The organism is Maritalea mobilis (assembly GCF_004363175.1).
Classification (GTDB): Bacteria; Pseudomonadota; Alphaproteobacteria; order Rhizobiales; family Devosiaceae; genus Maritalea; species Maritalea mobilis.
Map to the genome: position 1 here is coordinate 1,268,775 of NZ_SNYR01000001.1, position 57,671 is coordinate 1,326,445.

The 57,671-nt window shown below is 50.6% G+C and carries 46 protein-coding genes and 1 tRNA gene (1 of these 47 only partly in view); 19 read left to right on the forward strand and 28 right to left on the reverse strand.

Annotation, left to right across the window (positions count from 1 at the left end; genetic code table 11):
* The 3 genes from ATL17_RS06090 to ATL17_RS06100 form a co-directional block, all read left to right on the forward strand.
* Nucleotides 1-1,089: the 3' portion of an extracellular solute-binding protein gene (locus ATL17_RS06090; protein ID WP_208111126.1), read on the forward strand. It extends 39 nt beyond the left edge of the window; only the last 1,089 of its 1,128 coding nucleotides appear in the window; its start codon lies off the left edge, out of view; it ends in the stop codon at nt 1,087-1,089.
* 98 nt (nt 1,090-1,187) lie between these two features.
* On the forward strand, nt 1,188-2,852 hold the full coding sequence (locus tag ATL17_RS06095; protein ID WP_133571858.1) for an ABC transporter permease: 1,665 nt from the start codon (nt 1,188-1,190) through the stop codon (nt 2,850-2,852).
* Between the two features lie 298 nt (nt 2,853-3,150).
* Nucleotides 3,151-4,077, forward strand: a complete 927-nt coding sequence (locus ATL17_RS06100; RefSeq protein ID WP_246028658.1) for an ABC transporter permease — start codon at nt 3,151-3,153, stop codon at nt 4,075-4,077.
* A 74-nt stretch (nt 4,078-4,151) separates the two neighbouring features.
* Here the strand turns inward: ATL17_RS06100 and ATL17_RS06105 are convergent, their stop codons facing one another.
* Both ATL17_RS06105 and aptA read right to left on the reverse strand, forming a co-directional pair.
* Nucleotides 4,152-5,117 (reverse strand): DMT family transporter, encoded by a 966-nt coding sequence (locus ATL17_RS06105; protein WP_208111127.1) that lies wholly within the window; start codon nt 5,115-5,117, stop codon nt 4,152-4,154.
* Between the two features lie 170 nt (nt 5,118-5,287).
* Complete coding sequence (gene aptA, locus ATL17_RS06110) at nt 5,288-6,616, reverse strand: omega-aminotransferase AptA (RefSeq protein ID WP_133571860.1); 1,329 nt, start codon at nt 6,614-6,616, stop codon at nt 5,288-5,290.
* 144 nt (nt 6,617-6,760) lie between these two features.
* Between aptA and ATL17_RS06115 the strand changes: the two genes are divergently transcribed.
* A complete protein-coding gene (locus ATL17_RS06115; RefSeq protein WP_133572214.1) occupies nt 6,761-7,309 on the forward strand; it encodes a cupin domain-containing protein in 549 nt (182 codons plus the stop codon).
* Between the two features lie 2 nt (nt 7,310-7,311).
* On the opposite strand, the gene ATL17_RS06120 is transcribed toward ATL17_RS06115, so the two are convergent.
* Both ATL17_RS06120 and ATL17_RS06125 read right to left on the reverse strand, forming a co-directional pair.
* Nucleotides 7,312-8,169 carry a MurR/RpiR family transcriptional regulator gene (locus ATL17_RS06120; protein WP_133571861.1) on the reverse strand — a complete coding sequence of 286 codons (858 nt, stop codon included), beginning with the start codon at nt 8,167-8,169 and terminating at the stop codon, nt 7,312-7,314.
* A 60-nt stretch (nt 8,170-8,229) separates the two neighbouring features.
* Complete coding sequence (locus ATL17_RS06125) at nt 8,230-9,309, reverse strand: polyamine ABC transporter substrate-binding protein (RefSeq protein ID WP_166638909.1); 1,080 nt, start codon at nt 9,307-9,309, stop codon at nt 8,230-8,232.
* A 183-nt stretch (nt 9,310-9,492) separates the two neighbouring features.
* Here ATL17_RS06125 and ATL17_RS06130 point away from each other — a divergent pair, with 183 nt between their 5' ends.
* Genes ATL17_RS06130 through ATL17_RS06145 form a run of 4 tightly spaced genes read left to right on the forward strand, consistent with a single transcriptional unit; the run spans nt 9,493 to nt 13,496 of the window.
* Nucleotides 9,493-10,605 carry an ABC transporter ATP-binding protein gene (locus ATL17_RS06130; protein ID WP_133571862.1) on the forward strand — a complete coding sequence of 371 codons (1,113 nt, stop codon included), beginning with the start codon at nt 9,493-9,495 and terminating at the stop codon, nt 10,603-10,605.
* Nucleotides 10,602-11,510 (forward strand): ABC transporter permease, encoded by a 909-nt coding sequence (locus ATL17_RS06135; RefSeq protein WP_133571863.1) that lies wholly within the window; start codon nt 10,602-10,604, stop codon nt 11,508-11,510. Before ATL17_RS06130 ends, ATL17_RS06135 begins: the two co-directional genes overlap by 4 nt.
* Nucleotides 11,511-11,520: 10 nt before the next feature.
* A complete protein-coding gene (locus tag ATL17_RS06140; protein ID WP_133571864.1) occupies nt 11,521-12,351 on the forward strand; it encodes an ABC transporter permease in 831 nt (276 codons plus the stop codon).
* A gap of 2 nt (nt 12,352-12,353) precedes the next feature.
* Nucleotides 12,354-13,496: a DmpA family aminopeptidase gene (locus ATL17_RS06145; protein ID WP_166638910.1), complete on the forward strand. Its 1,143-nt coding sequence runs from the start codon at nt 12,354-12,356 to the stop codon at nt 13,494-13,496.
* A 93-nt stretch (nt 13,497-13,589) separates the two neighbouring features.
* Here ATL17_RS06145 and ATL17_RS06150 read toward each other — a convergent pair whose 3' ends face one another.
* The 13 genes from ATL17_RS06150 to ATL17_RS06210 all read right to left on the reverse strand — a co-directional run bounded on the left by ATL17_RS06150 (nt 13,590) and on the right by ATL17_RS06210 (nt 32,849).
* Complete coding sequence (locus ATL17_RS06150) at nt 13,590-18,827, reverse strand: calcium-binding protein (protein WP_166638911.1); 5,238 nt, start codon at nt 18,825-18,827, stop codon at nt 13,590-13,592.
* Between the two features lie 141 nt (nt 18,828-18,968).
* Nucleotides 18,969-20,255, reverse strand: a complete 1,287-nt coding sequence (locus tag ATL17_RS06155) for an HlyD family type I secretion periplasmic adaptor subunit (RefSeq protein ID WP_166638912.1) — start codon at nt 20,253-20,255, stop codon at nt 18,969-18,971.
* 2 nt (nt 20,256-20,257) lie between these two features.
* Complete coding sequence (locus tag ATL17_RS06160) at nt 20,258-21,973, reverse strand: type I secretion system permease/ATPase (RefSeq protein ID WP_133571867.1); 1,716 nt, start codon at nt 21,971-21,973, stop codon at nt 20,258-20,260.
* Between the two features lie 241 nt (nt 21,974-22,214).
* On the reverse strand, nt 22,215-23,141 hold the full coding sequence (locus ATL17_RS06165) for a dihydrodipicolinate synthase family protein (RefSeq protein WP_133571868.1): 927 nt from the start codon (nt 23,139-23,141) through the stop codon (nt 22,215-22,217).
* Between the two features lie 42 nt (nt 23,142-23,183).
* On the reverse strand, nt 23,184-24,620 hold the full coding sequence (locus tag ATL17_RS06170; RefSeq protein WP_133571869.1) for an amidohydrolase family protein: 1,437 nt from the start codon (nt 24,618-24,620) through the stop codon (nt 23,184-23,186).
* Between the two features lie 4 nt (nt 24,621-24,624).
* The gene (locus tag ATL17_RS06175) at nt 24,625-26,052 is read right to left on the reverse strand and encodes an ABC transporter substrate-binding protein (RefSeq protein ID WP_133571870.1); all 1,428 of its coding nucleotides are present in this window, start codon (nt 26,050-26,052) and stop codon (nt 24,625-24,627) included.
* Nucleotides 26,049-27,077: an ABC transporter ATP-binding protein gene (locus tag ATL17_RS06180; protein WP_133571871.1), complete on the reverse strand. Its 1,029-nt coding sequence runs from the start codon at nt 27,075-27,077 to the stop codon at nt 26,049-26,051. The genes ATL17_RS06175 and ATL17_RS06180 overlap by 4 nt, the downstream gene beginning before the upstream one ends.
* Entirely contained in the window at nt 27,078-28,082 is a 1,005-nt protein-coding gene (locus ATL17_RS06185) for an ABC transporter ATP-binding protein (protein WP_133571872.1), read from the reverse strand.
* The gene (locus tag ATL17_RS06190; RefSeq protein ID WP_133571873.1) at nt 28,082-28,954 is read right to left on the reverse strand and encodes an ABC transporter permease; all 873 of its coding nucleotides are present in this window, start codon (nt 28,952-28,954) and stop codon (nt 28,082-28,084) included. The genes ATL17_RS06185 and ATL17_RS06190 overlap by 1 nt, the downstream gene beginning before the upstream one ends.
* 7 nt (nt 28,955-28,961) lie before the next feature.
* Entirely contained in the window at nt 28,962-29,927 is a 966-nt protein-coding gene (locus tag ATL17_RS06195) for an ABC transporter permease (protein ID WP_133571874.1), read from the reverse strand.
* Between the two features lie 89 nt (nt 29,928-30,016).
* Nucleotides 30,017-31,576, reverse strand: a complete 1,560-nt coding sequence (locus ATL17_RS06200; RefSeq protein WP_133571875.1) for an ABC transporter substrate-binding protein — start codon at nt 31,574-31,576, stop codon at nt 30,017-30,019.
* A 78-nt stretch (nt 31,577-31,654) separates the two neighbouring features.
* Nucleotides 31,655-32,056, reverse strand: a complete 402-nt coding sequence (locus tag ATL17_RS06205; protein ID WP_133571876.1) for a VOC family protein — start codon at nt 32,054-32,056, stop codon at nt 31,655-31,657.
* Between the two features lie 130 nt (nt 32,057-32,186).
* The gene (locus ATL17_RS06210) at nt 32,187-32,849 is read right to left on the reverse strand and encodes a GntR family transcriptional regulator (RefSeq protein ID WP_133571877.1); all 663 of its coding nucleotides are present in this window, start codon (nt 32,847-32,849) and stop codon (nt 32,187-32,189) included.
* Nucleotides 32,850-33,143: 294 nt separating this feature from the next.
* Between ATL17_RS06210 and ATL17_RS06215 the strand changes: the two genes are divergently transcribed.
* The 5 genes from ATL17_RS06215 to ATL17_RS06235 all read left to right on the forward strand — a co-directional run bounded on the left by ATL17_RS06215 (nt 33,144) and on the right by ATL17_RS06235 (nt 36,333).
* Entirely contained in the window at nt 33,144-33,293 is a 150-nt protein-coding gene (locus ATL17_RS06215) for a hypothetical protein (RefSeq protein ID WP_208111128.1), read from the forward strand.
* Nucleotides 33,294-33,409: 116 nt separating this feature from the next.
* On the forward strand, nt 33,410-34,012 hold the full coding sequence (locus tag ATL17_RS06220) for a hypothetical protein (RefSeq protein ID WP_133571878.1): 603 nt from the start codon (nt 33,410-33,412) through the stop codon (nt 34,010-34,012).
* A gap of 134 nt (nt 34,013-34,146) precedes the next feature.
* A complete protein-coding gene (locus ATL17_RS06225; protein ID WP_133571879.1) occupies nt 34,147-34,641 on the forward strand; it encodes a hypothetical protein in 495 nt (164 codons plus the stop codon).
* A gap of 53 nt (nt 34,642-34,694) precedes the next feature.
* Nucleotides 34,695-34,786 (forward strand) — tRNA-OTHER (locus ATL17_RS06230).
* 317 nt (nt 34,787-35,103) lie between these two features.
* A complete protein-coding gene (locus tag ATL17_RS06235; protein ID WP_133571880.1) occupies nt 35,104-36,333 on the forward strand; it encodes a site-specific integrase in 1,230 nt (409 codons plus the stop codon).
* Nucleotides 36,334-36,385: 52 nt separating this feature from the next.
* Here the strand turns inward: ATL17_RS06235 and ATL17_RS06240 are convergent, their stop codons facing one another.
* Together ATL17_RS06240 and ATL17_RS17205 are read right to left on the reverse strand one after the other, a co-directional pair.
* The gene (locus ATL17_RS06240) at nt 36,386-36,640 is read right to left on the reverse strand and encodes a hypothetical protein (protein WP_133571881.1); all 255 of its coding nucleotides are present in this window, start codon (nt 36,638-36,640) and stop codon (nt 36,386-36,388) included.
* A 24-nt stretch (nt 36,641-36,664) separates the two neighbouring features.
* A complete protein-coding gene (locus ATL17_RS17205) occupies nt 36,665-37,024 on the reverse strand; it encodes an excalibur calcium-binding domain-containing protein (protein ID WP_133571882.1) in 360 nt (119 codons plus the stop codon).
* 180 nt (nt 37,025-37,204) lie between these two features.
* Here ATL17_RS17205 and ATL17_RS06250 point away from each other — a divergent pair, with 180 nt between their 5' ends.
* Complete coding sequence (locus ATL17_RS06250) at nt 37,205-37,561, forward strand: hypothetical protein (protein ID WP_133571883.1); 357 nt, start codon at nt 37,205-37,207, stop codon at nt 37,559-37,561.
* A 572-nt stretch (nt 37,562-38,133) separates the two neighbouring features.
* Entirely contained in the window at nt 38,134-40,191 is a 2,058-nt protein-coding gene (locus ATL17_RS06255) for a DUF262 domain-containing protein (protein ID WP_133571884.1), read from the forward strand.
* A gap of 389 nt (nt 40,192-40,580) precedes the next feature.
* Here the strand turns inward: ATL17_RS06255 and ATL17_RS06260 are convergent, their stop codons facing one another.
* From ATL17_RS06260 to ATL17_RS06270, 3 genes are all read right to left on the reverse strand, one after another.
* The gene (locus ATL17_RS06260; RefSeq protein WP_133571885.1) at nt 40,581-41,603 is read right to left on the reverse strand and encodes a hypothetical protein; all 1,023 of its coding nucleotides are present in this window, start codon (nt 41,601-41,603) and stop codon (nt 40,581-40,583) included.
* A gap of 350 nt (nt 41,604-41,953) precedes the next feature.
* On the reverse strand, nt 41,954-42,460 hold the full coding sequence (locus ATL17_RS06265; RefSeq protein WP_133571886.1) for a hypothetical protein: 507 nt from the start codon (nt 42,458-42,460) through the stop codon (nt 41,954-41,956).
* Between the two features lie 277 nt (nt 42,461-42,737).
* Complete coding sequence (locus ATL17_RS06270) at nt 42,738-43,304, reverse strand: recombinase family protein (RefSeq protein ID WP_133571887.1); 567 nt, start codon at nt 43,302-43,304, stop codon at nt 42,738-42,740.
* 367 nt (nt 43,305-43,671) lie between these two features.
* Here ATL17_RS06270 and ATL17_RS06275 point away from each other — a divergent pair, with 367 nt between their 5' ends.
* From ATL17_RS06275 to ATL17_RS06290, 4 genes are read left to right on the forward strand one after another with little or no spacing between them, the layout of a single operon-like run.
* Nucleotides 43,672-46,137 carry a type I restriction-modification system subunit M gene (locus tag ATL17_RS06275; protein ID WP_133571888.1) on the forward strand — a complete coding sequence of 822 codons (2,466 nt, stop codon included), beginning with the start codon at nt 43,672-43,674 and terminating at the stop codon, nt 46,135-46,137.
* Entirely contained in the window at nt 46,130-47,476 is a 1,347-nt protein-coding gene (locus tag ATL17_RS06280) for a restriction endonuclease subunit S (protein WP_133571889.1), read from the forward strand. Before ATL17_RS06275 ends, ATL17_RS06280 begins: the two co-directional genes overlap by 8 nt.
* On the forward strand, nt 47,466-50,732 hold the full coding sequence (locus ATL17_RS06285) for a type I restriction endonuclease subunit R (RefSeq protein ID WP_133571890.1): 3,267 nt from the start codon (nt 47,466-47,468) through the stop codon (nt 50,730-50,732). Before ATL17_RS06280 ends, ATL17_RS06285 begins: the two co-directional genes overlap by 11 nt.
* Nucleotides 50,732-51,484 carry a M48 family metallopeptidase gene (locus ATL17_RS06290; protein WP_133571891.1) on the forward strand — a complete coding sequence of 251 codons (753 nt, stop codon included), beginning with the start codon at nt 50,732-50,734 and terminating at the stop codon, nt 51,482-51,484. Before ATL17_RS06285 ends, ATL17_RS06290 begins: the two co-directional genes overlap by 1 nt.
* Before the next feature lie 552 nt (nt 51,485-52,036).
* Here ATL17_RS06290 and ATL17_RS06295 read toward each other — a convergent pair.
* From ATL17_RS06295 to ATL17_RS06320, 6 genes are all read right to left on the reverse strand, one after another.
* Nucleotides 52,037-52,624, reverse strand: a complete 588-nt coding sequence (locus tag ATL17_RS06295) for a hypothetical protein (protein ID WP_133571892.1) — start codon at nt 52,622-52,624, stop codon at nt 52,037-52,039.
* 100 nt (nt 52,625-52,724) lie between these two features.
* Entirely contained in the window at nt 52,725-53,054 is a 330-nt protein-coding gene (locus ATL17_RS06300) for a DUF3768 domain-containing protein (RefSeq protein WP_133571893.1), read from the reverse strand.
* On the reverse strand, nt 53,054-53,707 hold the full coding sequence (locus ATL17_RS06305) for a hypothetical protein (protein ID WP_133571894.1): 654 nt from the start codon (nt 53,705-53,707) through the stop codon (nt 53,054-53,056). The genes ATL17_RS06300 and ATL17_RS06305 overlap by 1 nt, the downstream gene beginning before the upstream one ends.
* Before the next feature lie 232 nt (nt 53,708-53,939).
* On the reverse strand, nt 53,940-55,697 hold the full coding sequence (locus tag ATL17_RS06310) for a DUF927 domain-containing protein (protein WP_133571895.1): 1,758 nt from the start codon (nt 55,695-55,697) through the stop codon (nt 53,940-53,942).
* A 159-nt stretch (nt 55,698-55,856) separates the two neighbouring features.
* Nucleotides 55,857-56,714: a hypothetical protein gene (locus ATL17_RS06315; RefSeq protein ID WP_133571896.1), complete on the reverse strand. Its 858-nt coding sequence runs from the start codon at nt 56,712-56,714 to the stop codon at nt 55,857-55,859.
* 10 nt (nt 56,715-56,724) lie between these two features.
* A complete protein-coding gene (locus tag ATL17_RS06320; RefSeq protein ID WP_133571897.1) occupies nt 56,725-57,129 on the reverse strand; it encodes a helix-turn-helix domain-containing protein in 405 nt (134 codons plus the stop codon).
* Nucleotides 57,130-57,671 lie beyond the last annotated feature (542 nt).

A 57,671-nucleotide genomic window follows, 5' to 3' on the forward strand; every position in this document is an offset into this window, starting at 1 on the left:
GCAACGGCGATTGCGGCGTTGAGCGGTGCAGCTGTGGCGGATGATCATATGAGTTCAGATATGACAATCGTAAGCTGGGGTGGCGCATATCAGGACAGCCAAATCAAAGCTTATGCTGACCCATATTTGGAAATGAATGATGGCGTATCCATCACTTGGGACGAAAGCTCTGCCGAGGCTGTTGCGAAAATGCGCGCCATGAATGAAGCAGGCAACGTGACCTGGGACTTGGTGGACGTTACTGCTGCCAGCGCTATGCGCCTTTGTGATGAAGGCTTGGCCATGGAAGTTGACCATGACGAGATTCTCGCTGCTGCGCCTGATGGCACATCTGCAAGCGACGACTTTGGCGACCTGATTGTAAGCGACTGCTTTATCCCGCAAATTGTTTATTCAACAACAGTGGGCTACCGCACTGACCTTGTGCCTGAAGGCACACCAGAGCCAAGCAACATTTGTGACCTGTTTGACCTGGCAACATACCCAGGTAAGCGCTCACTTGAGAAACGCCCAATCAACACAATGGAATGGGCTTTGCTTTGTGACGGCGTTGCAAAAGAAGACGTTTATGACGTTTTGGCCACTGAAGAAGGCCAAGAGCAAGCATTGGCGAAACTCGACACCATTCGCGATGAAGTGATCTGGTGGTCAGCTGGCGCCGACACACCACAGCTTTTGGCTGACGGCGAAGTATTTATGGGTTCAACATATAATGGTCGTTTGTTCTCAGCCATCGTTGAGCAAGACCAGCCAATCGGCATGTTGTGGGACGCGCAAGTGTTCGACCTTGACGGCTGGGTGATCCCTGCTGACTTGCCTGAAGAGCGTTTGGCACGTGTGAAAGATTTCGTGAAATTTGCAACTGACACTCAACGTCTTGCAGACCAAGCGAAGTACATCTCATACGGTCCTGCGCGTGAATCTTCAGCTCCGCTTGTTGGCAAGCACGCTGAATTGGGCATCGAAATGGCACCACATATGCCAACCGATCCAAACAACGCACAGAACACATTCTTGTACAACTATGAGTTCTGGGCGGATTACCGCGACGATATTGACGCCAAATTCCAAGCTTGGTTGGCTCAATAATCCTTTAGAAAAAGGGGGGCAGCCCTGCCCCCCTTTTTCACCCAATAAGAATAACCAAAGAATAGACCGACTAACGGTAAAAATTCTCGGGGGGCGCAATGAGTGACACGACACAAGAACCAATGCTAGCGGCAGATGGCCGACCGCTAAAGCAGAGCCTAGCGCGGGCATTGCGGCGACAAAAATTAAGAGCGCTAATGCTAATCGCACCGCTGCTCATTTTTGTGATGGTCACCTTTATCATCCCCATTCTCTCAATGCTTTTCCGCTCGGTGGAAAATGAGATCGTGTCCAACACTTTGCCGCACACAGTTGTTGCGCTGCAGGAGTGGGACAGCAGCACCGGCGAAGCACCAGACGAAAATGTTTTCCGCCATCTCTATTTTGATCTGTTCAAAGCTTCAGAAGCCAAAGAACACACCAAACTAGGCACACGGCTGAACTACGAAAGAACTGGCCTATCCTCTGTTTTCCGTACCACCGGCCGTCGCCTAGACGATATGGGTTCAGACTTTCAAGATCCGCTTGAAGATATAAATGAGAACTTCAAAGAAGGCGCCTTCTGGTATGAAATGCTGTCTGGTGAAGGCGGTGAAGAGCTGCTGGAAAGCCGGCGCGCTTTGTGGGCCCGCCTAACAGGCGAAAGCATGGCCGGGGATATTGGCTTCACCCCGTCGCCTCAAATGGCAGACATGCTGCCATGGGCTACCCGTGCTTATACTGATTTCGCCATCTGGACTGTGATCGACGACCAAGATGTGGTTGCCGAAGAAGACCCATGGGAGGCCGTTTACGCTGGCCTTGCGCAAGATCTTCAAAGCGAGCAAACACAAACAGAGATCGCTGCATATGATGGCCCGGGTGCACAAGCCCTGAAAGACGCAGTTGCCAACTTGGATCAACTGCCCGAGGTCAATTTTAAAGCCGCCTTTATTGACGCCAAAGAAGATTGGGGCACAACCGATCTTTGGTCCACAATGCAGGTCTTCTCATCGAACTATACCACTGGCTATTTCTTAAATGCGGTGGATTTGGAGCTCACTCCAGAAGGCGTGCAAGCGAAGCCTGAGAACCAGCAAATCTACATGCAGTTGTTTATGCGCACTTTGTGGATGGCATTGGTCATCACAGGCGCCTGCATTCTGCTCGGCTATCCTGTGGCTTGGCTTTTGGCCAACCTGCCCATGCGCACTGCCAACACTTTGATGATCTTGGTGCTGTTGCCCTTCTGGACCTCATTGCTGGTACGCACCTCTGCTTGGAAGGTACTGTTGCAGCAACAAGGGGTGATCAACGACATTTTAGTGTGGTTGGGCTTTGTGGGAGACGCCAACCGGCTGATCCTGATGAACAACGCCACAGGCACCATCATCGCCATGACGCACATCTTGCTGCCCTTTATGATTTTGCCGCTTTACTCGGTGATGAAAACCATTCCGCCAAGCTATTTGCGGGCCGCTAAATCATTGGGCGCCACGAACTGGACAGCTTTCTGGCGCGTTTATTTCCCACAATCTGTGCCGGGCATTGGCGCGGGCTCAATTCTGGTGTTCATTTTGGCCATTGGCTATTACATCACCCCAGAAATTGTGGGCGGCACCAGCGGCATCTTTATTTCCAACCGCATTGCATACCACATCTCCAGCTCACTTAACTGGGGCCTCGCTGCCGCACTCGGCACAATCTTGCTGGTTGTCGTGCTTGTCTTGTACTGGGCTTACGACAAGATCGTGGGCATCGATAATGTGAAGTTGGGAGGCTAAGCAAATGAGCGTATTAAACCCAAGCATCAAGCGTCCTAACCTGTTTAAATTCACCGTGCCCATGGTGGCAGCTTTCGGCGCTATTTTCGGCTTCATCACTGGCAACATCTATCATCAACCACTGATCGGCCTGTTTGCAGGCGTAATTGTCGGCGCACTGTTGGCGATGGGCTTAGACCGCCTTGCCGCACTTCCTCGCTGGCAGAAAATCTGGGGCACATCGGCGGCATTTGCTGTTGTGGGTGCGATTTTCGGCGGCGTTGGCGGCATTGTGGGCGGCGCGGTTGTGGGCCTCTCCATGGGCTGGTTCACCACTTGGATCGGCTCTGGCCGTTATCGCGCTGGCGTGCCAAGCTATTACACGCCGGGCCAAGTTTTGTGGCACAACTCATTCCTATTTATCTGTGCCTTTGTGTTCTTCTTCTTGATCGCACCTTTGCTGCCCGTGGCATGGCTAAGCTTCAACGCAGAAGACTTTTTCACCTTCACGCCGGAAATGCTGAGCTTTAAAGCTGAAGGTTATAGCTTGAAGCACTATTATGATTTCCTTGGCTCTGACGAGTGGATGGTGCCACTGAAAAACTCACTGATCATCGCGCCAATCGCCACGCTGATTTCGGTTAGCCTTGGCACTTTGGCTGCGATTGGCCTCAGCCAATCACACGTGCCCGGTCGACAAGCGATTATGGCCGTGTTGATTTCACCAATGATCGTGCCATTGATCATCTCTGCTACCGGCATGTTCTTCTTCTACGCGCCTTTGGGCAACTGGCTGCAGGCAAATCTGGGGCTGAACCAAGCCTTTGTTGGCTATGTGAAAGTAATCTTGGCCCACGCCGTGCTCGGCATTCCATTTGTCATCATCACTGTAACCGCCACCTTGGTTGGCTTTGATCGGTCTTTGACCCGTGCCGCAGCCAATATGGGCGCCGACCCGGTCACCACATTCTTCCGCATTCAAATGCCGTTGATCCTGCCTGGCGTGATCTCTGGTGGCTTGTTTGCATTCATCACCTCATTTGATGAAGTGGTGGTGGTGCTGTTCGTTGGCTCTGCACGGCAACAAACATTGCCATGGCAAATGTTCACTGGCTTGCGCGAGCAAATCTCGCCCACAATTCTGGCAGCGGCCACCATTTTGGTGACTGTTTCGATCCTGTTGCTCACGACAGTCGAATTACTGCGCCGCCGCTCAGAACGCTTACGTGGCATGAGCCCGGGCTAAGACAGGACAAAAGCAAATTAAAAAAGGGCGTTCCAATCGGGGCGCCCTTTTTGTTTCTGCAATCAAGAATGGGCTTACCGCGCGCCCTCATTCTTGGTTTTGGATTTTGTTGGGCGCAAGCGCCCAACCTCTCGTTCGCGATGGAACACATAAATGCCGGACGCCAAGATAATCGCGATGCCAACCCATGTGATCCAATCTGGAAAATCACCAAACACAAGATAACCAGCAGCGGTGGCCCCCAGAATTTCAAGATATTGAAACGGCGCCAACACCCCTGCCTCAGAACGTTTGAACGCTTCGGCAATCAACACAAAAGTAAAGGCTGAAAGCGCGCCTACGGTGACGATCACTTTCCACGTCCAATCATTTTGCAACGGACCAGAAAGTTCGATGACATTGGTTGCGCTAAAGCCAAGTGTGAGCACAACCAACCACACAGCCGCATACATGGTTGCGCCAAATTGCACGGTTAATGCCGAGCGCTGCTTGCTGGCATAGCGCAGCACAATCATATTGAGCGCATAGGCCACCGCGGCAATTAGCGGCAACAATGCTGTCCAGCCAAATTGCGCGAAGCTGGGGCGGATCACCAGCATCGCGCCAACCAACCCAATACCAATAGCCACAAAGCGACGCGGCCCAATCGCCTCCCGCAAAATCAAACCCGCAAGCAAGGTGAGCACCAAGGGTTCCACAAAAAAGATCGCAATGGCGGTGGCGATGGGCATAACCGAAAACGCTGTCACCAACGAGGTAATGCAGGTCACCATCAGCAGCCCTGATAGAGCGACAATGGGAGAGAATATGCTCCCGCGGAAATATTTCTGCATGATGAAGGCCACGGGCAGAAACCAAATGGCCTGCGACACAAAGCGCCACATGGACACTTCGAGCGGGTTCATCACGCTGGTCAGCACTTTGGCAAACGTGTCGCCAATGGGCAGCAGCAGCATGGCGATGACCATCAAGATCATGCCCAAATTGGCTTCAACAAACGACAATGAATGAGCGCTGCTGGAAGTTGAGTTATTGTTCACGGCATCCACCACGTAACTTTTAGCCCTTGCGCAAAAGCAAGAGCGTATGTCCGGGCGTTCAGGACAGAAAAGATTTGGGCGCTGGCGTGACGCCATCACGCCCAACCCGTTATCCGAACCCTAAAGGGTTGGACCATTTTGGGTCAAGCAGGCACACCCGCTTGCGCCCATTATTCTGCACGACGCAGCGCATCTGAAAGAATTGAAACCAATTCGTCCAAATGGCTCTCGTCCATAATCAATGGCGGCGACAAGGCGATAATATCGCCCGTGACGCGGATCAGCAGCCCACGCTCAAAACAATCAACAAACACATCATATGCACGCTTGCCCGGCGCGCCATCGCGCGATTTCAGCTCAATACCAGCAACAAAGCCAATGGTGCGAATATCAACGATATTGGGCAAGTCCTTCAACCCATGAATGGCTGATTGCCACTGCCCCGCCATATCTGCACCACGGGTCAACAGACCTTCATTTTTATAAATGTCGAGCGTTGCGATGCCCGCCGCCGCAGCAGCCGGATGGCCGGAATAGGTGTAGCCATGGAACAGCTCAATCATGTTCTCCGGCCCTATCATCAGTGCATCATGCACATCGCGGCTGGCAAACACGGCTCCCATAGGGATCACCCCGTTGGTCAAGCCTTTGGCGGTGGTGATAATATCTGGCGTGACGCCAAAATAGTCTGCTGCGAACGGCGTGCCCAAACGGCCAAAGCCAGTGATCACTTCGTCAAAAATCAGCAAAATGCCATACTTATCGCAAATCTCGCGCAAGCGCTGCAAATACCCCTTTGGTGGGATCAACACTCCTGTTGACCCAGCAACTGGCTCAACGATCAACGCTGCAATCGACTCTGCGCCATGCAGCGCCACAATGCGCTCCAAATCTTCCGCTCGCTCCACACCAAATTCTGGCTCACATGGCGAAAACGCGTTGCGCTCCAAATCATGCGTGTCCCGCAAATGGTCCACGCCCGGCAGATGAGTGGGAAAGGTCCGACGATTATTCACAATACCACCGACAGAAATGCCGCCAAACCCGACGCCATGATAACCACGCTCGCGCCCAATCAAGCGCGTGCGCGTACCCTCGCCGCGTGCACGGTGATAGGCCAACGCCATTTTGAGCGCCGTATCGACTGACTCTGAACCCGAATTGGTGAAGAAGATACGGTCTAACCCCGCAGGCGCAATCTCCGCCAATCGCTCTGCAAATTCAAAAGCGATGGGGTGGCCCATCTGAAAAGATGGCGCATAATCCATGATGGTCAGCTGCCGCTCAACAGCGCTGGCGATGCTTTGGTGGCCATGCCCGGCATTCACACACCAAAGGCCCGCTGTGCCATCAAGCACCTGCCGCCCGTCGGTGGTTGTGTAATACATGCCTTTGGCTTCCGCAAACATGCGCGGTGCCGCCTTAAACTGCCGGTTCGCCGTAAAAGGCATCCAATAATTTTCGAGTGAAGGTTGGTTCGCGCGCATTTGATCAGCCATAAAACATCTCCCATTTATTGGCAGTGGAGACCTTTCCGCTAAAATTAACAAGTCCTTTTCTTCAAAACAGCAACCCATTGATTTTATTAAGCTGATAAGTCATTATTTGTGGAATATTTAACATAAGAAACAGGCACGCACATGATGGAGATGGAAATTGGCCAAAGATTGCGTCTGGTGCGCACCCGCGCCAACCTTTCGCAACGGCAATTGGCCGCCAAAACAGGGGTGACCAATTCTACCATTTCTCTCATTGAAGCGGGGCACACCAATCCGTCTGTGGGCGCACTAAAACGCATTTTGGATGGCATCCCCATCGGCCTCAGCGAGTTTTTCGCAATTGAAGCCACACCAGAACCCAGCCCCTTTTATGCCGCGGAAGATTTGGTGGAGATTGGCAAAGGCAAAATCTCATTCCGGCAGGTGGGGCAAGATATGGCAGGCTCTACGTTACAGATCTTGAAGGAGCGCTATGCCCCAGGGGCCGATACGGGTCGAGTGCCGTTGGTGCATGATGGTGAAGAAGGCGGCGTGGTGATTTCTGGTCGGCTGGAGGTGACCGTGGATGACGAAAGGCGTATTCTTGGCCCTGGCGATGCCTATCGCTTTTCCAGCCGCAGACCACACCGCTTTCGTGCCGTGGGCAGCGAGCCCTGCGAAGTGATCAGCGCCTGTACGCCACCAACCTTCTAGCGTTATTCTTTTTCGAAATCGCCAAACAAATCTTGCAGCTCGGTCAACCGGTCTACGCGGGCATTGATCGAATTGCCCATTTCCACAACAAGGTTAGCGACCAGCAAATCCAACAACGCGACTGAGGTGGCAGCGCCGTCCCAAAGCGGGCCTTTCGCGCCGGGCATAATCAATGCTGTTGCTTCAATTTCACGCGCCCAGATGCAGGAATCATCGGTGACCAAAATCACTTTAACGCCGCTGCGCGCAGCCTCTTCCGCCAGCAGGCGCGCTTTAGACGCAAAGCGGCGCACATCCATCAAAACCAAACAGCGATTTTTGCACCGCCCATCTAATATCTCGCTATAGGTGCCATTCAATCCGTCAGCAAAAGCAACGCCTGGCCGCGCATAGGAAATCTGATTGGCAAAATATTGCGCAACCCCTCGCACATTTTGCCAAGCTGCCACATACACCTCTTCAGCAGTGGCAAGCTCATGCACTGCTTGCTTCCATTCGGCAGAAAGGGTGATGTTGTAAATCGCGCCCAAATCATCAATTTGCTGTTGAATAAGTCCCGCAAGCAAGCGCCCGTCTCGCGCATCATCTTGCAGGCGATCCCATTGTCCGCTGACCTGCCATGCGGTGCGCGCAGCACCTTTGCGCATTTCGCGCTTCAAATCTTCCAAGCCTTCATAGCCCAGTCGGCGCAAATATCGCCCGACGGTCATTTGGCTCACGCCTACGCCTTCCGCAATAGATTTGGCGGTTTCAAAAGGCATTTCGGCCAAATTGCGCTCAATGTAATTGGCAATCAGATGATCTGACTTTGTCTGCCGGGCTTCCGGTGATTGCAATAGTTCGAGCAGTTTCGCCGACATAGGGCGGGCCTTTCAAATAAAGCGATGGCCAGCGCGAAGTGCTGGCCACGCTGAATAGTATTATTGTGCTGTTTTAATCGTTGTCCAGACCCGATCAAACTTACGGATATCAGCGCCCAGATCAACAAATATCTGGAGGCGTTCCATCACGTCTGCTGGTGGATTAATCTCTTCAGAATTAGCAATATGTTCCGCTGTCATTGAACGCGCTGGCTTATTTGGCGTGCCATTGGTTTGCTGTTCAATATTCAACGCAGCCACTTCAGGTTGCGTATAGAACTCAAGAAACTTAATCGCATTTTCCTTATTTGGCGAACTTTTCAGCACGCAGATATCTTCCTGATACATGGTCGCGCCTTCCTCTGGAATCACATAGCCAAGCTTTTCCGGCTCCCGGAACACATCAACCATTGCGCCGACAAAGAAGTGACCTGCGGCCACATCGCCCGCTTCAACAATTGGCCGCGCTTCATAAGTGAATGCCGCCACATATGGCTTCATGGCGATGATGGTTTCTGCGGCCTCCTGCAATTCTTGCGGATCAGTGGAGTTGACCGAATTGCCATTCATCATCAAGCCCACAGAAATCACTTCACGCATATCGTCCAGCAGAGTGAATTTAAGGTCCTTCTCACGCACAGTTTGGATCAAATCTCGCCAACCTGTAATGTCTTTCCCCAAGACTTCACGGTTATACACAATGCCAACTGAGCCCCAGGCATAAGGCAAGCAATATTCGCCATTCGGGTCAGATTTTGCCCGCAAGAATGAAGGCTCGATATTTTTAAAACCCTCATATTCATTGATGTTGGTTTTATGCAGCAAATCGAGCTTGGCCATAATGTCGTGCATGTGAACTGATGGGAACACCAGATCATATCCGGTGGCACCAGTTTGCACCTTGGCCAACATCTCTTCGTTAGATCCATACACATCAAGATTGACCTTGATGCCTGTCTCTTCTTCAAACTTCTGCAACACAGCTGGGTTGATATATTCACCCCAGTTATAAATGTTTAATTCCCCTTGCGCCTGCGCCTGGCCAACGCCTGAAACAAGCGCCATCGCTCCAGCAACAGCGGCAAGTCCAAACCGCTTGCCTGTCTGCGTCAGCGCTTTTCTCCATAATAGCTTCGTCATTGATCTTCTCCCTCGATTAGGCCCCAAAACACTGACGATTAAAGACCAGTGACAGGCCAGAAAAATTGCGAAAGTCAAATACCGATCCATTGACATTCGCATTTTTATGTTATCAAAATAACTGAAATATGCAATAGGTATTAAAGTAACAATGCATGGATTGGGCGAATATGGGAGAAATACATGCACGATAAGATTATCAGTTTAGACAATGCCACCAAGCGATTTTCGCTGCCAGAAGGCGGCAAAATCAATGCGTTAGACGCGATTGACTTGGAGGTATCTCGCAATGAATTTCTAACCCTGCTCGGCCCTTCTGGGTGCGGCAAAACAACTTTGCTCCATGTTATCTCAGGTTTCGTGCAGCTTGATGAAGGGCAGATTTTGATTGATGGCGTCGATATGGGAGAGACGCCGCCACATAATCGCCCTGTAAACACCGTGTTTCAAAACTACGCCCTCTTTCCCCACATGAGTGTGGGTGAAAATGTTGGCTATGCCTTGGAAATTGCCCACACACCAAAGCCTGAACGCATAAAGCGCGTTGGCGAAGCGTTGGAATTGGTGGGTCTAGGCGGATATGCGGATCGCATGCCACGGCAACTTTCTGGTGGCCAACAACAACGCGTGGCCTTGGCCCGCGCCATTATTGCCCGCCCCAAACTTTTGCTGCTGGATGAGCCACTTTCTGCCCTTGATCGCAACTTGCGACAGTCTATGCAGATCGAGTTGAAAAACCTGCAAGCCGAATTGGGCATTTCTTTTATTTTCGTAACACACGATCAGGAAGAAGCGCTCACCATGTCCAACCGTGTTGCGGTTTTAAATGGCGGCGTGATCCAACAAATCGACACACCACTCAACACCTATAACTATCCCGCAAATTCTTTTGTGGCGTCCTTCGTGGGCGCATCCAACCTGTTTGAAGGCAAGGCCAGCCGCGATGGCGAACGCATTCATATCGCAACAGAGCATAATGAAGTGATCGAGGCGCGTGCGCGCAAGGATCAGCACATCAATGGCGGCAAGGTGACGGCAATGTTGCGACCAGAGCAATTTTCACTTGCTGATGGCGATGAAAATCGCGCTGAGATCGATGTCACCATCGATCAGATTGTGTTTTTGGGCTCTGCCTATGAATTACTGGGCAAAACCACAGGCGGCAGCGAAATTAAAGCGATCATCTCCGCTGCACGGCAAAGTCGGCTGGCAGAAGTCGAGCGCACAAAAACCGCCCGCCTCAGCTATGACCCGAACGCCGTACACTTGATCCCCGGCACGGGAGATGTGCAATGAAAGGCCTATCACAATCAAATAGACAACGGGCGCAGTTGAGCCTTTTGCTCGGTCCCGTCACCATATTCTTAGCAATCTTCTTTTTCACCCCGCTATTGATCATGCTGATCTATAGCTTTTTGATGCCTGGCCTTTATGGCGGTGTGGAATGGATATTCTACCCCCACAATTATGGCCGCATCTTAGGCTTTGCGGACCCGACATTCGAATTTTTCGACCCAGTCTATATCCAAATCTTTTTGCGCTCTTTGCGGATCGCAGCAACAACGGTGATCATCACTTTGTTGGTTTGCTATCCCGCTGCGTTTCAGATTTCGCGGCTGAAAGAGAACTGGAAAAATTTCTCGCTGTTTCTGATCGCTCTGCCCTTTTTCGCCAGCCTGATCGTACGGCTGTTCATCTGGGTTTTGATCTTGAAAAAGACAGGTTTCATCAACAGCACTTTGATGAGCTTGGGCATTATCAGCGAACCGCTGGATATGATTTACACCGAAGGCGCCACCATTTTGGGCATGGTCTATATCTTCATTCCATTCATGTTTTTGCCGCTCTATGCCAGCGTGGAAAAGCTAGATTGGACCTTGGTGAAAGCATCTCAAGACCTTGGGGCAAATGGCTTTCAAACCTTCTTCCGGGTGATTTTGCCCCTCACCATGCCCGGCATTATTGGCGGCTCAATTTTGGTGTTCATCCCCACATTGGGCAACTTTGTTGTGCCCACCGTGCTCGGCGGCGCAAAAGTGCTGATGTTAGGCAATCTTATCGAGCAGCAATTCCTTTCAGCCCGCAATTGGCCGTTTGGCGCGGCGCTATCCATGCTGGTGATGACCGGCGTGCTGGTGATGCTGTTCATCTATATCCGTTCAGAAACAAAAGATGGCGATCAATCGCCAGCGACAAAGTGAGGAGGTTGGCATGAACTGGTTAAAACGACTCGGCGGCGGCAGCCTTACTCTTTATACGATTTTGTTTTTCGCCTTCATCTATGCCCCCATCGCGGTGATCGTGGTCTATTCCTTCAATTCAGACCCGGTCAATATGATGAAATGGTCCGGCTTCACCTTTGATTGGTATAAGCAAATATTTGGCTTCACCAATGCCAGCTCTGAAGCAGCGCTCTATATTGAATCGACAGATCAATTGTTGGCGGCGATCAAAAACAGCTTCATCGTGGCAGCATTCACCACCACAATCGCTACGCTGATTGGCACATCAACAGCGCTGGCAATTTATCGCTATAACTTTTTTGGCAAGCGGTTTTATCGGGTATTGATGTTCACGCCCATGTTGATGCCAGACATTGTTTTGGGCATTGCCTTGCTGATCTTTTTTGTCGGCATTGGCATGCCATTAGGCATTGGCTCCATCATCATCGGGCACTGCACCTTTTTGATTTCCTATGTGTTTATCGTGGTGTCCACCCGCCTTGCAGGCATGGACCGCACTTTGGAAAACGCCTCCGCAGATTTGGGGGCCAATGAATGGGCGACGTTCCGCAAAGTGGTGTTGCCGCAAGTGATGCCCGGGGTGATCGGCGGCGCGCTATTGGCCTTCATCATCTCCATGGATGATCTGGTGATCACCTATTTCATTTCAGGCGTTGGCACACAAACATTACCGCTATTCATTTTCGGCATGCTGCGCCGCGGCATTAAGCCAGAGGTGAATGCCATCGCGGTGATGATGTTGCTGTTCTCCTTCACCATCGCGGCCGTTGGCCTCTATCTCCGTTCACGAAAGAAATAACCATGGCGCAACTTGAAACTTTAGGCCTTATGGCGGACGAACCAACAATACGGGCGCGAGATTTGGGCATCAAATTTGCAGGCACACCCGGCAAGCTAAACGCCATCACCGACATTCCAGATGTAACTGTAGGGTTGAAATCAATCATCGAAGATGCCCCCCGTCCCGGCCGGCCCTTGCCTGTGCGCACTGGCGTAACCGCCATCATGCCGCGCACCAGCGCCAACGAGCCTGCCCCCGTTTGGGCAGGTGTGCACCGCTTCAACGGCAATGGCGAAATGACGGGCACCCATTGGATAGCAGATGGCGGCTATTTCCTTGGCCCCATTATGATCACCAACACCCATGCTGTGGGCATAACCCATCATGCCACCATCAAATGGATGTTGGAGCGCTATCCCGAGACCTATAATGGCAGTGAGCATTTATGGCTGATGCCGGTGATCGCTGAAACCTATGATGGTGCATTGAACGACATTAACGGCATGCCCGTCACCGAAGCTGACGTATATGACGCGCTAAACAATTTAAGCGATGGGCCCGTGGCGGAGGGAAACACCGGCGGCGGCACCGGCATGATCGCCTATGAGTTCAAAGGCGGCACAGGCACGGCCTCTCGGCACGTCAACATAAAGGGCAAAGACTATACAGTTGGCGCGTTGGTACAGGCCAATCACGGCATCCGCGATTGGTTGAACATTCAAGGCATCCCCATCGGCGATCATATGAAAGACAATTTGCTGATGGCGCGTGAGACTGGATCAATCATCGTGGTGATTGGCACCGATGCGCCATTGGCACCGCATCAATTGCAACGCTTGTCGCGGCGTGGTTCCATCGGCATCGGTCGCAATGGCACTGTTGGCGGCAATAATTCCGGCGACATTTTCCTCGCCTTCTCCACCGCCAACCCAATGCGGCCCGTACATAAGGAACCGTCAGAGCTGAACCTCACCATGCTCAATGATCAATATTGCGACCGCATCTATGAAGCCGCCGTGCAATCCGTTGAAGAAGCAATTCTCAACGCGATGGTAGCGGCAAAAGATATGGGGGGCACCCAATGGGACAAGATCAATGTGAAAGCAATTGATCACGACCAATTGCGGGATCTTGTGCGGACAAAAAGCGAGCAGACCATTTAAGCTGCACACCTCAATTTCCTCCACTTTTTGAGGTGAAATGCCGCTTGATTGAAATGCGCCCCAGTGGGCGCATTTCACGTTTTAGAAACCAGGTTACATTTCAATCAATTGCATATTGGCGGTGACATAGAGATCGAGGTCGCCATATGAATAGTGCATAAATTGATCCCCATTGATTGTGACATTGTCATTCAACACAGCATCACCCGTTAGATAAACGCTGTCACTGGCATCGCCATAGATGAACAAATCCTGATTATCGGAAACATGCATAAGGTCGGTGATGTCGAGATGAATCTGATCGGCAATGCCAACCTGATCATTCTCCACATTGCGCAAATCAATGGCTTCGATGCCTTTTATCTTGCCGGATGAGAGATTGATGTTGGCCTCGCGCCAATTTTGCAGTGCAAGCACATCATGGCCTGTGCCGCCATCTACAACATCATCATCCTGATAATATAAAATGTCATCACCAGCGCCGCCAAACATATGGTCATTGCCCACATTGCCGCGCAGCACATCATTGCCATCACCGCCATAAAGCTTGTCATCGCCTTCATTGCCGAACAGATAATCGTCATCCGCATCGCCATGCAGCTCATCATTGCCTTTGCCGCCATAGAGCAAATCGATGCCCGCACCACCATGCAATTCGTCAATGCCACCCGCACCGTGAACAACTTGCGTGCCACCCGCACCTTCATGCACATCATCCTCATCATCCAAAATGTGGATCATGTCATTTTGAACCAATGTGCCATCTTTCAAAGTTGGCTGAATGGAATTGCGCGGTGAGGCTTGGAATTCGGCATTGTCCCGGAAGGCAAATGTCTCCTTCATCAAGAACCCATATGCCTCGAAGGCATCATGATTGTCTGTGTGGGTTATCATGGCCGCAAGCCCGGTCAGGGATTTCACCGTGTTATCAACTTGGTTCTGATATTTAAACACCTCATCCTGAGTGGTACCGCGGTCTTCCATGGCCGCCTGAACTTGCGACCAGTGGGTAAACACAGTGCCATCATTTGAAGTTGTTGGCGCTGACCCGTCTGGATCATTAGCCACCGTGGTTGGCATATGGCTGATGCTGCCATTGTTGGGGTCAAAGCCGAGGTCGCCGGAAATATATCGACCCGCCAACGCATTAGCTTGCCAATCCAATATATCGATGGCCTGACTATAGCCCCGTGCAGCGAGTTGCCCTAAAGCGTTGGCGAGATAATCTTCCTGCCATGGCGTGTCGTTGCCATATTGGTCAAGTGAACGACCTGTGTTCCACAAATCATCCATAAACCCTTCCAACATGCCCCGTTCATCAGACATACCGCCTTCAACAAAATGCTCCACAAGCCAATTGAGATTGTTGTTCAGCACCTCATCAATATAGGTTTTGTACACCGAGTCATCAGGCAAGGCGAAGGCAGCATCGGCCAAAGTGCGCAATGTCCATGCCACCCCACGTAGCTCTTGATAAAACAGCAAATCATCTGTCTCATTCAACAACCGCTTTGGACTAAACACGCTTTGGATCGACCATGTGGCCTGTGCGGCCAACTCGTCACTGAAATAACGATCCCCAGACACAAGGTAAGGCAGATAGGTGAGCGAAGGCTGGTGAGCCGTATCTGGCCGGAAACCTGCCACATAATCAAAATTATCCTGTGACGGCGCATCATCGCCATACCACGCGCTATCCGCACGAAAATCATTCCAGAACCTAGGATGATCGTAGATGGAAACATATTCACCTGTATCGCCGTCTTTTAAGTGCCAATTGAAGGTGCCTGAAGCCTGACCGTTGGCCATCATCACCGCATAATCACGATAATCCTGCGTCAAGAAGAACCGCGCAGCCCAATCCGGCAGCGCGCCAATATCTGGCCGTTCACCTGTGCCTGGCATATCGGTTTCCAACGTGCCAGACCGCAACGGGTCAAACATCACATGATCCAAATTGTCATAATTGGCGAGATCAATTTGCACGGGGATCGACAAATCATAATTCGGCACAGCACCTGTGCCCATCAAATATTCAACATCCTGAATCGTGTGCAAGCTTGGCGCACCATCGCTCCACACCACCTCGTTCCAATTTGCATCCTGGTGGTGATAAAGCCCATCATGGTCGAGCACAATTTGACCATTTTGCGAGAGGCTAAAATCATAAGTGTAATGACGATCACCACCCTCAAAAACTGAGTTTTCGTTAAGCACCGTCACGCCAACTTTGGTTTCCCCATTGGCGAAAAACCGCACGTCGAACTGGGCCGTCAGATCATCATTCAGCGCATGATGCACCCGCACTTCTGTTGCCAAAGGTCCGGAAATCCAGCTGTCAATTTCGCCATTATCCAGCGCTGTCTGAAGCAGCTGCGCCACGTCAATCTCCGCAGCATCCACGCGACTGCCATCCGCAAGGTTGATGCCTTTGAGTAAGCCAGACCCTTGTGGCAAGCCAGTCATGTGCATTTTGAGGAGTTTATCCCCCGCATCCACATGGCCGCGCGTATCAAACAAAGTCGCCAGATCAACAAAGGCTTTATCGCCATCCGGCGTCACCATTACGCTTTTAGTGATGGTTTCTGTCGTCCCGTCCGCAAGCTTATATTCAGCTGTTGCAGTAACCTCAAATGGCTCGGTTTGCACTTCATCAAATCGCACTTCAACAGGTTCAAACTGATTATCTTCAGTTACATTCTTATCAAGCCGCGCATTGTGAAATTCATCCACGGGCGTATAGACCAACCAAGTGCCATCACCTTGATCAAAGCTCACATTGGCTTTCATGTCGAAGCCTTGGTCTAGTAAAGTTTGCAGGTCTAAAACTGGTGCATCGCTTGGCGCTGTGGTCGCCAAAATCACGTCGATTGTTTCAGCTGCCGCGAGGTCAGGCGCTTCATAAGTCACGATGGCATGTTTGATGCTGCCATCCTCATAGGTCGACTTTACATCAAGTTGCACCGTGTGGCTTTGCCCATCAATAATGGCTTCAAGCCCCGAACCTGCGGGCAAATCGCCCATTTGGAACAAATGGCCAAAACTTGCGTACCCATCCGCGCCATTGTCGGCATCCGTGTTTTGTAGCTTCAAAGCGACAATGCCATTGGGCACCGCGCTGGCATCGGCCATCTGAACACGTTCTTCCTGAACTTCGGTTTGCGCAGGTGGCTCTGTTCCGCCACTGCCATCTGGCAATGGCCGTTTGCCGCCCGCAACAAATTCGTCGGCGGCCACATCATAATAGCCATCTGAGAATTGAAGATATTCCACCTCGGTCAGCGTGTTTCGCCCTTCATCGCCTCCCTCAGTCACATTGTCCGTAACAATCAAACCTGCACCGTCCGCAGTGATGGAAAATTGCTCAAATGCGCCTAGAAATTTGACCGTATCGGTGCCTGAACCGCCATGAAACACATCATTCTGCCAATAGCCGACCATATAATCATCGCCGCTACCGCCATCCAAACTATCTTCACCAAAGCCACCATAAATCAAATCATCACCACCTTCGCCAAATGCAAAGTCTTTGCCTGCCCCGGTGTTAATCTCATCATTACCTTCGCCGCCATAGATGTAATCATCGCCCCAATGGGTAGAGATTTTATCGTGTCCCCCTTCGCCATAAATAACATCATTGCCGGAAATGCTGCCGCTGATCTTGTCATTGCCTTCGCCAGCAAAAACCTCGGAGCCTTTGTTGCCCCAAATTTTGAGATCGTCATTGCCATCCAGCAAAAACACTTTTTCAAACTGCAAGCCTTGGCTTTCAATTACATCCGCGTCATTGGTGCCGACAATCGTGGCATCTTCCGGCACACCAATAGACAATTGGATATGGCCATAATCTGTGGCACCATCGGGATCAGACACTTCATAACCAAGCACCACTTGTCCCATCTGCTGGGCAATAACACTTATGGTTTGGTCGTCATTCAGTGTGACTTGCGCCTCGCCTGAAACCACATAGATTTTGGTGACACTCAACGGATCGCCATCCGGGTCCACATCGTTCGCCAGAATATCCGCAGCCGCAATTGTGAACATTTTGTCCATGGGCTGATCAGCCAACGCATCATCCGTGGCAATCGGCGCTTCATTTCCGAACAGATCAGCCACCAGATATTGGCCATCTTTGAATTGAAGCACTTCAATATTGCGCAAAATATCTGTGCCATCGCGCAAATGTTCACCCAATGCGGTCACGGTCAACATATCTTGCTCATCTTGCACAATCGAATAGTCAGCGAAATTGCCTTCAAAAACTGCAATGTCAGTTCCTGCACCACCATCTAACTCATCATTGTGAAAATGCCCGCGCAATGTGTCATCACCATCGCCACCCAGCAGCACATCTTCGCCATAACCACCCATTAGATAATCGCGCCCTGCGCCACCATCTAAATGGTCATTGTCAGCGCCACCATCCAAGCGATCATTGCCATCCTCGCCAAACAGAACGTCCTCACCCCAATGCCCATTGAGCACATCATCTCCAGCACCACCATGCACAATGTCATTGCCTGAAACGCTGCCTTGAACTGTATCATTGCCCGCACCCGCAAAAACCAGACTATGACCTTTTGCATTGACGGAAATCTGATCATTACCAGCGCCTGCATCAATGAGATTCAGGCTCGCCAAATGCCCGTGCAACTGATTGTCCGCATCATCTCCCGTTACATCAAAAAACGGGATATCCGTGCGCTCAAGCTGTTTTAATGCAGCAATCTCCGCCACATCAAAATTAGAATGTTTGAAGCTGAACTGATGAGTCACATCGTAAATCGTATCCGCAAAATTCAACCGCTCAATATTTGTGAGAATATTGGCGCCCTCTTGCCCCACGAGATCAGTGACCATCAATTGGCCTTCGCCAACCAATTTAATGTCGAACTGTGAGCCCCCACCGCGGAAGCCCGCAATATCAAAGCCTTCGCCGCCATCAATGCGATCATTGCCATAATCCCCTTGCAGGAAATCATCGCCCAGACCGCCCAGCAGCACATCTTGGCCAAAACCGCCAAACAGGCGGTCTTGCCCGCTGCCGCCATCAACCAGATCGTCACCAGCACCAGCATCCACAAAATCGTCGCCAGCGCCTGCATCAATAAAATCATCACCCCAATAGGTGTAAATTTGATCATCCCCATCACTGGCGAAAATTTTATCGACACTTGTGATATTGCCGCTAACTTTCCCCGGCTCGGTGTAACTCACCGCGCCAATATTCGCCCAAAAGCCTTCCTCAGTTGCCCACCAAGTTTGCTCACCAAAAAACTCAAAATAAATATTGGATGTCCAAAGATCGTAATAACGTAAATTTTCCATATGTAGCTCAGGCCTCATTTTGCCGCTGAATGACAATTCATGCATTTACCATGTATATTTACGATAATTCGCGAAATTCCGAATTACAAACCATAATTGATTCAAAAACAGTTGGTTACATCAGGTGTGATGGCACCGCTCTCATTCCTTAAAAGCGCGGTTAATTTGCGCCAAGATCGGCTTGGTGGCGTAAGAAAAAGCCGTTCGCGACGGCGTTTCAATAAAAGCTTCCACCGGCATACCGGGCACCAATGTCACCGCCGCAAGTTTTTCCATTTCAACTTTAGGCACCTCAATGCGCACCAAATAAAAAGTCGCGCCTGTCATGTCATCAATCGAAAGATCGACACCTACCTGCTGCACAACACCAAAGATTTGTGGCAATGCGCCCGTATCAAACGCAGAAAAACTCAATTGCGCCCGCTGCCCAACAAATATCTGATCCACATCTTGCGGGCGAGCTTGCACCTCAACCACCATCTCATCTTGAAGCGGGATAATTTTGGTCAACACCTGCCCAGCGGAAAGCACTTCACCAGCGCTATATACCTGCAGCTCATGTACAACCCCATCCTGCGGCGCAGTGATCTCGGCCCAGTCTAACGCCTGCTCTGCCGCGACACGACGTTCATCAAACTCTTCGATTTGATTGCGCACCGCTTGCCGCTGCTCAGTCAACTCTTGCAGCAATTCACTTTCCAATTGATTGGATTGCAATTGCACCTCCACCATTTGCTGACGCATCCGCCCTTCCTCAGCCACAAGCGCCCCCAACTGCCCCTTGGCAGCGCTTAAAGCCCGCTGGCGCGAGCGCAATTCAGCAGAGCTGATAACAGCCTCTTTAAATAGGCTTTCCCCCGCCGCAACGTCCTCAGTTAAAAACCGAACATCTTCGATTTTCGCCTGTTGCTGGGCCAACAGCCCTTCCAACTGTTTTTCCAATTGCAGAAGGCGTTGCCCCAACAATTCCTTTTTGCCCCGATGGGCACTTTGTCGAGACTGCAATATTTGCGCTTCGGCCTGTAAGTGAGTTTTCAATTCAGGATTCGCTGATGCGACTTTGCGAAGCAGATGCTCTTCACCAGCAATTTCGGCGTCCAACCGCGCCAACCGTGCCTGCAATTCATTCAACTTGGCGACAACCACGGTCAAGTTGGCCTGGCTGGACACCTTGTCCATTTGCACCAGCACCTGCCCTTTTCTGACAGGTTCACCATTGCGCACCAAAACTGCCGCGATCTTGCCCCCAGTGGGGTGTTGCACCGGCTTGGCATAACTTTCGACCACAATCCGGCCAGACGCCAAAACCGCACCAGCCAATGGATATGAAATGGCCCAACCGCCAACGCCCAAAAACAGAATGGCCGCCATGCTCAAAACCACCCACACATGTTTTCGCATGGATGCTTGTGGAGAAGTTCCCGTCATCGTCATCGCGTAAACGGCATAACTTGCCGTCCCCTCTTTGGCGCAAGACCAGTCAAAATCTCCTCACGGGGACCAAACTTTTCGACCTGCCCCGCCCGCATCACCATCACTTGATCCAAATGGCTCAAGATCGCCGGGCGATGGGCCACAACGATCACGATGCCGCCGCGCGCTTTCACCGACGCAATGGCTTTGTTCAACGCCAACTCGCCCTCACCATCCAAGTTTGAATTGGGTTCATCCAGCACCACCAAAAACGGGTCTTTGTAAAGTGCACGTGCCAACGCAACACGCTGCTTCTGTCCAGCAGAAAGCTGATGCCCACCACTGCCCAATAGAGTTTCATAGCCATCTGGAAGACGTAAAATCATCTCGTGAATATCCGCCAGCTGCGCGGCCTTGATAATATCCGCGGCATCGGCGTGAGGCTGAAAGCGCGAAATGTTTTGGGCAACTGTGCCCGCCAACAAATCAACGCTTTGCGGCAAATAGCCAATATGCTGGCCAAGCGCTTCCGGAGACCACTGAACGAGGGCCGCGCCGTCTAACCGCACGGCACCAGCCAAAAGGGGCCATGCGCCAACGATCACTTTTGCCAAACTGGACTTGCCCGAACCTGATGGCCCCACAATGCCCAAACCTTGCCCCGCCAACAGCGAAAAATTTATCTTTGCAAGATTGGGCTTTTTGCTTTCCGGCGGACCGGCCACCACATGTTCAAGAGTCAAAGACGAGTTAGGCGCAGGCAATTGAGTTGGCGCATCAATTTCCGCGCCATGATCCTCAAAAAGGTCAACCAACCGCCCCCATCCCTGCCGCGCAGCTACAAAATGCTTCCAATGGCCAATCGCTGTTTCAACCGGGGCCAAGGCCCGCGACATCATAATGGAACTGGCAATCATAATGCCAGCGGTCGCCTGTTGGTGAATGACCAACCACGCGCCAACCGCCAAGATACCGGATTGCAAAATCATCCGAAAAATTTTAGATGCGCTGCCCATCAATCCGACAAGATCATTTAACCGCAATTGAGCGGCAACAAAGCTTGTGTTTTTGTCTGCCCATATCTGTCCAATCTGCGGCCGCATCCCCATCACGCTGATCGCTTGGGCGCTGCTGAAGCCCGCATCCGTGATCTCATCGCGTTGCTGCTGCGCCGCTGCAGAGCGCACAACCAATTTGCGCGACAATATCTCCGTGAACATCGCCAGTGCGCACAACACCAACGCACCCGCGCTGGCATAAAGCCCGATCATTGGATGGAAGATAAAACAAAGGCCCATATAGAAGGGCAACCAAGGTGCATCAAAAATGGCAGTCGGCCCAATGCTGCCCAAAAACCCGCGCACCTTGTCCAAATCTTGCTGCACCTGAAACGCTGCGCCGCGTGTAAGCGCCTTATCTGGAGATGCCACATAATCGAAAATCGCGCGTCCCAACTTAGCGTCCAGCAATAAGCCAACGCGGCCCAAAATGCGCAAGCGCAAGATGTCAAAAATGCCCTGCACCAAATATAAAAACACAACGATTAGGCACAACCCAACCAATGTCGGCACACTGCCGCTGGGGATCACCCGATCATAAACTTGCAACATAAAAAGCGAGCCCGTGAGCATTAAAATATTCACCGCCACGCTACTAACCGCCACGCCAATGATTGCGGACTTATGCTGACCCAAAATGTCCCAAAACCGCATCTGGCTATTCGCAATTTCCATTGATGCCGGCTTTGGCGATTAAGTTTAATAAAATTATTTGAAGTGACATATGAATCATAAGGCCTTACGTATTTTCCCGAAATTCGGAATTACGCTAGTAGACCACAATTTCATATATGTAAAATGCACCTTTAAATGTCTAATAGTCCTAAAATCTTCCACGCACCCAAGACGAAAAAACGGCTGGGGCGATTGCACCCAGCCGTTTCAATTAGAACAAGGATTGTCTTTCAGATTGCCCTTAGGACAATTTAGCCAAAGCCTTTTCTTGTCGCTCGATCAGCAAATCAATTTCCTGTTTTGCAGCAGCAGACAGTTTTGGCCCCGGCTTGCGCAACGCATCGCTGGCAATAATGCCGCGCTTCGCCATTACATATTTGCGGATGGCCAAGCCCAAACCCGGCTGCTGCTCATAGCGCGCAAGCGGCAGATAAGCGTCGAACAAATCGCGGGCATAGTCGGCATTGCCTTTGTTAAATTCCTCCACCACGCGCGTCATCATCTCAGGATAGGCAAAGCCTGTCATGGCGCCATCTGCATCGCGGCCCATCTCTTCGGTGAGGAACAAGCCGCCATTGCCACAAAGGATGGAGATGCGTCGGTCTAAATTGCCCTCAGCACGCAGATAAGAAATCTTTTCTAGGCCCGGCCAGTCTTCATGCTTCAGGCAAACGCAGGTCGGCACATTATTCACGATCCGCGCAATCACATTTGGCGACATTTGCACATTGGTGACCAATGGGAAATCCTGCAGCACGAACGGCACATCACCAATCAGCTCGGCAACTTGAACGTAATAATTGACAATAGCATCATCTGTTTTCAGCGACGATGGCGGCGCAATCATCACGCCAGCTGCGCCAAGTTCCATCACCATATCGGTGAGCGCCTTGATCTGCGCAAAGCCGGGGGCGGAAACACCAACAACAACTGGCACGCGCCCGTCAACCCGCGCCAAAATGCGCTCCACCACTGTGCGGCTTTCTTCGATGGTCAGCTTTGGTGCTTCACCCATCATCCCCAAAACAGTGAGGCCCGTGGCCCCCACTTCAAGATAAAAGTCGACCATGCGATCGCAGCTTTCAAAATCGATGTCGCCACTTGGTGTAAATGGTGTCACCGCGATCACAAAAACGCCCTTTGCATCTTCGGTTAGTTTTGAGCTCATTCTTGTCCCCTAGTCTTATTGTCTTTTTAAAAACAGATTGGATTATGCTGTAACTGTCCAGAAATCATCTGGCGTCGCCAAGTCTTTTTGGCCGCCAATTCTCTCGATCATCAGTTGGGTTTCTTGTTCTGCATCTTGGATGATTTCTTGCTCATCCACACGCACCGCACGCCCGTTCTTCAACACATGTTCGCCACCTACAATAACGTTCGACACATCATTGCCATTGGCGAAACACACAACGCGGTGCACAGGCATGTTGGCTGGTGCGAGGTGCGGCTTGCGCATATCGACGCTGATCAAATCGGCAGATTTGCCCACCTCAAGTGAGCCAATTTCATCCTCAAGGCCCAAAGCCCGCGCGCCATCAATGGTGCACATGGCCAAGGTTTTGCCGATGGGCAGAATGGATGAATCCCGGAAGTGACGACGATGATAATGCATGGCCTGCTGCATATGCCGGAACATATCGGCAGAACGGTCAGGTGCTGTCGCATCTGAACCCAAGCCGACAATGGCACCTTTTTCCATCAGCTCCGTTGCCGGGCAGCGCCCAGAAATAGACGCATTGGCAGAAGGATTGTGCGCAACTTTGGCGTCTGTCTCGGCGATCAAATCGATCTCATCTTCATGCAGATCAATACAATGCGACAGAAGCGCATTCGCGCCCAATGTGCCATTCTTATGCGCACGTCGAACAGACCCGCGCCAATGCCCATCTTGGGTAAAGACCAAGCCTTGCTCTACAGCATAATCAAAAACCTGCTTGGTTTGCTGCAACGCCTGCTCATAGGCTTCGGGCGACAAATCCCGCTCATGTTCATCACGCAACACGGGATAAAGCATGGCGATCTTGATCCGCCCTTCCCGCTGATTGTGCCACTGCGCCGCCACCTGCTTTGAGGTTTCAAACTGCGTTTCAAACGAAACATCATAGGCCTGTTGGTCGTTACCTTGCCATTCGGCATAGACCAATGGATGCGGCGCACGAGTTGGGCCAACGGCCACAACGGAACGTGTGCCCACATCCAACACACCTTCGCAATGCGCGGCGGCATATTCAGGCTTATCCGTGCGCATGATGGTGTCGCCACCACCCAAAAGAGAAACGCCAGTTGTCACGCCAAAGCGCAGACGCTCAAGCGCGGCAAGGCGCGCTTCTGCCCGCCAAAATGATGGCGGCGACGCTTTCGTGTAGACCTCGCCACAAATATCTTCCCAACGCGGCCCCAAATGCATGCCCATGGTTTTGATCAATCCATGGCCCGCATGGGCGTGCACATCTACCAAACCAGGCAACACGACATGACCTGTCGCATCAATTTCTTCGCGAGCACTGTGAGCGCCACTGATCTCGTCGCGGTGACCAATCGCAACAATCTTGCCACCCTGAATGGCGATGGCACCATTTTCAATCACACGGAAGTCCGCATCCATCGTGACCAAGGTTGCGCCCTTAACAATCATATCCACATTCATGGCATTACCCTTCCAAATTCGGCAATTCAGTCACATTGATCACCCCATCAAACGGCATTTTGAAGTCAGGATGATCGCCTGCAACGCCAATGACTTTGATCGGGTTGTAAAGCGTGAGCCAGGCCGGATCTTGCTGCAACAATTGATAAGCTTTTTGCCAAACCGCCGCCCGCTCATCCGGATCCGCAATGCGCTGCCCTTCATCAAGCAAATCTTCAATCGCGGTATTTTGGTAGCCCTGCCACCAAGCCCCGGCGATGCGGCTATCAATCTTTTCATAAAGAACGCGGAACGTGCTCATCGGGCTGGAGTCGAAAACACACATATCTTGGATCTCTTTGCGGCGCACCATATGAGCATATTCTTCCCGCTCGGGGTGAATGGTGACGTTGAAATCAATACCGACCTCAGCCAGTTGCGCACCAAGCGCTGCAGTCAATTTCTCTGCCTCATCCGGCAAACGCGTCGGGCAGTCGACATTCAATGTCAGCCCATCCGCATACCCCGCATCTGCCAGCAGCTGGCGCGCGGTTTCACGATCACAGGCCATGGTGCCCGCGTCTGCTGCGCCATAATGATTGGGACTGACGAATCCCAAAAGAGGTTTAGCTGCGCCACCCAAAACTGTTTCAATCAGTGCGTCTCGATCAACCGCAATATTCACTGCACGCCGCACGCGAGGATCTTGAAATGGCCCATCTTGTGCATTCAGCAAATAGATGATGGCCACCGGCGACAAGAAAGTATGCCGCGCAGCGCCTAGCGATTTCGACGCTTCAAACGGCAACATCGTCGCCACCTGCACCGCACCAGATTGCATCTTCGCCAATCGATCATCAGGCGACACCACATGCTGCCACACTATTTCACGATTTTGCGGTGTGAACATAAAATGTCCCTCCACCCGCTCGGCGCAAACCCGATCAGGCGCAATGGAACAAATTTTATACGGACCTGTGCCGATATAGCTGTCGCGCCGATCCGCATCGAGCGCGGCAAAACTAGACGGCGCAACCATAAAGCCTTGCTCAAACACATCGAGCAAATCCGCCATCGGCATCGCCAATTTGATGGTCAATGAAGTGGGGCTTTCGACCACAATCTCAGCATCACCGAGATATTGCCGCCACACGGCGGGCGAACCGAGCGTGTAGCCTTTATCTTCACGCGCCATGCGCAAGATATTCTGCTTCACCGCGTCCGCATCAAACAAAGTGCCATCATGAAATTGAACGCCCTCTTGCAGCTCAAAGCGCCACACTTTTGCGTCATCATCCACTGACCAACTTTTCGCAAGCAACGGCAGATAGTGCTTCTCCACCCGTCGCACCAATGTGTCAAAAATGGCGTGATAAATGGTCAGATCATCAGCTGAGTCTGTGCAATCATGCGGATCGCCGAGCGCTAGACGTGGCTGTGCAATAATGGTCATGCCACTTCCCTTTCTGGCTCGTCAGTCAAGTGACAAGCAACAGATTGACCATCACCAACATCTTTGAGAACAGGCCGTTCTTTTGCGCAACGATCCCACGCAAACGGGCATCGGGTTCTAAAGCAACAACCAGAAGGCAAATTCAAAGCTGATGGCACTTCACCTGTCAGTTCAATTTCTTCCTTATCGCGCGTCGGCTTAATTGATGGTGCTGCACTCAAAAGTGCCCGCGTGTAGGGATGTTTTGGCTTTGAGAACAGCTGATCGCGTGGCGCGTTTTCAACCATAAAGCCCAAATACATCACGCCCACCCGGTCTGCGATATGGTGCACCACAGATAGATCGTGACTGATGAACAAATAGGCCAAGCCAAACTCGTCGCGCAAATCCATCATCAAGTTCAAAATCTGCGCTTGAATAGACACGTCGAGCGCGGAAACAGGCTCATCGGCAATGATCAATCCGGGCCGCACCGACAGGGCACGGGCAATGCCGATACGTTGCCGCTGACCACCAGAGAACTGGTGCGGATATCGGCCTGCATGTTCACTGTTCAAGCCTACCTTAGCCAACAAAGCTTCAATCTCTGCCGGAATATCCTTTTGCGATTTCGCGTCTTTTGTTTGTTCGAGCAAAGGCTCGGCAACAATGTCGCGCACCTTTTGCCGTGGATTCAAAGAGGCAAATGGATCTTGGAAAATCATTTGCATCTTGGCCCGCACGGGCAACATTTCTGAAAAGCCGTAATCAGAGATATTTTCGCCATCGATCAAAATGTCACCGCCTGTAGGCGAATAAATGCGCGCAATGGTTTTCGCCACTGTCGACTTGCCGCATCCACTTTCACCAACCAGCGCCATCACTTCGCCCGGCTCGATTTTAAAGCTCACGCCATTGATGGCCTGCACCACAGGATTTTCGATGCGAAAACCCTTCTTGTCGAGGCGCATGCGATCCAACAAACCGCCACCGATGGGGAAACGCATTTTGAGGTCACGAACCTCTAACATTGGGGTATTTGACATTTACTTCTCCCCCGGTTGCAATGGAAAATGGCAAGCGGAAACCAGCGAATTATGCTGGGGCTTTAGCGTTGGTTCTTGTTCCGCACATAAATCCTGTGCCCGCGGACAACGCGCTCGGAAATTGCAGCCCTTCGGCAAATTGCGGATATCCGGCACATTGCCTGGAATTTGATTAAGCCGCGCCATCCGATCAGTTGGATCAGGAATACTGTCAATCAAACCGCGGGTGTAAGGATGCGATGGACTTTCGATAATGTCGCGGGTTTTGCCCTGCTCCACCACCTGGCCACAATAAAGCACCGTAATATGGTCGGCCATTTCTGACACCACGGCCAAATCGTGGGTCACCAAAATCATCGACGCCCCATTGTCCGCAATTTGCTGACGCATCAGCTTCAGGATTTGGCTTTGAATGGTCACATCCAGCGCCGTGGTCGGCTCATCCGCAATGATCAAGCGGGGCTGCGCCAACATGGCGATCGCGATCACCACCCGCTGCCGCATACCGCCGGAAAACTGGTGCGGATAGGCTTTCAACCGCTCTTCAGCTTGGCTGATGCCAACGCTTTCCAGCATTTTGATGCAGGCCTGTTTGCGGGCATCCGCATCCAAATTCGAATGCAGCCGCAACACTTCATCCATCTGGTCGCCGACGGTATGAAGTGGGTTCAGCGAGGTCATGGGATCTTGGAACACCATCGAGATGTCCCGACCGCGAATTTCGCGCAAGCGCTCATCGCTGGCTTTCGCCAAATCCTCACCATCAAATAGAATTTCGCCGCCTTCAATTTTGCCCGGGCTCTCGATCAGGCCGAGGATGGAGAAGCCAACAACAGACTTGCCGCCGCCACTTTCACCCACAAGGCCCATAATCTCGCCAGCACCGATTTTAAAGCTAACGCCATTCACTGCCTTCACCACACCAGCGAAGGTGTGAAAATGGGTGCGCAGATCTTTCAGCTCAAGCAATGGCTGATCTGTTTGCGTTTCAATTGTAATGGTCATTACTTCAACCTCGGATTGAGTTCGTCACGCAAAAAGTCACCAAACAAATTGATGCCAAACACCAGCATCATGATGGCCAGGCCGGGGAACACAGAGGTCCACCACAAGCCGCTGAACAACACGTCAAAACCGTTCTTAATCAGCAAGCCAAGCGACGGTTGCGTGATTGGCACGCCAACGCCCAGGAAGGACAGAGAAGCCTCAATCAAGACGAAGGTACCCACCTGAATGGTCGCGATCACGATGAGCGGTGTTAAAACGTTCGGCAAAATATGTTTGCGGATGATTTTATGGTTGGGCAAACCCGCCACTTTGGCGGCCTGCACATATTCTTTTTGCTTTTCTGAAAGGGTTGAGCCCCGCACCGTACGGGCATAGACGACCCAGCCCACCGCTGTCAGCGCGATCAAAACCTTATCGATCCCCGTGCCAACCGCTGACATCAAAAACAATGCGATCAAGATGGATGGGAATGACAACTGAATGTCGGCAATGCGCATAATGATGCTGTCCAAAATGCCGCCATAAAAGCCAGCAACCAGCCCCAAAAATGTACCGATAAAGCACGAAGCGCACATGGCAGCTAAACCGATAAACAGGGAGATGCGCGCGCCATACAAAATGCTGGCCCAAACATCGCGGCCCTGCCCATCAGTGCCAAAGGGGAACCGCGGGTCACCACCCTCAAGCCACATCGGTGGCTTGTAGCTATCCATCAAATCCAGAGACGCAATATCATACGGGTTTTGCGCGACGAGGAACGGCCCAACCAAAACGGCGAACGCAAAAGCGAACATCAAAGCGCTGCCAATAATGGCCGACCAGTTTCTGGTGTAGTTGAAGAAGAATTCGGATGCGAAAAAACGTGTCATTTTGAACTCACTTCAATGAAATACGAGGGTCAATCAGCGTGTAGACAAGATCAACAATGAAGTTGATGACCACAAAGATCAGCGCCACAAGCATGAGATAAACAACAATGACAGGACGGTCGGCGCGATAGATTGAGTCAATCAAAAGCTTGCCCATGCCCGGCCAGGAGAAAATGGTTTCTGTGATGGTCGCAAAGGCAATCAAGTCACCAAGCTGCAAACCGAAAATTGTCACCACAGGGATAATCGCGTTTTTAAGCCCGTGCCGATAAAGCACATCACGGCGCGACACACCTTTGGCCTTGGCGAACTTCATAAAGTCTTGTCGGCCGACTTCCATCATGCCCGCACGGGTCATCCGCAACAAAATCGCTGTTGTGGCTAGGGAAAGCGTGATCGCAGGCAGCACAATATGGTGCCATCCATCACCGGTCAGCAGCGAAATACGCAAGCCGAAAAACTCGGCAGTATCGCCGCGGCCAGATGAAGGGAATATGCCCCACTGCACCGCAAACAAATAGATCAACACCATGCCGACCCAAAATCCGGGCAGTGAAATACCAAGCAATGAACCCGCCATAATAAAGCGGCTGATTTTGCTTTCAGGGTTTGCACCCGCATAAACGCCCAGCGGAATGGAGATAACCAGCGCGAACACCATCGCCACCAAAACCATTTCAACTGTGGCGGGCAGGCGTTCCATAATCAGCGTCATGGCAGGCTGGCGGAACACATAGGAGTAGCCAAAATCGCCCTGCACAAGGCTCACCAAAAAGCGCCAATATTGCACGGGCATTGGCTGGTCTAGGCCCAGCAGCCGCCGCGCTTGCGCAATCTCAGCATCGGTTGCATCAACAGGCACAACCATAAAAACGGGGTCGCCTGTAAAACTCATCATCAAAAACACAATGACGGACACAATCCAAAGGACGAGCGTCATTTGCAGCAGTCGCTTAACTAAATATCCAAACATGGGAAGGGCTAAACCTGGTTCAAATTATCAGGGAATGAGGACCAGCAGCTGAGGGGCGCCGCTGATCCTGCAGGGTTAGTGCTTAGCGCTTATTCGACATCCATGTCGTAAGCCCACATGAACTTGTCGACACGCGGCTCAAGGGTAACGCCCTTACGCACCGCATAAATGTCTTGTTCGTAGTGAACGGGGATCATTGGAATGTCTTTGAGCAAGATCTTTGTCGCTTCTTGCAGAATGCGATCACGCTCTTCCACTTTTGCAGTGGCGTCAGCCTGATCAACCAAGGCATCAAGCTCTGGGTTTGAATATGAACCGCGGTTCACTTGGCCATAGCCTTCTTTCTTGTCCCGAGAATAGAACAAGGCGCCATACATGTTGCCAGCATCGCCTGATGGCACATCCCAACCGCTCATGATGAAGCTAGAATTTTCTGTTGGCACACGGATGTAACCCCAGAAGTTCGACTTCGGCATAATGTTGAGCTGCAGATCAATATTGATCTTGGCCAACATAGACGCCAACGCTTGAGCGATCTGACCGTCATTCACATAACGGTTGTTGGTGGCATCAAGGGTCATGGTGAACCCGTCTGCATAACCTGCATCAGCCATCAACGATTTTGCTTTTTCGATATCCAACGCATAGATGTCGCGGAAGCTTTCGCCATCCACATAACCGATGTGAGATGATGGTACGAACTGGTCACTTGGCGTGGCCAAACCGTTCATCACGATCTTATTGATCGCATCCACATCAATCGCACGTGCAATCGCTTCACGCACCCGCACGTCAGTCATCGGGTTAGGGCCTTCGATGGTTGGTGATTTTTCACGCATGTCCATGGCCAAAACGATATTCAGCAAGCTTGGGCGTGTTAGCACCTCAAACTTGTCTTCGCTCTTCACCCGTTCCACATCGCGAACCGCGAGATCTTGGATCACGTCAACTTCACCAGTCAACAAAGCAGCCGTACGCGTTGCAGGGTTGGTGATTGGACGGAAAGTGACGCTATCGATTTTCGCAGCGCCGGCCCAATAATCTTCAAACGCAACAAGCTCGAGCTTTTCTTCCTTGATCCACTCTTTCAACTTATATGGCCCTGTGCCCATGGGCTGCAGGTCCATTTTTTCGTCGCCAGTTTCTGTGGTGTATTCCTCATCAAGGATAAGCAATTCAGCCAAATCATTTGGCAACACAGCATATGGCTTTGGCGTGATGATCTCGACTGTTGTGTCATCGATCTTTTTCGCATCAGCAATATTCGCCACAAGGTCAGGACGAATGGAGTCACGGGCCTTATTGATCGTGAAAATCACGTCATCTGCCGTAAACGCATTGCCGTTGTGGAACGTCACGCCTTCGCGCAGTTTGAAGCGCCAAGTGGTGCCATCCACGTTTTCCCAGCTTTCCGCCAATCCAGGACCGAAAGACAAATCACCAGCCCGCTTCACCAACGGATCATAGAGGTGATAATACATAATATTGGACGACAGCTCTTCGCCAGCTAACGGATAAAGATGACTTGGATCAGATGTTAGACCAATGGTCAGCGACTTATCTGCCGCCATAGCGCCAAATGTGCTAACGGCTGCAAATGCAACACTGGTTGCGCACAATTGCAGCGCCCGTTTTGGGGTTATTCTCACTTTACTTCTCCCTTTTAGATAGTCCGTTTTTTTCAGACGACCACACGCAAGACGGCGCGCAGCCACTCCTCCCCCGGTTTAGTGCCCGGGCTTCGCAGTCTGAACTTCGATTTGATAACCTTCTGGATCGTTGAAGGCGAAAGCGCGAATACCTAGCTCTTCGCTGTCCCTCAGCGGCTTCAGCCCTTCAACATTTTGCGCAGAAACCCACGTATACCAATCGTCCACATTCGGCACACGCAGACACAATTGAACGGTTTTTTGCTCAGCCCATTTCTGCATGCCCCGCACTTCGTCTACCAAGCCAACATGGGCACCACCACCAATGGCGTAGATTTTTGACCAGCCCTGATCAATGGCGAGTTTCAACCCCAAAACTTCTTCATAGAAGGCACAAGCCTTCGGCAAATCACGATAATATTGAAACGTAATCGCCAGAATGACTCCATCTTGTGGACGAACTGCATTGGTTGAACTCATACCGAAAGAACCTCAAAATCATGAATATGTATTCCTACGGTATACCATAAAAATGCTGAGTCAATATTGCTGATTGAATTTTCTCAAATTCTACCCATGCAGAAATGCAAATTTGTTGGAAATTCAGGCCTTAGAACGGCTGAGAAATATGTAAAATAATCGCTTCGCGCACATTGGTCAGGTGCACACGCATTGCTTCAAGCGCCGCATCTGCGTCACGCGCAATCACTGCATCAATAATCGCCAAATGCTCATGACACCCCGGTTCAAACCGATCCGGAATCGAGCCTTTATCATAGATAATGGTTTTGGTTTTGAGATTCTCGATCAGCTCTGTCAACAAGCCTGACCCCGCCATACGGGCCAAGGCCAAATGCAACCGACGATCTACAGATGCGTGTGTCTCAGCGTCAGGCCGCGGCCCTTCGAGAAAACCTTTGATCTCCGAACGCAATTCAAGCAATTCATCCAAAGGCTTACCAGAAAGCGCCGCTTGCCGCGTTGCCTCACATTCCAGCAATCGGCGCACATGCAAAATTTCCATAATGTCCGATAGCGAAATGCTGTTCACCACAGGCGCCCCGCCCGCTGGCTTGGCCACAAGCCCCTCGCTCATCAATTGAGCAATCGCCTCCCGCACCGGCGTGCGCGAAACCCCCAATCGATCCGCAAAAGCCTTCTCCTGCAACCGAGTACCAGGTACCAATGTGCCGTCCAAAATCATGCCCCGAATTCGCTGATAAGTAGATTTCCCCAATGTCGGTTCACTGCCCAAATAATCAGATGGGGACATAATCTTTCCTCTATTTCACCTATTCCGAGACCTTAAAAATGGCTCAAACAACATAATTGAACTACCATTGTATACACTCGATATGCCAAATTTCAACCTAAACAAGTTAAATGATTGGTCAAACACGTTTAGAGCGGCAAAAGCTTCTCAATATCCCAACGATCAATGCACTCAGTATAGGTCCTAAGTTGTTCGAAAAAGAAGTTACCACTACCCACCAAACAAAATGGGGTTGTTCCTGACAAGGCAAGATGGGCTGTCTTATCGATTGATCGTCAAAACATGGAGACGATCATGTCTGAAATCATCACGCTTAAGCAAATCTGCGAAGAACTGAAAATCGACCCACGTGAAGCACGCGAAAAGCTACGCAAAGCAGCACGCGACAAAAAGAATTATCCAGCATGGCTGCTCACAAGCCACGCACGCCTTGGCAATGGTTAATGGGATCAAACGGGAAAAAGGAAGCAAGGAGAAAACTTAGGCCATGAGTAACTTGCATATGCTTTAGATTTTTTGTCTATTTTAATCAATTCTATCTTTTTGCAGTAGGATTTGAAATGCAGGAACTGCTCAAGCTAATTAAAAATTCAGATGAGTTACCTTACGACTTAGCTTTGGAAGCAATAAATGATATCCAAAATAGTGGTTTCAGCAATTATCGAAAAGCAGCAGAAAAAATACTATCTGGCGCAGGTGAACTTTTGCCAGACAACTATTTACGCCTTTTTATCATGGCAGATATAACAGATGCGGAAGCACGAGCCGCCATGAATAGACAAAAAAGAATTATAGAAGATGCACGCTTTCTCTTGCCAGCAATGCTTCGCCTTACAAATGTGAAAGACACAAAAAACTTAGAATATATACTCGGGCTAATCCGTTCGTGTTGCCATGACTTCCCCATCATAACTCAGGCAGTTCATAAGAAACGAGGACACCGAGAGGCAGTTCAAAACCTCACCTCCATGATTTCTAACCTTGAAGAGTTGGTTAACTACCTCGATCAAAACGAATCCTTTGTTGACTTCGACTTTGAGAGCCAAATGGAATTCGATGCAGGCAAAAAAGTATCGTATAGTGAATTTGTCACCGAAGTCCAACATATGCGCCTCGCAGCCCAATATGTGATCTTTGCAGATGAGATTGGTGAACGCGAATAAACATAACAGACAATCGAGCGAAAACGCTTATCGTTGACTATGCTTATCAGATTTCGTTGTCGCAACACGCTCCCCTCTTCATCACTACACCGGGTTCCGATTTTTCGCTATTTTGCTCTTTTCAATACGAACTTGTGTCTGGCGAAGCAGATGCCAGTTTTCACGGAGCAATTAGTAAATTTGCGCGAAGCGAGGAACGCGCACGACATGATGAATGGCATCAAGAGTCTCTGTGGGAGCAATCAGATGAGGGCATGAGAGCTCGTGAAAGTGATAATTTTGCTTCCTACCGTTACAATAAAGAAGACCTAAACAAAGAATTACATCAACTAGAACAATTTCAAAACTGGCTTGGAGAAGATAGCTTTGCATATGATGTGATTAATAAGAGAGTTTTGGAAGCCAAAAAAAGATTTCAGCGTAATCAGAGGCTACATGGCCCATTCATGGTCTGGGCTGATCAAGTCAGCAAAGGCGAATGGGAAAAATCAAAAATTGTAATATCTAAAATTCGACAGAAGTCGCTCGAATTCGAAATACAACTAGGTGAATTGAAACGCCGCGTGTCCAGAGGTCGCGAGGAAATAGATGAATTAGAGCGTCGTTTATCTGAAATTCATGAAATATAAAATCCGGATCAACACATCCTCACCCTACAATAATAAAACTGCGTCATGAGGATCGCAGTGTAGCTCAGATGGATAGAGCGCTGGTTTTCGTCAGTTGAAATTCAATTGGATCAGTAGGTCACAGGTTCGAGTCCTGTCACTGCGCCTCAAACAGCTGACCAAAAAAACCAATCGCAACCCAAGCCAATCCAAGCGCAAAAGCGCGAAGGCCTTCTCACACCTAACAACCTGCAATATAAGGAAAATTTTGGTAGCGGGAGAGGGACTTGAACCCCCGACACGCGGATTATGATTCCAAAAATGGCACTTCCCCGAAAGACAAGGATATTCCCAATATGAACATCAACACGTTGAATAATATACATAATATAGATTAATGCAAATTAATCTCACCATTTAGGAATTGCATATTTCCTTCTTTCGCGCTACCTGGGTGCTACTTGAAACGCTTTTGGTGGCAATATGGCCGTAAAATTGACGAAAACACTAGTTGAAGGCCTTGAACCATCAACTAAGGACATTGTGAAGTGGGACAGCGAAGTCAAAGGGTTCGGCGTCAAGGTCACAAAAAAAGGCACAAAAAGCTATTTTGTCTATTATCGCACCACAAGCGGCCAACAAAGACGCCCATCGATCGGACGACACGGCACTTTTACAGTTGAGCAAGCGCGCAAAATTGCAAGACAGTGGCTGGCAGAGGTTGCTCTGGGCAAAGACATAAGCGCAATTCGACAGAACGATCGACAGGCGGAAACCGTAAATCAACTCGCGCAACGCTATCTCAAAGACTATGCGGAAATTCACAAAAAGCCGCGAAGCATTCAAACCGACAAAGCCAATATCGAAAACCATGTGATACCTTTGATTGGCAAGATGAAGGTCAAAGATGTTACGCGCGCTGATATTGAAAGATTGAAGCTCGACATCCGTGAGGGAAAGACTGCGCGACGGCTATCTGCCAAACCAAGGGGGCGCAGACAAATCAGAGGTGGCGAAGGCATCGCCAATCGTGTGTTAGCGCTTTTGTCAAAAATGTTTGGGTGCGCGATAGATTGGAACCTGCGGACCGACAATCCAGCAATGGGGATCAAAAAGTTTCGAGAAAACAAAAAGGATCGTTTTCTTAGCGAGGCGGAAATTGGACGTCTGCTTGAAGCACTAGACACGGCTGACAGAGAACCGAAAGAGTTGCCTGCAGCAACTGCCGGTATTCGCCTACTTCTGTTCACTGGTCTACGCGTTGGTGAAATTGTGAATTTAGACTGGCAGCATGTCGACATTGCGCGTGGCACAATATTCCTGCCAGACAGCAAAACCGGCTCACGCTTGGTGCCGTTGAACAGTATGGCACTCGACGTGCTGAAGGGCTTATACCGCGATCAACAGTCGGGTTTGGTCCTCGAAAGCAGCGCGGCAGGCAAACCCATTGCGTTGACCAGGCCGTGGTACCGAATACGTGAAAGCGCCGAGATCGATAAAACGGCCACACTCCACAGCCTGCGCCACACATTCGCATCGCACTCAGTCATGACCGGACAATCGTTGGCGCAAGCAGGTTCATTGCTTGGGCACAAATCTGCACAAACAACAATGCGCTACGCTCATCACTTGTTAGAGGCGCAGCGGCAATACAGCGAGCAAACTGGGGATGTATTTCGGCGAATTGCTGGCAAGTCCGCAGACCAAACTTGAAGCATTTGGCGACTTTGTCTGGCACGGGGCTTTGTGCCCTGCACTGCCAACCTCAATCACACCACGGATTTGAACTGTTGGGCCATGGCTGTGCAAAACCTTGTTGGATCAACAATTGCCCAACATCTTGACCATCTGAATTGTACATTTTGACAAGATCACGCCCATAGCCACCTGTGCGCCCGGTATAGTGGATGCGATAACCGGTCTGCATGACCTCAATCACCATCTGTGCGCCCTTTGCTGCGGCAACACGCTCTGCCGCACAACTTGCCTTACTATCGGTTTCAGCGGCATCAATATCCAAGAAGCGAAGTTTGTTGCCTTTTTCTCAAATGGTATCGCCATCCACAACACAAGTGACGCGGCGCGCTGCTCTGTTGCCACCGCTACATAGACCAACTGTTGGCCGCTTTGTTAATTCACAAGCGACTCCATTGTGGTCGTCATCAAGATGTTGCCAATACCCTGGCGATCCCCTTTCGGTTTCATAAACACCCGCACTCGCCGCAGCATCACATCCGGCGGCTGCCACAAAGTGCCTAACGGTTTGTGGCGGTGTCCACCCCCGAGCGAGCCAAACCACAGCAAAGAATGACACAGTCGCAATCATTAAAAGCACCAAGATCATTCGAAAATCAATAAGTGGTTTTTCTGGTGCACGGCTCGTGCGGCTTTGGCGCTGTGACATATTTGATCGCAACCTGTTTTGTCTACAAATGAGCTAAATATGAGCAAACACTAATAGATCATTATCAACAAACCCTTAGTGCACGCCGTCCGTTCAACAGACAAACACAGACCTTCACACTTGGCCAATTTGCTGGCACAATGGCTGCACATTTAGATTCATATTTTGGGAAATATTGGCATGACAGATGCCCTACCACCTCGCATGTCCAAGGGCCAATTGGAGCTGATTTATCTCATTGGCAATGATGAAGCGCCATACGACATCTATATTCGATCAGCGATGAAAATTGAACGACAACGCCTAGTGCTTGCGCGGCTGCAAAAGCGGTTTGGCTTCAGGTCAGCCAACGACGTCAAATCATTTTACGAAACCCATGCAGATGAAATCTATTTGCGCCTTGAGCAGTTAGGTAGCTTTGCTATCGATCCTTGCGGTGGACCAAAAAGGCGCAATGACCACCCTGAACTCACAGAACAAGACCTTTGGGATGCAGCGACTATATTGCGGGAACTTTCGCAAGCTGGCGCCGATTGACTTAAAGGCATCTGCGTGAGTTCAGGGTGGCACCTTTCAAAGCAAATTGCGCCTCAAGACGCCAACAAGGCGGCCATGTTTCGTTTACTCTCGTGTTTTGACAATCGAGTATAGAATTGTTATCTTCAATTGGTCCAACCACCCTGCAATCACTCCCCCCGATTAATGTGTGTGGACAAGCGTAAAACCCGCATGGATCTTCCTCTCCTGCGGGTTTTCTTATTTAACTGTCAAGCGAAGTGTTGAGTGAAGGATATCGCTGATTGGTGTCCAGGGTCACTTTACTAAGTTCAAGAAGCAATAATTGTTGCCGTACACTGCAAGTCGATGGCCCATGACAGCCTTGCGGGGCGGATTGCGAAACTTCGCAGCGCCCGCAATCTAAATTGTGCAACTCGACTCGAAGAAAGCGGAAACTCGGGGCCGCGACAAAGTATTTCGATATGCGGACGCCACTAACGCTAGCCCGGTGCGGCGCTAGCGGTTGTCTGCAGTTAGTTGTCTCTGTAAAGTCTGGCGCGTATGTTGGAGAAATTCAATCATCGCAAGCGAAGCAACAAAGGTGAAGACCAGTGAAAGCAAATGAGACTCGTATCGATAAATTCATGGCTTCCAACGAAACAACCTTTGCCATACCAGTCTATCAGAGGAATTATGATTGGACAAAAGTACAATGCCAGCAGCTATTCAGGGACCTCTTGGAAATTGGACGAAACGACGCCCAAGGTGCTCACTTTATCGGAAGTATCGTTTATGTGCACGACGATGTTTATGCTGCTTCTGGCTTAACAGAACTGACTGTTATTGACGGACAACAGCGCCTTACAACATTAACACTTCTCTATGTTGCAATCTATCGTTTTGCCTTGGCGGAAGGCAATGACGCACTAGCTCAAAGAATATTCAAGACTTACTTGATCAATGAATTTTCTAGCGAGACTGAGAAGTTAAAACTAAAGCCAACCGACAATAACAGGCTTGCTCTTGCGCAAATTCTAGATCCCAATGAATCGACAAAAGTTTCGGGTTTCTCAAGGCTGGTAGAGAATTTCCGACTTTTTCAAGGACTTGTTACCTCAGAAAATCTCGATGTAGTACAGCGCGGATTGACAAAACTAATATTCGTAGACATTGCCCTAGACCGACAAAAGGATAACCCGCAACGAATTTTTGAAAGCTTAAACTCTACGGGGTTGGAGCTTTCCCAGGCCGATTTGATCCGGAATTATATTCTAATGGGCTTGCCACGTGCCGCTCAAGAAAAGCTCTTTAGGTCACACTGGGAGCCGATCGAGGCCAATGCGAAAAACCAGACAACAAATGAAAGCAAGGTGTCGGAATTCATCCGCGACTATTTGACGATGAAGACCAAGGTCATTCCCAACAAGTCGGCAGTTTATGATAAATTTAAGGACCGTTTTCCAGAACCTAACTCAGAGGGCCTCAAATCAGCCCTCGATGAGTTACGGACGCTATCTGAAGTCTACAATAAGCTACTTAATCCTTCGCAAGAGTTGGATGAAGACATAAAGAGCGCGTTGATGCACATTAATGCGTTAGAAATTAATGTTGCGTACCCATTCCTAATGAAAGTGTATCAAGATTTTGTCGAAGGGGTAATTGAGAAAACTACTTTCATTGCTGTTTTGGAGCTAACACAAGCCTTTGTCTGGCGTCGTTTTGTGATGGGCCTACCAACAAATGCTCTAAATAAGATTTTCATGACGCTTTATGATCGAGTTAATTCAGAAGAATACTTGAGTTCGATAGAACGGGCGATAATGCAGAAAACTGGAAGCCAACGCTTTCCTCGAGATGCTGAGGTAGTATCATCCCTCAAAGACAAAGATATGTACAATACAAAGGCAAAAACCAGAGCTTACTTTTTTGATAGAATTGAAAACCACAAGAACAAAGAACACGTGGACGTAAGTTCATCAGACATCACAATTGAGCATATTTTCCCTCAAAATCCTGATGCTATTTGGAGACGTTCATTAGACTCAGAAGAATATTCAGCCCTCGCGGAAAAGTACCTCAACACTGTAGGGAATCTTACCCTGTCCGGTAACAATGGTAAGCTTGGAAACAAAAGCTTTGAGGCAAAAAGGGATATGAATATTGATGGGGGTGAAGAAGGGTATAGGTTTAGTCGCTTATGGCTCAACCGTGACCTAAAGAACTGTACTAGCTGGGACGTTTCGAAAGTTGAGGAACGCGCAGAGGCTATTTCATCCAGATTTTTAGAGATTTGGCCTGAACCAATCGTGGATCTGAATGCTGACGATGTTTTGGAAGAGGTCAACATATTTGACGCGGAAGAACCTAAATTCAAGAAACTTGAATACGCAGTCTTCTTTGGAAGTAAACTTATCTTGTCCCAGGTAGCCAAATTGTACGTCGAAGTGTTTAGGCAGCTTATTGATCTGCAGCCAGATGCGTTTTACGGTACAAATCTTGGCGAGCGAATCCAGTTGACTGATGACAACACAGTTCTTCGGCAAGCGCTGCAGATCAGCGATCGCTATTTTGTTGAAGGCAATATTGATAATACCATTAAGTTTGATCGCATTAAGTTGGCCCTTTCAGAGTTGGGCATAGAGGATGAGCTATCAATCAAATATTTGTAAACGTACGCAACTAATCATTACGACCCAAGCATTATCCCGTAAATCACGATCAAACTGTATTAATGGCGACATCCGTTCCGCATAGGGTTAATCGATGGTGCAAGGAGCGCGCAGTTTCCATGGTCGTGATCAAACGGTAAGACGTCCGAATGGTGCAGTTTGATTCAAGACCAAATCAGCGTAAACCACATGCAACAAACACCATTACTGCAGCAGGCGCTTCATCCTATTCTCGCAGTTTGCGAATTCGGCCATCTCTCGATTTTGCGGTCGCAGCGAATGACCGGAATGAGGGGCCGCACCATCGCATTGGGAAGGCATGGTCAAGGTCCACAATGGGCCAGTTGAAAACGGATTTAGCAGTTCCGGTGAAGTTTTATTGTCATTGTTTAGCCCTTTATTAGTGGCCCCATGACGCGCGCAGGCAGAGTTCCATCTGCCGATCGTCCGCGCTTATGCGCCCGAACCCGTACTACTTTTCCGTTCGAATACTGTCTTTCGTGTTCGGCTACCCAATGCTCTATAGGCGCGGCTCGATTCGTAATCAATGCCTTTTCAAAACTAAGTCTTGCCAGTTGCTCGGTCATGTGACGCTCAGCCGCGGGTCCAATTCTAATGGTGATGTGAGATTTTGGAGCATCGGTCATCCAAGTTTTGCCAAACTTCCGTGCGGTTTTGGCTTGAGACTTCGTTAGGCTCTGGAATTCTTGCGATGCAAGATCGTCCTCGCGCGCTGCAAGGGCAGCGAAAAGCATAAACCCAATCACCATCTCGTAGGTTAGGTGATTATTGTATTCTTCGAAATGTACCCTTAACGCAGCTTCGTCGGGCAATAGTCCCGCGCGCATTAATCCAGCAATTACTGGCCTCTGCGGTTGCCAACTGGCATCGTTAAAGTTTGGCCTTCCGTCGTGTGATTTCGCAATCTCCAGAACAAGGGGCGCATCAAAAACAAGGGTGTTCGTTTTTGCCGAAAAGAGGCGCACTGTCAGCTTGTCTGAAGGCCTATTGTCAAAAAGGAACCCCCGCTGATGTCGTTTGCTCAGTTCGTCTTTGCTTAGTGTAGCAACTCCTCGCGCAATACGACCTTCCCAAAGTTTGCGGTCGTCATATTCGATCCAAATGAGCTCACGCGGCAAATCGACGTCGCGCACATAATCTTGAATGCGGGACTCTGATCTTTTCTCCGAAGGTAAGCCTTGGACATCCATTCTTAGGGAATCCAGATAATTAGCTGCATTGTGGTCCAGCAAGTAAATTTTTGCCGAGGAAAGGTCGTTTAGAACCGCTTGCCATTGCTGACGGGTTTCTTCAGACGAAACTTTTTCCCCGTCTGGTCCTATCATTTCTACGGGGTCCGCGTTTTCGAGGTGGTGACCGAACTTTAAGGCTATTGTTTTGTAAAGGATCACTGAATGTCTTCCAAAGATACGTGGTCGTTACAAGTTGGATCAAATTGCTGCTGCCCGAATGCAAAATGCATTGAAAGCCAACAAGTGTACGAGCATTTTTCCACCCAATTGCACCTTCAGTGCAACTAAAAAAAGCGAGATCGGGAAATCCAGCAATACACCGGTAAAGCAAATCGAAATCTAGGAACTATTGGATGATTGGATGATTGGATGATTGGATGATTGGATGATTGGATGATTGGATGATTGCATAGGAATAGAAACGTCGCAAATCATCTAACACAATGAACGGCAGTTTTGGGCCGGAAGTGTCGATAGTATTCCAAATTCGAATGTCGTAGTAGGGCCGATCAAGGCACATCCCAAAGTGGAATTGCAGACATCAATACAGCATTGGCATGCCTGAAGTTGTCGAGCTGATCGGCAAAGGCATACGCAGCTTTTTCGCCATGCAGAAAGTTGTTCCTCAAACGATTTACGATTAGCAATAATCCAATCAAAACGTCTGTAGTATTCGCATCTTCATCCAAAAGCGCAGCGTGAACCCTCCTTAGAAAACACTGCTGAACTCGCAACTGGTCGAAAGCATATGTCGGATTGCCAGCGTGGAAATAGCGGTTCGAGAAGTATTTCTTAGCCTGCTGGAACACTACTGAGTTCAAATCAGTTTCTAAACCTTCAACAGCATGGCAAATCCGTGGTGGAGATGCATTGGGTCGCTGACCATTCCGACCAGTTGCTCGAAGTTCAAAAATCGACCACAGGACTGGAAAGTCTCTTATGGCTCTCTTTTCTTGGGCTGTGAGGTTTTTCCAGCCTGCAAAGTTCTGGTTCAACCAACGCGCGGTGTCTACCATTTGTAATCTCAACCGGTTCAACAACTAGTAGGTTAACGATAAGGCATGCCGTCAATACTGCAAACATAAAAGTTGACCACGAGGTTGATCAGAAAATGCGGAAAACTAAGTATGTCCACTTTCGAGAAGCTGCTTCGCAGCATGGCCTACTTCTGTGGATTACCGCTTTGGCCGAAACTCCGATTGCCTCCATAAGACCGGATGTCCAATGTGGGCTGAAAGCGGTCATTTGTGTGTATGTAAATCTGATAAGACGATTGGCGTGAGCGTGGAACTTTCACGGCGCGTTTCCCGAGTTCGTATCTTCACCCAGCACCCGATAGACCTGCATTCTTGAACAACCAAGTTCACGCGCAATGGCACTAGGACCATATCCGCCGTTCTTCATTCGCCAAACCGCTTCACGATCAATACGCCGTTTTCCACCTTTATATTTGCCTTGCTGCTTGGCACGTTCAATGCCTTCACGTTGTCGCTCTTTGATAAAACGACGCTCCATCTGAGCAACCATGCCAAGCACCGTCATAACGATTTGACCCATTTCACCTTTAGTTGACACATATGGATCAAGCACTGTTACAAACGCCGTTTTTTGCTCACATTCATGAATGATGTTTAAAACGTCTCGGGTGTCGCGACCTAATCGATCAAGGCGGGTTACGACCAACTCATCCCCAGGACGCAAAAAATCTAGAATGGTTGCTAGCTCGGTGCGGTGGTCTCGACTGCCACCAGATACCTTTTCTGAACGGATTAGGGTACAGCCTTCTTTCTTTAACCGTTCATGTTGAATTTCCAGATCTTGCTCAAGCGTGCTCACTCGGGCATAGCCAAACTTCGCCATGTGTCACCTCAGGGTTTTAGGCTTGAGGCTAGCAAGTCACAAATAGTCGATGTCAACCCAGATGTTACAACTTTGACTGCAACATTGCTGTGTCACGCTAAGGTGTACTTTGAGGTGACGTGTTTCAGGTGGGTGGGGTGCTTCTTAAAGCGATTGATGGGTTAGTGACTAAAATGGCTGCCTGAGGTCATTAATGTCAGTGCAACGTTAGTAAGGAGCGACTGCGGAAGAAGACATTCAAAAGACTGCTGATGGTAGAACTCAACCGATGTAAAGTGTAATACTGACGCGATACAATATCCGAATCGGCTTGTCTCTTTCGAAGGTTTGCTGCACAACTGTGCTAAAACCAACAGCAAACGGTCATATGCCACTTACACTTAACCAATTGGAACGCCACCTTTTTAGCGCTGCAGACATCCTTCGCGGCAAGATGGATGCCTCGGAATTCAAAGAATACATTTTTGGAATGCTATTCCTGAAGCGCTGTTCAGACGTGTTCGAACAGGCCCGCTTGGAGGTGGTGCAAAAACGTATCGCGGGCGGCGTGGCTCCCGAGCGTGCCGCCGAAGAGGCGGAAAGTAAGGTTTGGTACGGGCGTAGCGGCACGTTCTGGGTTCCGCCGCAGTCGCGCTTTGGTCACCTGGTTGACGAAGCACACGAGAATATCGGCGACAAGCTTAACAAAGCCCTGGGCGGCATTGAGGCCGAAAACATCGCGCTCGAAGGCGTGCTTGACCACATTGATTTCACCAAAAAGGTAGGACAGAGCAAGATCAGCGACCAGAAGCTGCGCCAGCTCATCAATCACTTCGGTGAAATTCGTCTACGCAACGAGGATTTTGAGTTTCCTGATCTTCTCGGCGCGGCCTATGAATATTTGATTGGCGAGTTCGCGGACTCGGCAGGTAAGAAGGGTGGCGAATTTTACACGCCGCGTTCGGTCGTCAGGATGATGGTGCGGTTGCTAAAGCCGACGCTCGAACACGACATCTACGATCCCTGCTGCGGGTCCGGCGGCATGCTTATCGCCGCCAAAGATTACATCGACGAACATGGTCAGGACGGGCGTAAGGCTAATCTCTTTGGTCAAGAAGCTGCTGGCACCGTCTGGTCGATCGCTAAGATGAACATGCTGCTTCATGGCATCGACAGCGCCGACCTAAGGAACGAGGACACTTTGGGTGAACCTCAGCATGTCGAGGATGGCGAACTGCGTCGCTTCGATCGGATCCTCACCAACCCACCGTTCTCGATCAACTGGGGCTCCAAAGATAAAGACCGCTCAGGCGAATACACATGGCAGCCCAAGTTTCGAGAACGCTTTTTCCATGAGGTGCCGCTTGGCTCCAAAAAAGCCGACCTGATGTTCCTCCAGCACATGCTGGCCGTCACCCGCGATGGCGGCATGATCGCCACTGTAATGCCGCATGGCGTTCTTTTCCGTGGTGGGGACGAGGGTAAAATCCGACAGAAGATCATCGAAAACGACCAGATCGAGGCGGTCATTGGTCTAGGCCCGCAACTCTTCTATGGCACCGGCATTCCGGCCTGCGTGATCGTCCTGCGCCAGCGGATGCACCATGGCGCGATCCTTGTCTCGGGCAAGCCAGCCGAACGGCAGGGCAAGGTGCTCTTCATCAACGCCGACAGAGAATATTTCGAAGGTCGTGCGCAGAACCATTTGTTGCCGGAACATGTCGAAAAGATTGTCACCACGTTCGAAGAATACCGCGAAATCCCCGGTTTCTCGACCATCGTCGATTTGAAGACTCTGCGTAAAAACGACTTCAATCTCAATATTCGCCGCTATGCCGACAACGCACCGCCACCAGAACCTCATGACGTGCGTGCGCACCTCGTTGGCGGCATCCCGAAGGCCGAGGTTGAGACCAAGGCGAACCTGTTCCAATCCCACGGGCTTGACCCGATGGACATGCTGACGCCGCGCGATGACAAATACCTCGACTTTGCCGCCAACCTTACCGCCAAGGCAGACCTCAAGGCCGCCATTGAAACCAATGCGGGCCTTATCGCACGTGAAGCGCAGATTAAAGACTGCTTCGACACCTGGTGGGCTGAGTACCGCGACAGAATTATAAACCTCGCCGGGGCCGAGGATCCCGCCGCGTTGGTCACCTTGCGCGATGATCTGCTCTCCAGCTTTTCCGACACGCTAGAAAGCCTCGCCATGCTCGACCCGTTCACCGTGCGCGGCATCATCGCGCAGTTTTGGACCCAATCTCGGTTTGACTTTCTGACCCTCATCGCGCGCGACACCAAGGGCGTGATCGATGCGTGGCGCACCTCCATCGTCACGGCACTGGAGGATAAGGGCAATAAAGAGAACCCGCTGGACCACAAGCTGGTCGCCTTTCTGATGGGCGATTTCGTGCGCGAGATTGCAGAGCTTGAGGCGCGGAAGGCGGAACTGGATGCAGAGGTAAAGGCGGCGACGGCCAAGCCAGAAGAGGGCGAGGAAGAAAAGGACGATGCCGAGCCAGTAGATGAGGCGCAGATCAAGCGGCGGAAGAAGAAGCTGAGCGAGGTCAAGAAAACGCTGAAGGCCAAGCAGGCGCAGTTCACTGATGAGATCAACGCAGGCGTTGACGGGCTGTCATCCGAGGAGGCGGCGGAACTGCTGCTGAAAATTCTGCACGATGACATGCAGAAAATCCTGACCCGCTACATCGCCGCGCAGCGCGGCCAGATCGTGGTGGCATTTGAGAATTGGTGGGACAAGTATCGTGTGACCCTGACCGAGATCGAGGGCGAACGGTCAGTGGCGACGGAGAAACTGGCCGGGTTCTTGAAGGGGCTGGGTTATGTCTGAGCCACTTACAGAATACGCGGATTTCCTAAGCAAAACACCGGCGCATTGGCCGAAGAAAAAGATGCGTGATGTTGGCACGGTTGTAGGTGGCGGAACGCCTTCGCGAGATGCGCCATCACTTTGGGATGGAAGCATACCATGGGTCACGCCGGGAGAACTGACCTCGCTGACTACGAAAGAAATTAGCGAAACGAGTGAGATGATTTCACAAGCTGGATTGGCAGGTAGTGGGGCCAACCTACTCCCACCGAATTCTCTCTTGATTACATCCCGCGCTACCTTAGGAGCGCGCGCAGTGAACACTGTGCCAATGGCGACAAATCAGGGCTTCAAGTCCATTGTGCCGTTCAATCCGCGCAATATTGATTTTCTCTACCACCTAGTCGAGAAACTTAAACCCGAGCTTATCCGCCGCGCTTCTGGAACCACATTTCTCGAAATCTCTGGTTCTGAGTTCGGTGACATTGACCTTCCGCTTCCCGATGTAGATGAGGCCACCAAAATCGCCGAGGTACTGGACACGTTGGATGCGGCGATCCGGGGGACGGAGGCGGTGGTGGCGAAGTTGAAGGCGATGAAGCAGGGGCTGCTGCATGACCTTCTGACCCGCGGCATCGACGCAAACGGAGACCTCCGCCCCCCACACACCGAGGCCCCCCACCTCTACAAAGAAACCCCACTCGGCTGGCTCCCGAAGGAGTGGGACTATTCAAATCTGGGGAGTGCGATAGCGAGCATTGATTCAGGATGGAGCCCTGCATGTATCGAGACACCGCCACCTGCGGGTGAATGGGGCGTCTTGAAAGTCAGCGCGGTGACGCGAGGGGTCTTTGATGATCAACAATCAAAGACGCTTCCTTTAGGTCTTAAGCCGCGACCCGCGCTTGAGGTTCTAAAAGGCGATGTGATCCTGACGCGTGCCAATGGCGTTGCTGAACTTGTCGGAAAGACGGTTCAAGTAAAGCAAACACAAGAAAAGCTGATGCTGTCGGACAAGCTTTTGCGCTTGGTTCCTAACAAGAAGATGACAAAAGACTTCTTGGCGTTGCTAATGACCTTCGACAGTACGATCCGGCAGATTGAAAAGTCTATGTCCGGCAGCAGTGGCCAGAAGAATATCTCTCAGTCTCAGATCAGGTCTTTTGACAGCTTTCAACCACCGGTCGATGAACAGAAGGAGATAGCTCTGCGCGTTTCAGCGTTTGAAAAGCGTGTTGTGAATGAGGAAAGAGAACTTGCGAAGCTCCTCCTCCAAAAATCCGGCCTTATGGACGACTTGCTAACTGGGCGGGTACCCGTCACGACTCTGCTCGACGGGGAGGCCGCACATGGGGCATGAATTCGATGATGTCGAACAACCCTTTATCGACCAATGTGTCGCCATGGGCTGGCAGGCGCAAACCGGCAATATGGACGACCCCGCCCTGACCGGACGAAGCAACTTCAAAGATGTCATCGCCGAGGCTACACTGCGCGAGCGCCTGCGTGCCATCAACCCCGGCCCTGATGGCAAACCCTGGCTCGACGATGCGCGCCTGTCCGAGGCAGTCAGCGCGCTCACTCGCCACGGCCAGCGCGGGCTGATGGAGGCCAATCAGGCGGTCACCAAATTGCTGCTCAAAGGCCTCACGGTCGAGGGCCTACCTGGTTGGGACGGCGGGCGCGGCCAGACCATCCGCTACATCGCCTGGGACGATGTGGCGGCGAATAGCTTCACCGTGTCCAATCAGTTCCGCGTCGATTGCCCGCCCGGCCATGACGTGGGCAAGGGCTTTATCATCCCCGATCTGGTTATGCTGGTGAACGGGATCCCTGTGGTGGTGGTCGAAGCCAAAAGCCCCGGCATCCCAGAACCGCTGGCCGAAGCGGTCAAGCAACTGCGCCGCTATCACAACGCCCGCAAGGCCGCGCTTGAGGTGGACGAGAATGAAGGCGCGCCTGCGCTCTTTGCCTCCGTCCAGTTGCTGATCGCCACCAGTTTTGACGAGGCTCGAGTGGGCTGTATCGGCGCGGGGTTGGAATATTACGGGCGGTGGAAAACGGTCGCGGGGCCGGATGGCAAAGGATACGAAGATGAAGTGGCGGCGGCGCTTGGCAAAACCCGCCTGTCCGAGCAAGAGCGCATGATCGCAGGCATGCTGCGCCCGGCGCATCTGCTGGATATCCTGCGCCACTATTTGCTGTTCATGAATGTGGGCGGCCAGACCATCAAAACGGTTTGCCGGTATCAGCAATACCGCGCCGTCAACCGTGCCTTGGAGCGTCTGCGGACCGGGAAGACACGGTTGCAAGATGGCGAATATGACCGACGCGGCGGCATTGTCTGGCACACGCAAGGATCGGGCAAAAGCCTGACCATGGTGTTCATGATCCGCAAGATGCGGACGGATTTGGACCTGCGGAAATTCAAGGTGATCATGGTCACCGACCGCAAGGACCTGCAGCGACAACTGTCTGAAACAGCAACGATGTCCGGTGATGTGGTGGAGCTGGCGACCAGCAACAGTTCCTTGAAGCGGCTCGCCAGTCGCAAGGGGCCGGGGTTAGTCTTTGCCACGATCCAGAAGTACCGCACAGATGAGGACGTTGCCGAAGTCGCTAAGGGCCCCGCCTTTGATGTGCTGAACGAGGATGACACGATCCTGGTCGTTGTGGATGAGGCGCACCGCACGCAGGCGGGTGATCTCCATGCCAATTTGCTGGCATCGTTGCCGAACTGTGCGCGGATTGGTTTCACCGGCACGCCAATCATCATGGGTGAGAAGAAGCGCTCCACCGAGATTTTTGGCGATTTCATCGATCAGTACACAATCAAGGAAGCTGAGGCGGATGGGGCGACGGTTCCGGTGCTCTATGAGGGTCGCACCGCAGAGGGGGCCGTGAAGGACGGGGCCACCTTGGACGGCCTGTTCGAGGATATGTTTCTCGGCAGGTCTGACGAGGAACTGGAAGCGATCCGCAAGAAGTACGCAACTAAGGGCAACATCTTAGAGGCTAAAGAGCTGATCGGGGAAAAGGCCCGTGACATGCTGCGGCACTACGTGACCAACATCTTGCCAAACGGCTACAAAGCGCAGGTCGTCGCCTACAGCCGCACAGCGGTAGTTCGGTATCATGCGGCTTTTCTTGAGGCGCGAGACGAGCTCTTGGCAGAGGCCGCGGCTCTGTCCGACCAAGACAAGTCTTTGGACGATGAGGAGCTTTGCATCAGACCGACAAAGCTACAGGCTTTGGTACAGGCATGGCGATATCGCGAAATGCTAGAGAAGATCGAGTTCGCGGCCATTATATCCGGTGGCAACAATGACGATGCGAGTTGGCAGCAGTGGACCGAGGGCTCAGCTCAGGAAACCCGTATCAAACGGTTTAAGAAACCTTTGTTTCATAAAGACCCTACTAAGGAGGACCCTCTCGCGTTTCTGATCGTGAAATCAATGCTTTTGACGGGCTTCGATGCGCCCATCGAGGGCGTGATGTACCTTGACCGATCGATCCGTGAAGCCGAGCTGCTGCAGGCCATTGCGCGTGTAAATCGAACGGGCTTTGGTAAGACCTGCGGTATCGTTGTGGACTATTTCGGCGTCGCTCATCACTTGAAGTCGGCCCTTTCCGTTTATTCGGATGAAGACATTGACGGGGCGCTAGTCAGCCTTACGGACCAAATTCCTATTCTGCGAGATCGGCACATTCGGGTCGTCGACATTTTTCGGCGGGAGGGCTTGGACGATCTGTCGGACGACGAAAGCTGCCTACAAGTGCTAGCAACTGAAAAGATCAGGGCCGAGTTCACAGTGAAGCTGAAGGACTTCCTCAAATCCTTGGAAATCGTGCTTCCAAGGCCGGAAGGTCTGCCCTTTGTAAAGGATGCAAAGCGCCTTGCCTATATCCAGGCGCGCGCGCGGAACAGGTTCCGCGATGTCGCCGTCATCGGTTCTGATGTGGGTGCTAAAGTCCGAAAGCTGATTGATGACCATGTGATCTCGTTGGGTATCGATCCCAAGATTCCTCCTGTTCAACTCACGGATGCCGAGTTTGAAGAGCAAGTGGGACAGGCCAGCGGTGCGCGTGCAAAAGCTTCGGAGATGGAACACGCGATCCGCTCACACATCCGCAAGAAGCTTGAGACCGACCCCGTTCGGTTCAAGAAAATGTCTGCGCGCCTTAATCAGATCTTGGATGGATTTGGCCATCAATGGGATGAAATCATAGAGCAACTACAGGCGATTATTGATGAACTCAGGTCTGATTCCCAATCAACTGGCGAAACTGAATTCGATTTACCGGAGATTTATGTCCCGTTCCTTCGCACCGTTCTCGAAGAAGTAGGTGCGAGCGAAAACACTACGGTGGAACATCTTCAGGCTATGCAACGTGTGACCCAAGAGATCGTGGATCGTATTGTCGAAGAAGTTGTTGCTAATCGCTCAATCTGGAGCACCTTCAAAATGGCTGATCAAGAAAATCTGCGATCTGAAATTTTTGAAAAACTGGTTGATGCAAAGATCGAGGGACTCGGTGTTTTGAACGCAGAGCGGTTGTCGGAACAGTTGATGCAACAAGCCAAGGCCAATGACGAAGCCTTGAGGCAATTCTGATGCCAAACCTACCGCTTTCACCAATACGAACCGGGGGACGCTCAGTCCGCTTCTTCGACCAAAATCTGAACGTAGATGGCCTATCGTTCAACATAAGACGAAGCGATAGAAGAAAGACCCTCCAGATAACCGTGGAAAGATCGGGCGAACTAGTGATTCTCGCGCCGCCTCAAGCAACAGACAGTGACTTGGCCGATTTCGTTCAAGAGAAGCTGGTTTGGGTTCACACTAAGATAGAAGAAAAGGCGCGGCTTCAGCAGCGAGCTCCTGTCAAAGAATTCGTTGATGGCGAAGGGTTCCTGTACCTTGGCAAAAGTTATCGCCTTCGCTTGGTCGACAGTCAGCTTATCGATCTGGCATTGAAGAATGGACGCTTTTGCCTTAGATCGGCGTCAAAACATAGAGCGCGAGAAGTTTTCGTTTCTTGGTATATTCGCAAGGCGCAAGCGTGGTTCGAGAAGCAAACACTTCAGTGCTCTAATCGCATGGATGTTAACATCGAAGAAGTCAAAGTTCAGGACCTAGGCTATCGGTGGGGCTCACTCGGATCAGGTGGCAGAGTATCCTTTCACTGGAAAGCAATTCTGCTGCCGCCGAGGATTGCGCAGTACATCGTCATCCACGAATTGGCGCATGCACATCATCCCAACCACTCAACCAAGTTCTGGACAAAGGTTGAGCAACACCTCCCCGATTGGAGGGCTCGAAAAGAGTGGTTGGCCGAAAATGGAATGCAGGTCGAGGGCTTATGATCTCAATACCTAGTCCGCTGGGCTCTTAGTGTGGCATTAAATCAGCTGTTGGGAAGCTGGGCTATAGGACACCTAGGTGGATTAGCGCGTGGTAACTTCTACGCCATCTTGCTGAGCAATCGTGAGCAGCATTACAGCGAGTATGAAATCACGTCCAGTTCTGTGGAAGCCATCTCGCAAAGGCTCTAATGATGGCACTAATTGCGGGAGAAAATCTAAGCCAATAGCATGACACTGTTTTTTGGACTGAAACGAATGAAAATCGCCCCAAAATGGTGTGCTCCTGACGAGTATGGAACACTGGTGGACATTGCCGGCTACCAAAGAACTTGAGAGCTACTCGAGGCGGCAGATGCAGCTGAGCGAATGGCCAATACCGCCGTTGCCACAACCTTCGGCAATTGGTCAAACGGCGGAGTGTGTAGTGAAAAAGGGCCCTCAGATTCACGTCGACCACGCGCTTCAAAACTGCCTACCACCAAATGAAATGCCCCCCAGCGCCCAATAAAGCCCTTTTCGACGGCGCTTGCTGCTTGAGGGGGGGGTAGCGCCCTAAAGCCTCACAACCCCCGTGTAATCAATCATACGGCCATTCTCGAGCTTGATTGCGGCACGATAACCACGCTTGCCCGAAACCGAAAACACGATCTTGTCGTCGGTGTACTCTATCAGCTTCAGAAGGTTGCCTTCCGCGTCCTGCAAAAGCTCACTGTCAAAGTCACTATCGCTTAGACCAACTTCAATCATAAACTCTTTGTTGTGTTGTGCGACTTGTGCCGCTTGCACACGCTTCTTGCGGTCTTTGATACCCCAGATGTTGCCCGCGATGGTAGAAACCAGAATAAGGCCAAGAGCAATCAACAGCGGCAGGCCACCCATATCCTCCATTGCCAACAACCCAACAGCCAAAAACCCGGCTGTACCAAGGATGATCAAAATTGCTGATCCAAGATAGGTCACAAAGAATTTGTAAAGTGGTCCACGACCAAAACCGAGATATAAATTGCGCCACCCAAACGCAATCATGAGGATGCCGATGATCGCCCAAATGATGGGATTCTTTTTGGCCGCACGGTAAAGGTCACGTCCAAAGCTGGCACCAAAGCCAAACGTTGCGGCAGTTGCAAGTTGTTCAATCATAATCTGTTCCTAAAACTTTCTGTCAAAATGTGCGGGGCTTTGTGCGCCACACCTTTCAGTGTGTGCGGGGATCAACTTTTATTTTTGATCCCCTTTTGTTCTAATATTCATTCGCACACATGATTGTTAAAACGCGACAGGTTTGGCTGGGGTCTGCCGGGTCTGATGAGCCACATTCCAGTTTGGGATCGTAATAATCGATTTTCCAAAAATAGCGCTCCCCCTGCATATCAATGGCCGCAAAGTCATGCTCGTTATGGGGATCATTATCTTCATCGAATTGATCGAATGTCCTCACCTTTTCAAGGAGGGCAAGCTGGCTATCAATTGGCAACTCACTAATGCCTGGTGTGATGAAGATCTGGCCACCCTGCATATTGGATCTAAACGCATCATTGAGTTGGCGAATGCGCACATTGGCGGTCAGCATTATTCTATCTCCCAATCAAGCTCTGTCACATCAACCTTTGGGTGCAACAACGCCAACTGGGTCACATCACGTGTGATTGGGTCGATCTCAGGGTAATCGCGCCATTTGAGCGTATAGGTCGTTGCATTGACCTTGCCCACGACAACAGCGAGATAAAAGGCTTCATCATCCTCCTCGATGTCACGGGTCAGCACCAGGCTGCCCACACCCATTTTGGACCAGTCCTGTGGCGGCGCACCCTTTGGACGCACAGGGCCATCCACAGCCTTGCGTTCACTTGCTGGCGCCTCCTTTGCGTCACCAGCTTCAGCGGCACTACCATCCACAACCTGTAAATGCGATGTCTTGGGCTTTTTAGGCGCGAGCTTGGCGAGTTGCTCAAATACGGTATTCTGGATGCGGGGCATGAACAGTTTGCCGCTGCGCTCAAAGACACGTCCTTTTGGCACACGGTTGGCCAGGGCAAGCGCTTCATTGCTCTTCACGACCAGCGTTTGAAAGCCATCTGCCTTTGCGCCCTTTTTCGCGGCCATTGCGTTGTCTGCGGCAAACCATGAGCCTCTGGCAGGCTCGGTGCCATCCTTATGGAAAACTACTATTGCGGGTTGATCACTTGAATCGACAAGCGGCATCTGTCTGGCTGATTGTGCCATGGTAAATATCTCCGTATGTGAAGGGAATTGTTTTGGGGCAGCTCAAAGGCCTGCCGCGAGTTGGCATGACTACCAACAAAAAGAGCGGCCCGAAGGCCGCCCGCTAGCTTCAATGCATTGCATCAACGCCACTTCATTATTGCACAAAACTGAAGAGTTGTCAAGTTTATCGTTTATATTCAGATACTTAGACCAAGCCTCAGGTGACAAAGAATTCAAAATTTCTTCTAAACTATTGCGCCTTTTTGCTTCTGGTTTTGCGCTTCTTTTTTCTCGCCTCACGGGAACCAGATCTTTTGTTGGTCGAGCCACCGTCATTGGGCTTTGTCGCCTCTAGCTGTTTATCCAACTTGGACAAATCCAAAACTATGCGTCGCTGACCGCTTCCATTGATATTCACGCTTTTCGTGATTTCCCCATTGCTGCCTGAACAGCAGATGCCTTTTTGAACCAAAACTTTTTTTATGAAGGCTTGGCGCGCGTATCTAGCATTTTGATTTTCTGGCAATAATTCATCAAAAAGACTGTCGAAGGCCTTTGGTGTTAGGATTAGTTGACCATTGCTTTTGTTTATGAACCCAGCCTCCTGTTTAAGCTTGGTATTGGTCCGGACCTGCGTTGCATCATAGGCTGCGAACAACTCCGCGTTTCGCGCATCAATCAGACATTTTTGAATGTGTTTGAACTCAACTTCATGGCCAAATGCGGACTTGATTATCTCTTTGTACGCCCACCTGCATGCACGTTGAACGTCTTGTTTCGTGCAAGGCAAAAGTTTAACAGCCACCGCAACCAATCCAGCAAACTCAATCAACGCAATCTTTGCAGCGATGCGGGTTTTCCGTGGTTCATTTGTCTCGCATTTCCGAATAAATCGTTCGGTAGACAACTCAACCAGTCGTTCGATTTTGTCGTGGTTCCGCATGAGAAATCTCACCCATTTACAACCTGCTGTTCCGTGGTATCTTGCAGCATTTGCAGACAGGTATTCTGTTTGTTGCCTGTCTAACGGTGGCTCATTTTTTCTTAACGCGATCGAAGGGTCCCAGATGCCATAGGGGGTTTCCGGAATGAGCACATCCAACAGCCTGACGCGATCGCTATCCTGCAATTCTCTTTTTGCAGCAATAGCCTGTGTAATCGGCTTTGGGCTAGAAGACAACGCAATGGTCTGATAAGTACTTCTACCTTCAGCGGCAGCGAGTTTGGATATTCCCTTCGGTTTGCCAGCGGTTAGGGTATGTATTAATTGAAAGGCATCTCCCATTCTTTTTGAGAGGCTTCCGGTATTAGTCTCCAAGTCATCAAGAATATAAATATTGTCGTTGTAGACAAGCGCTGTTTCGTCGATACGGGTTTCAGTTTGCCGCCAGCCCGGGAAATCATTTGGATTCCCCCATACAGACGCTGCGGCTTTCACAATAGTTGTCTTGCCAGTGGAGGATTTCGCAGCAAAATTTATGATCATGGTTTCTTGCAGGCCCGAAAACTTCAACAATGGCCCTGCAAAGGCTGAACATAATGCAAATAAGCTCACCTTAGATTTCGTCATCGGCCTTGCGACGTGTTCTACCCATTCGTCTAAATCACCAGCGAGCTGGCCATTGCCGACATCAGGCAGACTACTCATATCTAGATACGCCAGACGACCATCACCCAAGTCGGTAATAGGCTCGTACAATAGGTAAACCCAATCATCGCCAAGCTGATGCCAACCAACTTTTTTTGTGAGCAAGCCAGCTTTTTCTGGCAGTGCTTCGATAAGCTCATCCACATCACAACGATTAAAATCGGCACCAATTTTTTGCAATTCTGTTTTAAGTCGTACCCTGTTCAGAAAATGTTCAATCTCAAGAACATGCGTTGACAATCCGCGATTGTCAGTCCGCTCAACACGCAACAAGACGACATCAGTTCCAGTGGTTGGATCGTGAAGACGGAATACACCTGCACATTCTTTTGCGGATTTTGTTTTGTTTTTTTTGCCCATGATTTCACTCCTTTTGCTAAGTGATGGTGACAAAATTTGAATGTCACGACCGTTGCGACCAAATTGTTCGGTCGCAAACGTCGCAGCGATTGCTAAATAAGGCTGGGCGGGCAAACATGGCGTACTTGGCAGCCTGTAGTGTACCACCCCAAACCATTGTTATTTCGTTCTACGGCCCCCATTGACGCGCTTACGCATTGCGTTCTTGCGTTTGTGGGATTTACGATTCATCAAACGTGACGACGGCTTATGAAAGCAATCATTGAATGGATGTATGAGCCGTACTTGCAATTTGGCCCTATCGCGTGCTGGATAATTGCGCGCATTTCGCAGCATTAGACGACTGCCGATTGGCCATCGTGCAAGAAAGGCACGAAGCTCTGTTTCATACTTTCTGGGTAAAGAACCTCTAAGCTTCCCCTTAGGTAAAGAGCGGCGATCACCCCTAGGAAAAAACACACTTTTGTAGGTGTAGCTAAGAGCTGAAAAGAAAGTCGCTCGATCAACTGTCGCGTGCCTAATCGGCTTAGATGCGAACTCTGACCTGGGATAGGCAGGTCTCAAAGCTTTTAAAGATTCTTCTTTGCTTATCCCATGGAGCATGAGATGCAAATGGGGCTGCCAGCCGACGATTTCGCCATCTACTATCAACAATGCAATGTCGAGACCGCCAACAATTAAAGCATCGGATATGTGCCTTTGCAGCCGCCTTGCGTGCTTTTTAACTTCTCGAGCTAGATTAAGACGCTCACCGAGCTCACCAATTGGTATTGGAGGACCATTAGGTGTCAAGCAAACCGACACCCAGTCTTTTTTATGAAAGCCAAGACTTTTCGCCTCAGAAACGAGAGACCGGCGCAGTCGTCGGAGGCACTTGTGGCAATGCTCCAGTTGACAGCAGTTCTTTGGCGTGCAGAGAGGCACCTGGTGGCCTTCATTTGTCAAACCGCGCAATACATCCTTTGCGCGGCCATCGGCCACATCGAAGGTTTCAAAATCCTTGGGTAGATATTTCATAGCCACCTCCCTAATACTGGCTGGTGTTGCGCCTTACGCTATTCGCGATAAAGACCTGTAGATCGCTATAGCGGTAACGGATGGTGCGGTTGGCCAGCTTCAAAAACACAGGACCACCCCCTGCACTGCGCATATTGGCGAGTGTCTTGACCGAAAGGCTCAGCACCTTCGCCGCCTTATCCGGTGTCAGCATGTCGTCGGGGTTGTATTGAGGTGTTCTGGTGCGTTTGCCGGAACGCTTGAGTTTGCTTACACGCCTGCGCCTTTTCCGCACCATTTGTTTTGGAAACTCAGCTTCAAGTATGCTTTGGGCGTGATCTATATCGAGCTTGTCGGCGCGAAAAAGCATTATCAATATCTGAATCACCACGTAGGTGAAGTCAGCTTTGGAGATATTCGGTAGTAAAGATTGCATCGATTGCCATCTCCTATTCACGTTAAAATTGGAGCGTGAATTTTGAAGATGGCTGTTAGAGACGAAAAAGCCCAAGCGCCGTTCAAATCAAAACCCACGCAAGACGGCTAACAGCGAAAGCGCTAGATAACCGGTTCTCGGTTGTTTTGTTTGAATAGCCCTTGGGCAAAATGCCTTCGGTGTACCCCCGCAGGAAGGTAGCTGTATCTCCGTCAAGTGGAGAAATCGAGATCAAACTACGCTGCTAATTAACAGAGCCAAACACCCACTCAAAGCATGGCGAAGCTCCAAAGCATCCGGATTTAAATATACACCAACATCACCCCATGTCAAGAGGACATAAAGAAATGTTTATATCTTCACCCTACTAGCTCAAGTCTCAGCACCAGAATTTTGTGGGTCGCATTGTTAGTAGCAATAACACGTTAGGCGTAGTGTTGCGTCTTATCAATGGCAACGACGGCGTCAGTTACTCGCACGCGCTGCTACCTATTTGCTACTTATCGGCACATTGAGGCAGGTTAGACTTAGCACTTCCAAGC

Bases quoted from the DNA above. Each gene is read 5' to 3' on its own strand.
- ATL17_RS06095 (WP_133571858.1), top strand. From the start codon at position 1,188: ATGAGTGACACGACACAAGAACCAATGCTAGCGGCAGATGGCCGACCG.
- ATL17_RS06100 (WP_246028658.1), top strand. From the start codon at position 3,151: ATGGGCTGGTTCACCACTTGGATCGGCTCTGGCCGTTATCGCGCTGGC.
- aptA (WP_133571860.1), bottom strand. From the start codon at position 6,616: ATGGCTGATCAAATGCGCGCGAACCAACCTTCACTCGAAAATTATTGG.
- ATL17_RS06115 (WP_133572214.1), top strand. From the start codon at position 6,761: ATGGAGATGGAAATTGGCCAAAGATTGCGTCTGGTGCGCACCCGCGCC.
- ATL17_RS06120 (WP_133571861.1), bottom strand. From the start codon at position 8,169: ATGTCGGCGAAACTGCTCGAACTATTGCAATCACCGGAAGCCCGGCAG.
- ATL17_RS06125 (WP_166638909.1), bottom strand. From the start codon at position 9,309: ATGACGAAGCTATTATGGAGAAAAGCGCTGACGCAGACAGGCAAGCGG.
- ATL17_RS06130 (WP_133571862.1), top strand. From the start codon at position 9,493: ATGCACGATAAGATTATCAGTTTAGACAATGCCACCAAGCGATTTTCG.
- ATL17_RS06135 (WP_133571863.1), top strand. From the start codon at position 10,602: ATGAAAGGCCTATCACAATCAAATAGACAACGGGCGCAGTTGAGCCTT.
- ATL17_RS06140 (WP_133571864.1), top strand. From the start codon at position 11,521: ATGAACTGGTTAAAACGACTCGGCGGCGGCAGCCTTACTCTTTATACG.
- ATL17_RS06145 (WP_166638910.1), top strand. From the start codon at position 12,354: ATGGCGCAACTTGAAACTTTAGGCCTTATGGCGGACGAACCAACAATA.
- ATL17_RS06150 (WP_166638911.1), bottom strand. From the start codon at position 18,827: ATGGAAAATTTACGTTATTACGATCTTTGGACATCCAATATTTATTTT.
- ATL17_RS06155 (WP_166638912.1), bottom strand. From the start codon at position 20,255: ATGACGGGAACTTCTCCACAAGCATCCATGCGAAAACATGTGTGGGTG.
- ATL17_RS06160 (WP_133571867.1), bottom strand. From the start codon at position 21,973: ATGGAAATTGCGAATAGCCAGATGCGGTTTTGGGACATTTTGGGTCAG.
- ATL17_RS06165 (WP_133571868.1), bottom strand. From the start codon at position 23,141: ATGAGCTCAAAACTAACCGAAGATGCAAAGGGCGTTTTTGTGATCGCG.
- ATL17_RS06170 (WP_133571869.1), bottom strand. From the start codon at position 24,620: ATGAATGTGGATATGATTGTTAAGGGCGCAACCTTGGTCACGATGGAT.
- ATL17_RS06175 (WP_133571870.1), bottom strand. From the start codon at position 26,052: ATGACCATTATTGCACAGCCACGTCTAGCGCTCGGCGATCCGCATGAT.
- ATL17_RS06180 (WP_133571871.1), bottom strand. From the start codon at position 27,077: ATGTCAAATACCCCAATGTTAGAGGTTCGTGACCTCAAAATGCGTTTC.
- ATL17_RS06185 (WP_133571872.1), bottom strand. From the start codon at position 28,082: ATGACCATTACAATTGAAACGCAAACAGATCAGCCATTGCTTGAGCTG.
- ATL17_RS06190 (WP_133571873.1), bottom strand. From the start codon at position 28,954: ATGACACGTTTTTTCGCATCCGAATTCTTCTTCAACTACACCAGAAAC.
- ATL17_RS06195 (WP_133571874.1), bottom strand. From the start codon at position 29,927: ATGTTTGGATATTTAGTTAAGCGACTGCTGCAAATGACGCTCGTCCTT.
- ATL17_RS06205 (WP_133571876.1), bottom strand. From the start codon at position 32,056: ATGAGTTCAACCAATGCAGTTCGTCCACAAGATGGAGTCATTCTGGCG.
- ATL17_RS06210 (WP_133571877.1), bottom strand. From the start codon at position 32,849: ATGTCCCCATCTGATTATTTGGGCAGTGAACCGACATTGGGGAAATCT.
- ATL17_RS06215 (WP_208111128.1), top strand. From the start codon at position 33,144: ATGTCTGAAATCATCACGCTTAAGCAAATCTGCGAAGAACTGAAAATC.
- ATL17_RS06220 (WP_133571878.1), top strand. From the start codon at position 33,410: ATGCAGGAACTGCTCAAGCTAATTAAAAATTCAGATGAGTTACCTTAC.
- ATL17_RS06235 (WP_133571880.1), top strand. From the start codon at position 35,104: ATGGCCGTAAAATTGACGAAAACACTAGTTGAAGGCCTTGAACCATCA.
- ATL17_RS17205 (WP_133571882.1), bottom strand. From the start codon at position 37,024: ATGTCACAGCGCCAAAGCCGCACGAGCCGTGCACCAGAAAAACCACTT.
- ATL17_RS06250 (WP_133571883.1), top strand. From the start codon at position 37,205: ATGACAGATGCCCTACCACCTCGCATGTCCAAGGGCCAATTGGAGCTG.
- ATL17_RS06265 (WP_133571886.1), bottom strand. From the start codon at position 42,460: ATGGTAGACACCGCGCGTTGGTTGAACCAGAACTTTGCAGGCTGGAAA.
- ATL17_RS06270 (WP_133571887.1), bottom strand. From the start codon at position 43,304: ATGGCGAAGTTTGGCTATGCCCGAGTGAGCACGCTTGAGCAAGATCTG.
- ATL17_RS06275 (WP_133571888.1), top strand. From the start codon at position 43,672: ATGCCACTTACACTTAACCAATTGGAACGCCACCTTTTTAGCGCTGCA.
- ATL17_RS06280 (WP_133571889.1), top strand. From the start codon at position 46,130: ATGTCTGAGCCACTTACAGAATACGCGGATTTCCTAAGCAAAACACCG.
- ATL17_RS06285 (WP_133571890.1), top strand. From the start codon at position 47,466: ATGGGGCATGAATTCGATGATGTCGAACAACCCTTTATCGACCAATGT.
- ATL17_RS06290 (WP_133571891.1), top strand. From the start codon at position 50,732: ATGCCAAACCTACCGCTTTCACCAATACGAACCGGGGGACGCTCAGTC.
- ATL17_RS06295 (WP_133571892.1), bottom strand. From the start codon at position 52,624: ATGATTGAACAACTTGCAACTGCCGCAACGTTTGGCTTTGGTGCCAGC.
- ATL17_RS06300 (WP_133571893.1), bottom strand. From the start codon at position 53,054: ATGCTGACCGCCAATGTGCGCATTCGCCAACTCAATGATGCGTTTAGA.
- ATL17_RS06305 (WP_133571894.1), bottom strand. From the start codon at position 53,707: ATGGCACAATCAGCCAGACAGATGCCGCTTGTCGATTCAAGTGATCAA.
- ATL17_RS06310 (WP_133571895.1), bottom strand. From the start codon at position 55,697: ATGGGCAAAAAAAACAAAACAAAATCCGCAAAAGAATGTGCAGGTGTA.
- ATL17_RS06315 (WP_133571896.1), bottom strand. From the start codon at position 56,714: ATGAAATATCTACCCAAGGATTTTGAAACCTTCGATGTGGCCGATGGC.
- ATL17_RS06320 (WP_133571897.1), bottom strand. From the start codon at position 57,129: ATGCAATCTTTACTACCGAATATCTCCAAAGCTGACTTCACCTACGTG.